Raw genomic sequence first — 57671 nt, forward strand, 5'->3', positions numbered from 1 at the left:
CTGGCACCCGACGGTCGTCCGGGGCGCCGCGGGGCTGCACTACGCGACGGCCGTGGAGCGGCTCCAGGTCGACGAGCTGCCCGCCGGGCCGCTCTACGCGCTCGACCCGGAGGGCAAGGACATCAGGTCCGTCACCCTGCCCGACGACGCGCTCCTCGCCTTCGGCTCGGAGCGCTCAGGGCTCTCCGCCGAACTGCGGGAGCGCGCCGACGAACTCATCGCCCTGCCGATGCGCCCCCAGGTGTCGAGCTACAACCTGGCGACCAGCGTGGGCATGACGCTCTTCCACTGGTCGACGAGCTCCGGCAGGCCCGCTCCCCTGTGACGGCCGCTTGGGAACCGCGCCTGGCGCGCGTGCTCACGCCTCCCGGCGCACCTCGACCACACGGAACCGGTTGGCGACGAACGCCCCGTCGCACAGCGCCGAGTTGGCCGCCGGGTTGCCGCCCGAACCGTGGAAGTCGGAGAAAGCGGCCGTCTGGTTCACGTACACCCCGCCCGTCAGGTTGAGCGACAGCTGCGCGCACTCCTCCAGGCAGACCTCCTCCACCAGGTGCTCGAACTCCCGCGACGTGGAGTACGCGCCGACCGTCATCGCGCCCTTGTCGCGCACCGTGCGGCGCAGCAACTCCACCGCGTCCGCGCCCGATTCGACGGCGACGGCGAAGGAGACCGGGCCGAAGCACTCGTCGAGGAAGACGGATTCGGCGTCCGGCTTGGTGCCGTCCAGCTTCACCATCAGCGGGCTGCGGACGACGGCGCCGGGGAACTCCGGGTTGCTGATCTCCCGGCTTTCCAGGGCGACTTCACCGTGTTCGGAAGCGGCCTCGAGGCGGGCCTTCACATCCGGGTTGACCAGGGAGCCGAGCAGGGCGTTCGCGCGGGCGTCGTCCCCGAGCAGGCCGTCGACCGCGCCCGCCAGGTCGGTGACCACCTCGTCGTACGACTTGGGGCCCTGGTCGGTGGTGATGCCGTCGCGGGGGATCAGGAGGTTCTGCGGGGTCGTGCACATCTGGCCGCTGTACAGGGACAGGGAGAACGCGAGGTTCGACAGCATGCCCTTGTAGTCGCCGGTGGACTCGATGACGACCGTGTTGACGCCGGCCTTCTCCGTGTACACCTGCGCCTGGCGGGCGTTGGTCTCCAGCCAGTCGCCGAAGGCCGTCGAGCCCGTGTAGTCGATGATGCGGACCTCGGGGCGCACCGCCAGGGTCTTGGCGAGGCCCTCGCCGGGCTGCTCGGCGGCCAGCGCCACCAGGTTCGGGTCGAAACCCGCCTCCGCGAGCACCTCGCGAGCGACCTGCACGGTGAGGGCGAGCGGCAGCACCGCGCGCGGGTGCGGCTTGACCAGGACCGGGTTTCCGGTGGCGAGGGAGGCGAACAGGCCCGGGTACCCGTTCCACGTCGGGAAGGTGTTGCAGCCCACCAGGAGGGCGATGCCGCGCGGGACGGGGGTGAACTGCTTGCGCAGGTTCAACGGGTCGCGCTTGCCCTGCGGCTTGCTCCAGTCCATGGCGTCCGGGGTGCGGGTCTGCTCCGCGTACGCGTACGCCACCGCCTCCAGGCCGCGGTCCTGGGCGTGCGGGCCGCCGGCCTGGAACGCCATCATGAAGGCCTGGCCGCTGGTGTGCATGACCGCGTGCGCGAACTCGTGCGTGCGGGCGCTGATGCGGGACAGGATCTCCAGGCACACCACCGCGCGGGTCTCCGCGCCCGCGTCCCGCCAGGCGGGCATCGCCGCGCGCATGGCCGGCAGCAGCACATCGGGGTCGGCGTGCGGATACTCCACGCCCAACTCGATCCCGTACGGGGAGACTTCGCCGCTCGCCCAGCCGTCCGTGCCCGGCTGGCCGAGGTCGAGGCGGGTGCCCCGGATCGCGTCGAAGGCCGCCTTGCCCGCGGCCGCGTCCAGCGATCCGTTCTCGCCGTAGGCCTTGGGGTGCTCGGGGTGGGGGGACCAGTACGCGCGCGTGCGGATGGTTTCCAGGGCCTGGTCGAGCGTGGGCCGGTGCTTCTCGATGAGCTGTTGCGCGGTTGCTGCGGCGGCCATGAGGGACAACTCCTCGTCGAGCTGGGCTGGAACAGGAGGACAGAGTTAGAGTAACCGAACGATCGGTCGGGACAAGAGGGGGCGGCCGGACCTGTGGACAACGCATGCGGGAGGATCGCGAGCATGACAGGACTCGACCGCACACGCCCGGTGGCAGTGGTGGGCACCGGCACCATGGGCCAGGGCATCGCCCAGGTCGCCCTGGTCGCCGGACACCCCGTGCTCCTCCATGACGCCGTGCCGGGGCGAGCCGAGCAGGCGGCCGCGACGATCGCCGCCCGGCTCGACCGGCTCGTCGAGAAGGGCAGGCTGTCCGCGGACGAGAGCCGCGCCGCACAGGACCGCCTGAAGCCGGCCGCCTCGCTCGCCGACCTCGCGGACTGCGGCCTGGTCGTCGAGGCGGTCCTTGAGCAACTCGACGTGAAACAGGCCCTGTTCCGCGAACTGGAAGCGGTCGTTCCCGCGGACTGCCTGCTCGCCACCAACACGTCCTCGCTGTCCGTCACCGCCATCGCGGGCGGCCTGGAGAGCCCCGGCCGGTTCGTCGGCCTGCACTTCTTCAACCCCGCACCGCTGCTCCCGCTCGTCGAGGTCGTCACCGGCTTCGCCACCGCGGAAACCGCCGCCACACGCGCGTACGACACGGTCAAGGCCTGGGGCAAGAGCCCCGTGCGCTGCGCGGACACCCCCGGATTCATCGTCAACCGCGTCGCCCGCCCCTTCTACGCGGAGGCGCTGCGCGCGTACGAGGAGCGGGTGGCCGACCCCGCCACGGTCGACGCAGTCCTGCGGGAGTGCGGCGGTTTCAAGATGGGCCCCTTCGAGCTGACCGACCTGATCGGCCAGGACGTCAACGAGGCCGTGACGCGCTCCGTGTGGGAGTCCTTCTTCCAGGACCCGAGGTTCACCCCCGCGCTGGCGCAGCGCCGCCTGGTCGAGTCCGGCCGCCTCGGCCGTAAGACCGGCCACGGCTGGTACGACTACGCCGAGGGCGCGGTCCGGCCGGAACCGGCACTCCAGGAGCGCGTTCCCGCCCCCGCGGAGGTGGTCGTGCACGGGCGCCTCGGGCCCGCCGAACCGCTCGTCGGCCTCATCGAGAAGGCCGGGGTCGTCGTGCGCAGAGAAGCCTCCGAGAGCCCGTTCATCGGGCTCCCCTGCGGGGCGCGCCTGTTCTCGGCGACCGAGGGCGTGATGGCGAGCAGCCACGGCGACGCGGTCCAGTTCGACCTCGCCCGGGACTACGCGGCCACCTCGCTCATAGCCGTCGCCCCCTCGCGGGCGGCCTCCGACGCGGCGCTGCGGGAGGCCGTCGGGCTCTTCCATGCCCTCGGCAAGCAGGTCGCCGTCGTCGCCGACGTGCCCGGCCTGATCGTGGCCCGTACGGTCGCGATGCTCTTCGACGTGGCGCTCGACGCCCTGGACCGGGGCGTGGCGGGCGCGGACGACATCGACACGGCCATGCGCCTCGGCGTCAACTACCCCGCAGGGCCCCTGGAATGGGGCGAGAGCGTCGGCCTGGAGCGGCTGTACGACCTGCTGAACCGCATGCACGACCAGCAGCCGACCGGCCGCTACGCACCCTCCCTGGGGCTGCGCCGGCGCGTCCACGCCCAGGAAGAGACGGTCCGCCCATGACCACCGCCAGACGTGACACGTACACGCCCGAGACGCTCCTCGCCGTCGCCGTACGGATCTTCAACGAGCGGGGGTACGACGGCACTTCCATGGAGCACCTCTCCAAGGCGGCCGGAATCTCCAAGTCCTCGATCTACCACCATGTGTCGGGCAAGGAGGAGTTGCTGCGCCGCGCGGTCAGCCGCGCCCTCGACGGCCTGTTCGCGATCCTCGACGAGGAGCACGCGCGCGTGGGGCGTGCCGTGGACCGCCTGGAGTACGTCACGCGCCGCATGGTCGGCGTGCTCACCGCGGAACTCCCGTACGTCACGCTGCTGTTGCGCGTGCGCGGGAACACCGAGACCGAGGAGTGGGCGCTCGAACGCCGCAGGGACTTCGACCACCAGGTCGCCGAGCTGTTCAAGGCGGCCGTCGCGGACGGTGATCTGCGCTCGGACGTCGAGGTCAGGCTGGCCACGCGGCTGCTCTTCGGCATGATCAACTCGATCGTCGAGTGGTACCGGCCGGGCGGCCGCGGCATGGACGACGAGCAGATCGCCGAGGCGGTCGTGCACTTGGCCTTCGCGGGGTTGCGTACGGAGGACTGAGGCCGGGGGCCCGGCCTGCGGCGCTTCGGGGGCTCCGCCCCAGCCCCCCCGCCCCCGCCGCTCAAGCGCCGCAGGGGCTGATGGTCAGCCCTCAGGATCCAGGTCCGTCTCCTCGAAGACGAGGAGCGTGCGGGTGCTCAGGACCTCCGGGATGGACTGCAGCCGCGTCAGGACGAGTTCGCGCAGGGTGCGGTTGTCCGGCGTGTGCACCAGGAGCAGTACGTCGAAGTCCCCGCTGACCAGCGCCATGTGGGCCGCGCCCGGCAGTTCCTTGAGCTGTTCGCGGACCGTGCGCCAGGAGTTCTGCACGATCTTCAGCGTGATGTACGCGGAGGCGCCCTGGCCGGCGCGCTCGTGATTGACGCGCGCCCCGAAACCGCGGATCACGCCGTCCTCGATCAGCCGGTTGATCCGGGCGTAGGCGTTGGCCCGCGATACGTGGACCTGCTCGGCCACGGAGCGTATCGAGGCGCGACCGTCCGTCTGCAGCATCCGCAGAATGTCCCGGTCGATGGCGTCCAGCGGGCGCGGCGGCGGAAGAGGCCCCGACTGGTCGCCGGAATCGTCGTCGGCCATTCGTTCAGGTGCCATGTCCCCCCGCCTCTCTACCATGGACGTACTGCGTCTATCCCAGGCTGTGGAGAACCGTTTGTCCACAGGCTGGAGGTGCCTGTAGCCAAAATGCGCCGACGACCGAACAATCGGTAGGTGAGGCGCAGCACACAGCCGCGTCTCTCCCGACATCTGCACGACCCCTGATGACCACCCCACATTCAGGACATTCGAGGAGGTGCACGCGGTGAAGAACCAGAGCCCGGTCATGGAGCAGCGGGGGTCCTACCGACCCAGCCCGCCGCCCGCCTGGACACCCCGTACGGACCCCGCCCCACTGCTGCCCGAGGCCAGGCCGTACCGCGTCCTCGGCACCGAGGCCGCGGCCAAGGCGGACCCGGCGCTGCTGCTGGAGCTGTACGAGCAGCTGGTGCGCGGCCGCAGATACAACGCGCAGGCGACGGCGCTCACCAAGCAGGGCCGGCTCGCGGTCTACCCGTCGAGCACCGGGCAGGAGGCCTGCGAGGTCGCCGCGGCGCTCGCCCTCGAAGAGCGCGACTGGCTCTTCCCCAGCTACCGCGACACGCTCGCCGCGGTGGCCCGCGGCCTCGACCCGGTGCAGGCCCTGACGCTGCTGCGCGGCGACTGGCACACGGGGTACGACCCGCATGAACACCGCGTCGCGCCCCTGAGCACCCCGCTCGCCACGCAGCTGCCGCACGCCGTGGGCCTCGCGCACGCCGCGCGCCTCAAGGGCGACGACGTGGTGGCGCTCGCCATGGTGGGCGACGGCGGCACCAGCGAGGGCGACTTCCACGAGGCGCTGAACTTCGCGGCGGTGTGGAAGGCGCCGGTCGTCTTCCTCGTGCAGAACAACGGCTTCGCGATCTCCGTGCCCCTCGCCAAGCAGACCGCGGCCCCGTCCCTGGCCCACAAGGCCGTCGGGTACGGAATGCCGGGCCGCCTGGTCGACGGGAACGACGCGGCGGCGGTCCACGAGGTCCTCGCCGAAGCCGTGCAACGCGCGCGTGCGGGCGGCGGTCCCACCCTGGTGGAGGCCGTGACGTACCGCATCGAGGCGCACACGAACGCCGACGACGCGACCCGCTACCGGGGGGACACGGAAGTGGAGGCCTGGCGGGCGCACGACCCGATCACGCTCCTGGAAGGGGAGTTGACCGATCGCGGCCTCCTCGACGACGCCCGCAGGCAGGGCGCGCGGGACGCCGCAGAGGCGCTCGCCGCGGACCTGCGCGAGCGGATGAACCAGGACCCGGTCCTGGACCCGATGGACCTGTTCACGCACGTGTACGCGGAGCAGACCACCCAACTGCGCGAGCAGGCCGAGCAGTTGCGCGCCGAGCTGGAAGCGGAGGCCGAGCGATGACCACCGTGGCGGACAAGCCGAGCACGACGGCGGTGAAACCCGCGTCCATGGCGCAGGCCCTGCAGCGCGCGCTGCGGGACTCGCTGGCCGCGGACCCGAGCGTGCACGTGATGGGTGAGGACGTCGGCACGCTCGGCGGCGTCTTCCGCATCACCGACGGCCTGGCCAAGGAGTTCGGCGAGGCCCGCTGCACGGACACCCCGCTCGCGGAGGCGGGCATTCTGGGCACGGCCGTCGGCATGGCGATGTACGGCCTGCGGCCGGTCGTGGAGATGCAGTTCGACGCGTTCGCGTACCCGGCGTTCGAGCAGCTCATCTCGCACGTGGCGCGGATGCGGAACCGCACGAAGGGCGCGATGCCGCTCCCGATCACCATCCGCGTGCCGTACGGCGGCGGCATCGGCGGCGTCGAGCACCACAGCGACTCCTCCGAGGCGTACTACATGGCGACGCCCGGCCTGCACGTCGTCACGCCGGCCACGGTCGCCGACGCGTACGGACTGCTGCGCGCCTCGATCGCGTCCGACGACCCGGTGGTGTTCCTGGAGCCGAAGCGGCTGTACTGGGCGAAGGATTCCTGGAACCCGGACGCTCCGGCGACCGTTGAACCGATAGGCCGGGCCGTGGTGCGGCGCACCGGCCGCAGCGCGACGCTCATCACGTACGGGCCCTCCGTGCCGGTCTGTCTGGAGGCCGCGGAGGCCGCGCGTGAGGAGGGATGGGAGCTCGAAGTCGTGGACCTGCGCTCACTGGTGCCCTTCGACGACGCGACGGTCTGCGACTCGGTGCGCAGGACCGGCCGCGCGGTCGTGGTGCACGAGTCGGGCGGGTTCGGCGGCCCGGGTTCGGAGATCGCCGCGCGGGTCACGGAGCGCTGCTTCCACCACCTGGAGGCGCCGGTGCTGAGGGTCGCGGGCTTCGACATCCCGTATCCGCCGCCGATGCTGGAGCGGCACCATCTGCCGGGCGTCGACAGGATCCTGGACGCGGTGGCGAGGCTGCAGTGGGAGGGGGACAGCTGATGGCGAAGGTCTTCGAGTTCGCTCTGCCCGACCTGGGCGAGGGGCTCACGGAAGCCGAGATCGTCCGCTGGATGGTGTCCGTCGGCGACGTGGTCGCGGTGGACCAGCCGGTGGTCGAGGTCGAGACGGCCAAGGCGATGGTCGAGGTGCCCTGTCCGTACGCGGGCGTGGTCACCGCCAGATTCGGCGAGGAGGGCTCGGAACTCCCCGTAGGGGCACCGCTGTTGACGGTCGCGGTCGGCGCGAGCCCGGAGGACGTCGCGAGAGACTCCGCGGGCGAGCGCGCGGCGCCGGGCGTGAACGGCACCGGCTCCGGCGGCAGTTCGTCCGGTCGTACGGAGAACGGCGCGAGCGCGAGCGGCGAGCGCGGTGGCGCGGCGGAGACGTCGGGCAACGTCCTGGTCGGGTACGGCACGGGCGCGGCCCCGGCCCGCCGGCGCCGGGTGCGGCCGCCGGGCGTGGGCGCCGCCGGGACGACGACCGGAAGCACCCGCGCCGCCGCATCGGCACCGCCCTCTGCCCCGGTCGCCCCTGCCTCGGCCCCAGCAGGTTCTGCCTCTGCCGCTCCCGCGCGGGACGCCGAAGGACCCGTCCCGGTGATCTCCCCGCTCGTACGGCGGCTGGCCAAGGAACACGGCCTGGATCTGCGGGAGTTGAAGGGCTCCGGGGCGGACGGGCTGATCCTGCGCGCGGACGTGGAGTACGCGGTGCGTGCCGCCGAGCGCGCGGCGGAGCAGGAGACCGCCCGCGAGGAGGCGTCGCGTACGGCCGCGGGGCAGACGCGTACGCCGCTGCGCGGGGTGCGCGGCGCGGTGGCGGACAAGCTGTCCCGCAGCCGCCGCGAGATCCCCGACGCGACCTGCTGGGTGGACGCCGACGCCACGGAGCTGATGAACGCCCGCAAGACGATGAACAGCAACGCGGCCGCCGGGGACAAGATCTCCGTGCTCGCCCTCCTGGCCCGCATCTGCACGGCGGCCCTGGCCCGCTACCCGGAGCTGAACGCGACGGTCGACACGGAGGCCCGCGAGATCGTCCGCCTGGACGCGGTGCACCTCGGCTTCGCCGCCCAGACGGAGCGAGGCCTGGTCGTACCGGTGGTGCGGGACGCGCACGCGCGGAGCGCGGAGTCGCTGAGCGCCGAGTCCGCCCGGCTCACCGAGGCGGCGCGGACCGGCACGCTCACCCCGGCCGAGCTGACCGGCGGCACGTTCACGCTGAACAACTACGGCGTGTTCGGCGTGGACGGCTCGACGCCGATCATCAACCACCCGGAAGCCGCGATGCTCGGCGTGGGCCGCATCGTGCCCAAACCCTGGGTGTATCAGGGCGAGTTGGCGATACGGCAGGTGGTCCAGCTCTCGCTCACCTTCGACCACCGTGTCTGCGACGGCGGCACGGCGGGCGGCTTCCTGCGGTACGTCGCCGACTGCGTCGAACAGCCGGCGCTGCTGCTGCGGACCCTGTGAGGCGATGACCCGGCGGTGACCTTGCGGTGACCGACGGGCGACGCGTGATGTGACACGTGCGGTAGGACGCGGTGTGACGGATGTCCCTCGGTGGACAGGTCGTTCACGGGGGTGGCATTGATCGCCGCTGCGGCCATACTCGGTGGATGACCTCGTATGACGCCGTCGTGCTCGCCGGCGGCGCCGCCAGGAGACTCGGCGGCGCCGACAAACCCGGGGTGCGCGTCGGCGGCCGCTCCCTCCTCGACCGTGTGCTCGCCGCCTGCGCCGACGCGGCCACGACCGTGGTCGTCGCCGAGCCAAGGCCCACCTCCCGCCCCGTTCTGTGGGCGCGTGAGGAGCCGCCCGGCGGCGGGCCGCTGGCCGCTCTCGCCGCCGGCCTGCGCCGGACCACGGCGGACACGGTGCTCGTCCTCTCCGCCGACCTGCCCTTCCTGGAGGAGCGGACCGTACGGCTGCTGCTCGACGCCTCGGCGGCGGGTGCGGCGGGTGCGGCGGGTGAAGTACGGGCGGACGGTGCGCTGTTGGTGGACGCGGGCGGTCGCGACCAGCCGCTGGTGGCGGCCTACCGGGCCGAGGCCCTGCGCCGTGGAGTGGAGCGTCTGACCGAGGAGCACGGCGGGCTCGGCGGGCTGCCGTTGCGACGGCTCACCGCGGGGCTCACCCTCGACCGGGTCACCGAACCCGGCGACTCCCGTGCCGCGTTCGACTGCGACACCTGGGAGGACATCGCCGAAGCCCGCGCACGCATCAGGGAGCATGAGCACGTGCTGGATGAATGGATCACCGCAGTCAAGGACGAGCTGGGCATCGACCTCGAGGTCGACACCGGCCTGCTGTTGGACCTCGCGCGCGACGCCGCCCACGGGGTCGCGCGGCCGGCGGCGCCGCTGACCACGTTCCTCGTGGGGTACGCGGCGGCGCGCGCCGAGGGCGGGCCGGAGGCCGTGGCCGAGGCGGCGCGCAAGGCCGCGGCTCTTGCCACGCGCTGGGCCGACGAGGACAAGCCCGACGACCTGCCGGCCGGCGGCACCGGCGCGAGCGCCGCACCGGACGCGGGATGACCGGGCCCCGGGACGCGAAGAGCGCCGACCGAGCCGATCAAGCCGACCGAGCTCAACGCGAGGAGCGAGCCGAGCCAGCCGAGCCAGCCGAGCCAGCCGAGCCAGCCGAGCGAGCCGAACGGGACCACGACCAGGACGTCGACGAGGCCCTGGCCCTGGTCCGGGACGCCGCAGCACCCCCCGCCGATCGCTCGGGCGGACAGCCGGGCGAACGGACCCGTGGCGCGCACCAACCCCACGAGCCCCACCACCACTCACACCAGCCGTCCCACTCCGCTCGCTCCCCTCACTCCTCTCGTGAACACCAACCGCGCCACTCCCACCATTCGCACCAAAGCACCCCCTGGCCCCAGGCCCGCGCCATCGCCGCTCGCGCCGCCGCGGCCGTCCGGACGCGGGCCGCGACCCCCGTCCCCCTCGACCGGACCCTGGGCCTGGTCCTCGCCGCGCCGCTCACCGCGCTGACCGACCTGCCGTCGTTCGACACGTCGGCGATGGACGGCTGGGCGGTCGCGGGACCGGGCCCCTGGAAGGTGCGCGACGGCGGGATGCTGGCCGGCCAGTCCGGCACGGACGCGCTGGCGGACGGCGAGGCGATGCCGGTCGCGACCGGTGCGCGCATCCCCCGCGAGGTCACGGCGGTCATCCGCACCGAGCACGGCCGTACTGACGGCAAGGGCCGGCTGCACGCCGAGCGTGAGGTGCTGCACGGTCAGGACATCCGGCCGCGCGCCCAGGAGTGCCGCAGCGGCGATCAACTCCTGCCCGCACAGATCCCGGTGACCCCGGCGGTGCTCGGCCTCGCCGCGGCCGCCGGGTACGACTCGCTGCTCGTCGTCCCCCGCCCGCGCGTCGAAGTCCTCGTCCTGGGCGACGAGTTGCTCACCGAAGGACTGCCGCGCGAGGGCCTGATCCGGGACGCGCTCGGCCCGATGCTGCCGTCCTGGCTACGGGCGCTGGGCGCCGAGGTCATCGCCGTACGCAGGCTCGGGGACGACGCGAAGAAGCTGCGCGCGGCGGTCGAGAGCTCACCGGCCGAGCTGGTCGTCACGACCGGAGGCACCGCGTCCGGCCCGGTCGACCATGTGCACCCCACGCTGCACGCCCTCGACGCGGAGCTGCTCGTGGACGGCGTCGAGGTGCGGCCGGGGCACCCGATGCTGCTCGCCCGGCTCGACGAGCGCCGCCACCTGGTGGGGCTGCCCGGCAATCCGCTCGCCGCGGTCTCGGGGCTGCTGACACTGGCCGAACCGGTGTTGCGTACGCTTTCCGGGCGGATCGCGCCAGTGCCGTATCTCGCCCCCACCAGGGACGAGATCCACGGGCACCCGCACGACACGCGGCTCGTGCCGGTGGCGTTGCGTGCGGAGCCGCAGCTGGTCGCCGTGCCGCTGCACTACAACGGCCCGGCCATGCTGCGCGGGATCGCCGCCTCCGACGGCCTCGCCGTGGTGCCGCCCGGTGGGGCGAAGCCCGGTCAGGAGCTGGAGATCCTCGACCTGCCGTGGACGCTGCCGTCCTCGCCGGGGGACCTCGGGGCAGGGGACGTCGCGACGAGCAACACACGTACGAGCACAGGCAATTCGAGTACAGGCAATAAGCGTGGCAAGGCAAGCGGCAAGGCAAGCGGCAGGACGAGTGGGACCGACGGGGATCGCGGGGACGGCGCGAGCAGCGCGGGAGGGTGTTTCACGTGAAACTGCCCGGCCATGACGCCATGGCCCGTCAGGCGGACGAACACCTGGTCTCCGCCGAGGTGAAGCTGCCTAAGCGGGAGGTCGAGCGCCCGCTCCGGCAGGTCGCCAGACGGCTCGCGATGGCGCTGGCCGTGCTGGTGTCGACGGCCTTCATCGTCTTCGCCGACAGTGAGGGCTACACCGACAACCACGACGACACGCTCACGCTGCTCGACTCGTTCTACTACGCCACCGTCACGCTCTCCACCACCGGTTACGGCGACATCGTCCCCGCCAGTGACAGCGCCCGGCTCACCAACATCTTCGTCATCACACCACTGCGCGTGCTGTTCCTGATCATCCTCGTCGGCACCACGCTCGAGGTCCTCACCGAGCGCACCCGTGAGGAATTCAGGCTGAACCGCTGGAGGTCCCAGTTGCGGGAACACACCGTCGTCGTCGGCTTCGGCACCAAGGGCCGCTCCGCGATCCAGACCCTCTGCGCGACGGGTCTGAAGAAGGAGCAGATCGTCGTCGTCGACCCCAGCGCCAAGGTGGTCCAGGCGGCCACGGCCGACGGGTTCGTGGGCGTCATCGGCGACGCCACGCGCAGCGACGTACTGCTGCGGGCCGAGGCGCAGAAGGCCCGGCAGGTCGTGATCGCCACCCAGCGCGACGACACCGCCGTCCTCGTCACCCTCACCGCACGCCAGCTCAACCGGGGCGCGAAGATCGTCGCGGCGGTACGCGAGGAGGAGAACGCCCCGCTGCTTCGCCAGTCCGGCGCGGACGCGGTGATCACCAGCGCCAGCGCCGCCGGACGCCTCCTCGGCCTGTCGGTGCTCAGCCCGAGCGCGGGCACGGTCATGGAGGACCTGATCCAGCAGGGCAGCGGCCTCGACCTGGTCGAACGGCCGGTGATAAAGGCCGAGGTGGGGCGCACACCGCGGGAGGTCGAGGAGCTCGTGGTCAGCGTCGTACGCGGACACCGCCTGCTCGGCTACGACGACCCGGCCATCGGCAAACTGCAGTTGACGGACCGTCTGATCACCATCGTCCGAGCCACCCCCGGCCCCACGGGCGTCCCGGACCTCCGCCCTCTGCCGGAGGACTGAGCCCAGCCCGGGTCTGAGCCGCCCCGTAAGCAGGTCCGAGCCGCGCCATAGGGAGAACCGCCCCGTAAGGAGAACTGCCCCCGTCGGCCCGCGGGAAAGACGGCGCCGGACGGCGAAAGCGGGTGTCTCCCCAGGGTTCGTGGGGACGAGTAGCCTCGCGGCCATGTATGCGATCACGATCCCCGAACCCGGCGGTCCCGAGGCGCTTGTCTGGGCCGAGGCCCCCGATCCCGTACCCGGCGAGGGCGAAGTTCTGGTCGAGGTGGCGGCCAGTGCCGTCAATCGCGCCGACCTGCTCCAGCGCCAGGGCTTCTACAACCCGCCGCCCGGCGCCTCCCCGTACCCCGGTCTGGAGTGCTCGGGCCGGGTCGCCGCGCTCGGGCCCGGCGTGAGTGGTTTCTCCGTCGGCGACGAGGTGTGCGCGCTGCTCGCGGGCGGCGGGTACGCGCAGAAAGTCGCCGTTCCCGCAGGGCAGTTGCTGCCCGTGCCGGAGGGCGTGGACCTGGTCACCGCGGCCGCGCTGCCCGAGGTGACGTGCACGGTCTGGTCGAACGTGTTCATGGTCGCCCACCTCCGCCCGGGTGAGACGCTCCTGGTGCACGGCGGGGCCAGCGGCATCGGCACGATGGCGATCCAGCTGGCGAAGGCCGTGGGCGCGCGGGTCGCGGTCACGGCCGGCGGCAAGGAAAAGCTGGAGCAGTGCGCGCGGCTCGGCGCGGACATCCTGATCGACTACCGCGAGCAGGACTTCGTCGAGGAGATCCGCGCGGCCACGGACGGCGCGGGCGCGGACGTGATCCTCGACATCATGGGCGCCAAGTACCTGGAGCGGAACGTCAAGGCGCTCGCCGTGAACGGCCGTCTCGCGATCATCGGCCTGCAGGGCGGGGTCAAGGGCGAGCTCAACCTCGGCGCGCTCCTCAGCAAGCGTGCGGCGATCACCGCGACCTCGCTGCGCGGCCGCCCGCTCGCCGAGAAGACGGCCATCGTCGCCGCCGTACGCGAGCACGTCTGGCCGCTGATCGCGGCGGGCCGCGTCGAGCCGGTCGTCGACCGCACCCTGCCGATGGCCGAGGCCCCGGCCGCGCACCGGGTCCTGGAGGAGAGCAGCCACGTGGGCAAGGTCCTGCTCACCACCTGAGCGGCCCGGCGCGACACGGTGGCCCTCCCCCAGTCCACACCGAGATGCCCGACCCGCCCCCGCGTGTGACGCTGGCGGCATCGACCCAGGCGACTCGGCACCGGGAGGGGGTCACCGACGTGACTCCACGGCTCCGCCCGCGGCACCCCGCCGTCCCGCCCCGCGCGGCGCTCTTCGCGGCACTCGTCACCGTGACAGTGGTCCTGTCCGTGGTGCTGTCCGTGTTACTGCTTCCGGCCGGTCCCGCGCAGGGGACCGCGACGGCCGCCGCCACCGGCATCCCGTACGCCGATACGCGGACGGAGTCCGGGCAGCCGAGCCCCGACCCCTCCCTGGCCGGAAGCCGCGCCGGCGAGGGGCGGCAGCGCCCCGGCCGTACGGACCCGATCCCGGACCCCGAGCCGCCACCCCGGCAGCACCGACAGCGCGACCGGAACCAGAACGCGCACCAGAACCAGAACGCGCACCAGAACCCGCACGCACACCAGAACCCGCACCAGAACCACCGGCGCGACCACCCGCAGCAGCGCCCCTCTCCGCAGCCGAACCCCAGCAGGGCCGCCCCCCGTACGCCCGCCCCCACCGCGGACGCGAGCCAAGGCACCAGAGACACCAGAGACACCGGGGACACCGGGGACACCGGGGACACCGGGGACACCGGGGACACCGGGGACACCGGGGGCGCCGCGCAGCAGCAGGCCGCCGACGGCCGGGGCGGGCCCATGCTGCGGGTGCTGCCGCTCGGGGCGGGCCTGGTCCTCATCGGCCTCGGCCTGGCCTTCATCGCCGTACGCATCAGACGGGCCTAGGAGGGACCACGCCCAGGAGAGACCACGTAGCCCAGACGAGACCACGTAGTGGAGCCGGGAAGGGTGGATCAGCTGCGCGGCGGGGCACCACCCTGTTGTGCAGGACGCATACGAGAGAATGGCCGCATGGAAATGCCGAGGAACGACAGGTCGCAGGAGAATCCGCAGGTCCTCGTCGTGGGTCAGGACGGAATGGCCCTCGGCGGCGGCGGTGGTGACGACGAGTCGCGTGAGCTTCCGGTGACGGACATGGTCGAGCAGCCGGCCAAGGTCATGCGCATCGGCAGCATGATCAAGCAACTTCTTGAAGAAGTGCGGGCGGCGCCTCTGGACGAGGCGAGCCGGGTGCGGCTCAAGGAGATCCACGCGAGCTCGGTGAAGGAGCTCGAGGACGGTCTCGCGCCCGAGCTGGTCGAGGAGTTGGAGCGGCTCTCGCTGCCGTTCACCGACGAGACGACGCCCAGTGACGCCGAACTGCGCATCGCTCAGGCCCAGTTGGTCGGCTGGCTGGAGGGGCTCTTCCACGGCATCCAGACCACCCTGTTCGCCCAGCAGATGGCGGCCCGCGCCCAGCTGGAGCAGATGCGCCGCGCGCTGCCGCCCGGCGCCGGCGGCCACGAGGACGACGACGAGCACCCGCACGCCGGCCGCTCCGGAGGCCCGTACCTCTAGGACAGCAAGAAGAGCAAGAGCAGTAAGAAGAGCAGCAACGACCAAGCCCGGCCCACCAGTTCGGTGAGCCGGGCTTCGTCATGCATGGACGAGGCCGCGCCGAGCAGCGGACTACTGCGGCGGGTTGCCGCTGGAGACCTCCAGCTGGATGGTCGGCGGGTTGTCCGGGTCGAAGTCCGTGTCCGCAGCCGGGTACTGCTTCATGACCGTGCCCTCGCCGTACGTGTTCTCGTCGACCGGCTCGATCTTGTACTTCCAGCCGCCCTGCTGGATGCACTCCTTGACCGAGTCGATGTTGCGGTACTCGAACTTCGGCAGGGTCTTCATGCTCGGGTCCGAGAAGCTCTCCCGGGGCTCCTTGCACTCGGAGACCTCGATGACCTTGGTCTTGTCCGGGCCCCTGTGGCCCTCGACCTCGGCCGTCTGCGACTCCTTGGTCTGCGGCTCCTCGTCGCCGCCGCCGTTCAGCGAGAGGGCGGTGATCAGACCGCCGATGGCGAGCACCGCCACCACGATCGCGCCGACGATCACCGGGGTGTTGCTCTTGCCGCCGCCCCCGTGGCCGCCGTGGCCCCCGGCCGTCGCCGGCTGCGGGCTCAGGTTGTACGGCGGCGGGGTGCCGGGCGCGCCCTGCTGCGGGGCGAAGTTGGCGGGCGCAGGGGTCTGGTACCCGCCCTGCTGCGGGTAGCCGTACCCGGGCGCCGGAGTCGGCGCGGGCGTCCCCGGACCGCCGGGGCCGGGCCCGTACGGATGCGGCTGGTACGGAGTCTGGACGCTGCCGGGGCCGGGCGCCGGGGTGCCCTGGTCGACCGGCGGGAACACCGAAGCGCCCACGCCCGCACCGCTGTTGGAGTGCGCACCCGGCACGATGCTCGGCGCGGCCCCGCCCTGCAGGGACTGCACGACCCGCAGGCACTCGTCGCGCATCGCGTCGGCCGTGGGGAAGCGTTCGTTGGGGTTCTTCTTCAGGGCGCGGGCGATGAGCGCGTCCACCGCGGGGGGCAGCGAACGGTTGACGGAGGACGCCGCGATCGGCTCCTCCTGGACGTGCGCATACGCTATGGCCAGGGGCGAGTCCGCCTCGAACGGCAGCCGTCCGGTGACCAGTTGGAACAGCATGATGCCGACCGAGTACAGGTCGGAGCGGGCGTCCACACCGCGGCCGAGGGCCTGCTCGGGCGAGAGGTACTGCGGGGTGCCGACGACCATGCCGGTCTGTGTCATCGACGTCACGCCGGACTGCATGGCGCGGGCGATGCCGAAGTCCATGACCTTGACGACGTTCCGCTTCGTCACCATGACGTTGCCGGGCTTGATGTCGCGGTGGACCAGGCCCATCTCGTGGCTGATCTCCAGGGCCGCGAGCACGTCCGCGGTGACCTTGAGGGCGCGGTCGGCGGGCATCGCGCCGAACTGCGCGATGTCGGCGTCGAGGACGGAGCCGAGGGGCTTGCCCTCGACGTACTCCATCACGATGTACGGCATCGTCGAGCCGTCGAGCTCGTCCTCGCCGGTGTCGAAGACCGAGACGATGTTGGTGTGGGTGAGCTTCGCCACCGACTGGGCCTCGCGGCGGAAGCGCTCGCGGAAGGACTGCTCACGGCCCAGCTCGGTGTGCAGGGTCTTGATGGCGACCTGGCGGTCGAGCACCGAGTCGTACGCCAGGTGGACCGAGGCCATGCCGCCCTCGCCGAGGAGGTCCCGCAGCTGGTACCGGCCGCCGGCCAGGGCACGCCCCGCGTACCTGCCGCCCCCCTGTGCGCCGTCCTGGCTCATGTTTCCGCGTCCCCCATCGGCGCCGTTTCACTGCGCTTGAAGCCTGAAGATCCCTGTTTTCCGGGCCAAGTCTGCCCGAGGCCACTGACACGTCAAGCCAGGTGCCCGTTCCGTGACCCTACGCGCAAGAACCGTCTCGCAAGCGTTACCGGCGGCGTCCACGAAGTGATATGGCTCCCGTCACGGTCCCGTCACACCTGGGGGCACAGACCACTCGATTTGCCCGAAACCCCGGGTAACAGGTTTGATGGCCGGTCCATCTCGAACCAGCCCGCCGCGCCGAGGCTGTAGCGTGGCCCGACGGAGGCCGTAAGAAGAGACACGACGCGAGCACTCGCCCATCAGTGGCGCATGCGGGCGGGTGATGTGTCGGGTTACGGACCAGACGCGACCAGTTACGACAGGAAACGACGGCGAGGACTGATGGACCAGCAGCGCGCTCAGGGCCCGTCCGACCCCGAGGCGACTGGCGGCGATATGTCAGATGCGCCTGAGTTTTGGGGTAATGGCGGGCTTGTCGGTGACGGACGATACCGGCTGACGCACAGACTCGGCCGCGGCGGCATGGCCGAGGTCTTCGCCGCCGAGGACGTACGCCTCGGGCGCACGGTCGCCGTGAAGCTGCTCCGCACCGACCTCGCGGAGGACCCGACCTCCAAGGCCCGCTTCACGCGCGAGGCCCAGTCGGTCGCAGGCCTCAACCACCACGCGGTGGTGGCGGTCTACGACTCCGGTGAGGACATCATCGGCGGCAACACCATCCCGTACATCGTGATGGAGCTCGTCGAGGGCCGGACCATCCGTGACCTGCTGCTCAACGCCGAGGCCCCGGGGCCCGAGCAGGCGCTGATCATCGTGTCCGGCGTCCTGGAGGCGCTCGCCTACTCGCACCAGCACGGCATCGTGCACCGCGACATCAAGCCCGCCAACGTGATCATCACCAACACCGGCGCGGTGAAGGTGATGGACTTCGGCATCGCCCGTGCGCTGCACGGCGCGTCCCAGCAGATGACGCAGACCGGCATGGTCATGGGCACCCCGCAGTACCTCTCGCCGGAGCAGGCCCTCGGCAAGGCCGTCGACACCCGCTCCGACCTGTACGCGACCGGCTGCATGCTGTACGAACTCCTCGCGCTGCGGCCCCCATTCACGGGTGAGACGCCGCTCTCGGTGGTCTACCAGCACGTCCAGGACATGCCGATCCCGCCGTCCGAGCTGTCCGACGGGGTGCCGCCGGAGCTGGACGGCCTGGTGATGCGCTCCCTCGCGAAGGACCCGGACGACCGGTTCCAGACCGCCGAGGAGATGCGCGGCCTCGTCCAGTACGGCCTGCAGATGCTGCAGGACCAGGGCGGCCACACCGGAACGTGGAGCACGGGCCCCGTCGCCATGCACGAGGGCGGCAGCACCCCGGCGATGGGCGTCACCGGCGCCTCGGCCCGCCAGCACCCCGGCGACAGCGGCACGACGGTGATGAAGCCGCCGATGGTCCGCCCGATCGGGGACGACGACGGCGGCTTCGACGGCGGCAACGGCAACGGCCGGGGCGGTCGGGGAGGCGGCGGCCGCGGCAAGATGTGGCTGTTCGCGGTGCTCGCGATCGTCGCGATCGCGGTGGGCGTCGCCGTGGCCCTGAACGCCACGGAGAGCGGCCAGAAGGACCCGGGCCCGGACAAGAACCCGAAGCCGACCCAGTCCCAGTCGAAGGAACCGACGAAGGAGCCGACGGAGGAGGAGACGACCGAGGAGGAGACGGAGCCCGGCGACACCGGCGGCAACCCGGACTACACCGACACTCCGACTCAGCCCTCGTTCACGCCGAGCCCGACGCAGAGCAGCGAGCAGCCGACCGAGGACCCGACGACGCAGGAGCCCACGGAGGAGCCGACGACGGAGGAGCCGACGACGGAAGAGCCGACGGAGGAGCCGACGGACGAGATCACGCTCGACCCGACCGAGCAAGCCGGCAACTGACCGTCCCGCACGGCCGACTGGCATACGACGAGGCCCGCTCACAGCACTTGTGAGCGGGCCTCGTCGTATGTGGAAGAGGAAATTCCCGTACCGAAAAGCGGGGCCTATTCGGAAGGCTTCTCGGTCAGCGCTTTTCCGCCTGCATACGGGCGACAAAGGCGGCGGCCTGCGAGCGGCGTTCCATGCCGAGCTTCGACAGCAGGCTGGAGACGTAGTTCTTGATGGTCTTCTCGGCCAGGTGAAGGCGTTCGCCGATGGCCCGGTTGGTGAGGCCCTCGCCGATCAGGTCCAGGATCTTGCGCTCCTGTTCCGTGAGGTTCGCGAGCCGGTCGTCGCCCTTGGGGTTGTTGCCGTCGCGCAGCCGCTCCAGGACCCGGGCCGTGGCCACCGGGTCGAGCAGGGACTTGCCGGCCGCCACGTCCCGTACGGCGGTGAGCAGCTCGTTGCCGCGGATCGCCTTCAGGACGTACCCCGACGCACCGGCCATGATCGCGTCGAAGAGCGCCTCGTCGTCCGCGAACGAGGTCAGCATCAGGCACTTGATGTCCTCGTTCTGGGAGCGGATCTCGCGGCAGACCTCCACGCCGCTGCCGTCCGGCAGGCGGACGTCGAGCACCGCGACGTCCGGGCGTGTGGCGGGAATCCGGACCAGGGCGTCGGCCGCGGTGCCGGCCTCGCCGACCACCTCGATATCGGCTTCCACGGACAACAGCTCATGGACTCCGCGACGGACGACTTCATGGTCGTCGAGCAGAAATACGCTGATTTTTCCTTCTTCGTGCACTCGGCCAGTGTCACACATCGACTCTTCCAATGCTCTGGGTGCGCGGGTTAACGTTCGCTTGCTCCGGCCGCTCCGCAAGGCGCTGACCAGTAGTTGTTCCCGCTTTCTCGGATTTACTTGGAAATCCAAGCAAAATCGCAGGTCAAGTGGGGTTTCGCAGATATGCGAGGCACTGGGTAACGTGCAATGTGCAGGGCTCTCGCCGGGGCACCTGTCACGCCTGTTCTCCCCGCAGTGCCCAAGGCGCACCCACCCCGTGCGCGGGCCGGGAGGAGAGGCGAGCCGCACTGGCTTACCCGGCGGATCCCGGTAAGCCGGACCGACGGAGGAGCACACGTGACCGTGGAGAGCACCGCCGCGCGCAAGCCCCGCAGCAGCAACAGCAGCAGTGGGGCGGGCACCAAGCGTGCAACCGCCAAAAAGGCGCCGGAGAAGAAGACCCCGGCGAAGAAGGCGGCAGCCAAGAGCGCAGCGGCCAAGAGCGCAGCGCGCGAAGCAGCACCGCACGACGCACCACAGCACGACCCCGAACTCGTCCAGCTGCTCACCCCCGAGGGCAAGCGCGTCGAGCACCCCGAGTTCGGCATCGACCTCACCCCGGACGAACTGCGCGGCCTCTACCGCGACATGGTCCTGACCCGCCGCTTCGACGCCGAGGCCACCTCCCTGCAGCGCCAGGGCGAGCTGGGCCTGTGGGCGTCGCTGCTCGGCCAGGAGGCCGCCCAGATCGGTTCCGGCCGGGCGCTGCGGGACGACGACTACGTCTTCCCGACCTACCGCGAGCACGGCGTCGCCTGGTGCCGCGGGGTCCCCCCGGAGAACCTGCTCGGTATGTTCCGCGGCGTCAACAACGGCGGCTGGGACCCGAACAGCAACAACTTCCACCTGTACACGATCGTCATCGGCTCGCAGACCCTGCACGCCACCGGCTACGCGATGGGCGTCGCCAAGGACGGCGCGGACTCGGCCGTGATCGCGTACTTCGGTGACGGGGCCAGCAGCCAGGGCGACGTCGCCGAGTCCTTCACGTTCTCCGCGGTCTACAACGCCCCGGTCGTGTTCTTCTGCCAGAACAACCAGTGGGCGATCTCCGAGCCCACCGAGAAGCAGACCCGCGTGCCGCTCTACCAGCGCGCCCGCGGCTACGGCTTCCCCGGCATCCGCGTCGACGGCAACGACGTCCTCGCCTGCCTGGCCGTGACCAAGTACGCCCTGGAGCGGGCCCGGAGCGGCGAAGGCCCCACGCTGGTCGAGGCGTTCACGTACCGCATGGGCGCGCACACCACCTCCGACGACCCGACCAAGTACCGCAGGGACGAGGAGCGGGAGGCCTGGGAGGCCAAGGACCCGATCCAGCGGCTGCGCACGTACCTGGAGTCCGAGAAGATCGCGGACGCCGACTTCTTCGCCGCGCTCGACGAGGAGCAGGAAGCGCTCGGCAAGCGGGTCCGCGAGGCGGTGCGCTCGATGCCCGACCCGGACCCGATGTCGATGTTCGAGAACGTCTACGCGGACGGCAGCGCGCTCGTCGACGAGGAGCGCGCGCAATTCGCCGCCTACCAGGCGTCGTTCGCTGACAGCCCGGTCGCCGGGGAGGGCAAGTAACCATGGCTGTACAGAAGTTGCCGATCGCCAAGGCGATCAACGAATCCCTGCGCAAGGCTCTTGAGACCGACCCCAAGGTCCTCGTCATGGGCGAGGACGTCGGCAAGCTCGGCGGCGTCTTCCGCGTCACCGACGGGCTGCAGAAGGACTTCGGCGAGGACCGGGTGATCGACACCCCGCTCGCCGAGTCCGGCATCGTCGGCACCGCCATCGGCCTGGCCCTGCGCGGCTACCGGCCGGTCGTGGAGATCCAGTTCGACGGATTCGTCTTCCCCGCGTACGACCAGATCGTCACGCAGCTCGCCAAGATGCACGCCCGCGCGCTCGGCAAGGTCAAGATGCCGGTCGTCATCCGCATTCCGTACGGCGGCGGGATCGGCGCGGTCGAGCACCACTCCGAGTCGCCCGAGGCGCTGTTCGCGCACGTCGCCGGCCTGAAGGTGGTCTCGCCCTCCTCGCCGTCCGACGCGTACTGGATGATGCAGCAGGCCATCCAGAGCGACGACCCGGTGATCTTCTTCGAGCCGAAGCGGCGGTACTGGGACAAGGGCGAGGTCGACACCGACGCCATCCCCGGACCGCTGCACGCCGCGCGCACCGTGCGCGAGGGCTCGGACCTGACGCTCGCCGCGTACGGGCCGATGGTGAAGGTCTGCCTGGAGGCCGCGGCGGCTGCGCAGGACGAGGGCAAGTCCCTGGAGGTCATCGACCTGCGCTCGATGTCGCCGATCGACTTCGACGCGGTGCAGGCCTCGGTGGAGCGCACCGGCCGGCTCGTCGTCGTGCACGAGGCCCCGGTGTTCTACGGCTCCGGCGCGGAGATCGCCGCGCGCATCACGGAGCGGTGCTTCTACCACCTCGAAGCGCCCGTGCTGCGGGTCGGCGGCTATCACGCGCCGTACCCGCCCGCGCGGGTCGAGGAGGAGTACCTGCCGGGCCTTGACCGGGTGCTCGACGCCGTCGACCGCTCGCTGGCGTACTGAGGGGACTGGACCGATGGTGTACGAGTTCAAGTTGCCCGACGTGGGCGAGGGTCTCACGGAGGCCGAGATTCTGAAGTGGTACGTCGCGCCCGGTGATGTCGTCTCCGACGGGCAGGTCGTGTGCGAGGTCGAGACGGCGAAGGCGGCTGTGGAGCTGCCGATCCCGTTCGACGGGGTCGTGCGGGAGCTGAGGTTCTCCGAAGGTACGACGGTCGATGTCGGGCAAGTGATCATTACCGTTGGTGGGGCTGGGGAGTCGGCGCCCGAGCCGGAAGCTCCCGTTGAGGCGGAGGAGCCCCAAGGTCGTCAGCCTGTGCTGGTCGGCTATGGCGTCGCCGAGAGCTCGACCAAGCGGAGGGCACGTAAAGGTGACCCGGCGACCGGGGTTGTGCCCACCCTCCCCCAAGCTCTCGACTCCGCTCGAGCAGGGGGGACCCCCATCGCCCCAGCGGAACAACTGCCCACAACAGCAGGGGCGAACGGGTTCGGTGGTACCAACGGCACCGCCATCCCCCGCCCCCTCGCCAAGCCGCCCGTGCGGAAGCTTGCGAAGGATCTCGGGGTGGATCTGGCGACCGTGACGCCCTCCGGGCCCGACGGGATCATTACGCGGGAGGACGTGCACGCTGCCGTCGCGCCCGCTCCTGCTGCCCCCGCGCCGGAAGCGGAGGTTCCCGTACAGGAGCCCGTGCCCGCGCCCGCACCCACCCCGGTGGTCGCCGACGCCCGTGAGACCCGGATTCCGGTCAAGGGCGTGCGGAAGGCGACCGCGCAGGCGATGGTCGGGTCGGCGTTCACCGCACCGCACGTCACGGAGTTCGTGACCGTCGACGTGACGCGGACGATGAAGCTCGTCGAGGAGCTGAAGCAGGACAAGGAGATGCAGGGGCTGCGGGTCAACCCGCTGCTGCTCGTCGCCAAGGCGCTGCTCGTCGCGATCAAGCGGAACCCGGACGTCAACGCCGCCTGGGACGAGGCCAACCAGGAGATCGTGCAGAAGCACTACGTGAACCTGGGCATCGCCGCCGCCACCCCGCGCGGTCTGATCGTGCCGAACATCAAGGACGCGCACGCCAAGACCCTGCCTCAACTGGCCGAGTCCCTCGGCGAGTTGGTGGCCACGGCCAGGGAGGGCAAGACCTCGCCGGCCGCGATGCAGGGCGGCACCGTGACCATCACGAACGTGGGGGTCTTCGGGGTCGACACCGGCACGCCGATCCTCAACCCCGGCGAGTCCGCGATCCTCGCGGTCGGCGCGATCAAGCTCCAGCCGTGGGTGCACAAGGGCAAGGTCAAGCCGCGGCAGGTCACCACCCTGGCGCTCTCCTTCGACCACCGGCTCGTCGACGGCGAGCTGGGCTCCAAGGTCCTCGCCGACGTCGCGGCGATCCTGGAGCAGCCCAAGCGCCTCATCACCTGGGCGTAGCCTCGTAGGACCGCGTACCCGCGTACGACCCCGAGCCCGGATGCGTTCGCCGCGCATCCGGGCTCAGCTCTGTCCCTGCCTAGCTCCCGTCCCGCCGCCCCGTCCCCGTCACGAAAGCCGCTTGCCGTGCACGTCGTCTGGTTGCTCCTCGCCGTCTTCTCCGGGGCGCTGATATCCCTGCAGGCCCGCATCAACGGCCAGCTCGCCGCCGAGCTCGGCGACGGCACCGCCGCCGCGGTCCTCTCCTTCGGCTCCGGGCTCCTCGTGCTCTCCGCCGGGCTCCTCGTGGTGCGGGTAGCCCGGCAGGGCCTGCGCCGGGTGCTGAAGGACGTACGGGAAGCGCGCCTGAAGTGGTGGCAGCTGCTGGGCGGCTGCGGCGGGGCGACATTCGTGCTTGCGCAGGGGCTGACCGTCGGGGCGCTCGGCGTCGCCCTGTTCACGGTGGCCGTGGTCGCCGGGCAGGTGGGCGGCGGGCTCCTGGTGGACGCGAAGGGGCTCGGTCCCGCGGGTCCGCAGCGGCCGACGGCGCGGCGGGCCGTGGGCGCGGGCCTCGTGCTCGTCGCGGTCGGCGTCTCGATGGCGGACCGGCTCGGCGCCGGGTTCCCGTACCTGCTGCTGGTCCTGCCCGTGATCGCCGGGGTGTGCGTGAGCTGGCAGCAGGCGGTGAACGGTCACGTACGGCTGTCGTCCGGGTCCGCGTACACCGGCACGTTCTTCAACTTCCTCACCGGTACGACCGTGTTGGGCCTGGTGTTCGCCGGGCACGCGGTCGCGGCCGGGGCGCCGGCGGGGCTGCCGGGCGATCCGTACCTCTACCTCGGCGGGATCGTCGGCATCGCGTTCATCTCGATCGCCGTGGCCACCGTGCAGAAGCTCGGCGTGCTGCTGCTCGGCCTGTGCACCATCACCGGGCAGCTGCTCGGCTCGCTCGCCCTCGACGTGTTCCTGCCGCACGGCGGTGCGCAGGTCAGCGCGTTCACGGTGGGCGGCGCGGTGCTCGCGCTCGCGGCCGTGGCCCTTGCGGCGGTCTCCGGCTCCTCCCGAGGCGGCAGGAGCCGGGTCACAGCCGCGGGCCGGGCCGTCAGTCCTGCTGCGCGCCGCTCGGCAGCGAACGCAGCCGCATCGTCTTCGCGGACTTCGACTTGAAGCCGTGGTCGAGCAGCTTCGCCGCGTCGGCGTAGCGGTTCGCGTCGTTCAGGATCGCGCCGACCAGGGTCTTGTCGCCGCGGGTCGCGGCGAACACGAGGCAGGAGCCCGCGGCGCTGCCGGTACCGGTCTTGACGCCGATGGCGCCGTCGTACGAGCCGAGCAGTTTGTTGGTGTTGTACCAGGTGTAGGTGCGGGTGCCGCCGCTGCCGGCGGGCGCCTTCTGCTGGGTCGACTTCGCCTTCACGACCGTACGGAAGGTGGGGTTCTCGACCGCGTGCGCGGCGAGTTTCCCGAGGTCCTTCGGCGTCGAGTAGTTCTTGCCGCCCTTCGAGATGCCGTCGAAGGAGTCGAACTTCGTGTTCTTCATGCCGAGTTCGGCGGCCTTCTTGTTCATCTTCGAGATGAAGGAGGCCGTACGCGCCTTGATGGTCGAGCCGCTGCCGAAGGCGTCGGCCAGCGCGTACGCCGCGTCGCAGCCGGAGGGCAGCAGCGTCGCGTAGAGCAGCTGGCGGACGGTGAGCTTGTCGCCGGTGCGCAGGTCGGCGGTGCTGGCGCCCTGCTCGGCGACGTAGTCGCGGTAGGTCTTCTTGACGGTGATCTTGCGGTCGAGGTTCAGTCCGGGGCTGTCGAGGACGACGGCCGCGGTCATGACCTTGGTGGTGGAGGCCATCTGCCGCTTGGTGTCGGCGGCCTTCCCGAAGAGCTGCTTCCCGCTCGTCGCGTCCGCGAGATAGGCGCCCTTGGCGCTGACGGACGGGGCGGACGGCTCGGCGGCGGCCTGTGCGGTCGTCGCGAGCGGGGAGACGACCAGGGCGGCGCCGGTCGTGAGGACGACGGCGGCAAGCCTGCGCGCGCGTCGGGTGGTACGGATCAAAGTCGGTGCTCCGAATTCGCGTAAGCGTCTGGGGACCGACACCCGAGAGGTGTCAGATCGGAAACCCAGAAAGGCAGTTCCGGATACAAGACGTACGGCCGATGTGAATGGATGCGTACTCGTCCGGGTGAATGCGGGAACGCGCGAGCGTGTCCTGTAGTCGACCGTCTGCGTCTGATATCCGGTGCCCGTTCCGCATCGCGGACGCGACTTTCTGATGTACACCTGTTGTATCTATGCTGTGCGCATGCCTGCCGCACCCTCTACCTCCGCCGCCCCCGCCACTCCCACCCCGCCCCCGGTCAAGCAGCCCCCGGCCGCGGAGCGCGTCTACCAGCACGTGAAGCAGGCCGTACTGGAGCGGCGGTACGAGGGCGGCACGCTCCTCACCGAGGGCGAGCTGGCCACCGACGTGGGCGTCTCCCGTACGCCGGTGCGCGAGGCGCTGCTCAAGCTGGAGGTCGAGGGGCTCCTGAAGCTGTACCCGAAGAAGGGCGCCCTGGTCCTGCCGGTCTCCGCGCAGGAGATCGCGGACGTGGTCGAGACCCGGCTGCTCGTCGAGGAGCACGCGGCGCGCAAGGCGGTGCCCGCGCCCGCGGGCCTGATCGCGCGCCTGGAGGAGCTCCTCGCCCAGCAGCGCGAGCAGGCCGCGGCCGGCGACCTGGCGGCCGCCGCCGTCAGCGACCGCTGCTTCCACGCGGAGATCGTCCGCAGCGGCGGCAACGAGATCCTCTCCCGCCTCTACGACCAGCTCCGCGACCGCCAGCTGCGGATGGGCGTCGCCGTGATGAAGTCGCACCCCGACCGCATCGCCAAGACCCTCGGTGAGCACGCCGAGATCCTCGAAGCGCTGCGCGCGGGCGACGCGGACGCGGCCGTCGCCGTCGTCCACCGCCACGTCGGCTGGGTCTCCAACCTGGCGCGGGGGGACGTGCGATGAGCCCCTCGCCGAGCAGGCTGCCGGGCGATCCACCGGGCGGCCGGAGGGCCGTCGCGGTCTGGTCGATCGGCGTCGCCGTCTACTTCGTCGCCGTCATCTTCCGCACCTCGCTGGGCGTCGCGGGCCTGGACGCCGCCGACCGCTTCCACGTCAGCGCCTCCGCCCTGTCGACGTTCTCGATCCTCCAGCTCCTCGTCTACGCGGGCATGCAGATACCCGTCGGCCTGATGGTCGACCGGCTCGGCACGAAGAAGGTCCTCACCCTCGGCGTCGTCCTCTTCACCGCGGGCCAGCTCTCCTTCGCCCTCGCGCCCTCGTACGGCATGGCGCTCGCCGCGCGTGCGCTGCTCGGCTGCGGGGACGCGATGACGTTCATCAGCGTGCTGCGCCTCGGCACCCGCTGGTTCCCGGCCCGGCGCGGCCCGCTCATCGCGCAGCTCGCCGGGCTCATCGGGATGGGCGGCAACCTGGTCTCCACCCTGGTGCTGTCCCGGATGCTGCACGGGCTCGGCTGGACCGCCGCGTTCGTCGGCAGCTCCCTCGCCGGCGTCGTCGTCCTCGTCCTGCTGCTGCTCTTCCTCCGCGACCACCCGGAAGGCCACGAGCCGCCACCGGTCAAGCAGGCCCAGGGCCCCGCGTTCGTACGCCGTCAGATCGCGGAGGCCTGGCGGGAGCCCGGCACCCGGCTCGGCCTGTGGGTGCACTTCACCACGCAGTTCCCGATGATGGTCTTCACGCTGCTGTGGGGGCTGCCGTTCCTGGTCGAGGCGCAGGGCCTGTCCCGCGCCGCCGCGGGCGAACTCCTCACCCTGACCGTCCTGTCGAGCATGACCATCGGCCTCGTCTACGGCCAGGTCGTCGCCCGCCACCACCGCGCCCGCACCCCGCTGGTCCTCGGCACGGTCGGCGCGACGGCTCTGGTCTGGGCGCTCACGCTCGGCTGGGGCTCTGCGGCGCCGGCGGCGCTGCTCGTCGTCCTCTGCGTGGTGCTCGGCACCTGCGGACCGGCCTCGATGATCGGCTTCGACTTCGCCCGCCCGGCTAACCCGCCGGAGCGCCAGGGCACCGCCTCCGGCATCGTCAACATGGGCGGCTTCGTCGCCTCCATGACGACGCTGCTCGCGGTCGGCGTGCTGCTCGACGCGACCGGCCAGAACTACCGGATCGCGTTCTGCTCGATCTTCGTCCTGGAGGCCCTGGGCATCACCCAGATCCTGCGGCTGCGCAGGCGCGCGGTCCGCTTGGAGAGCGAGCGGCTGGTGGCCAGCAGGGTCGAGGCGGTGCACGTACCGGCGTAGCCGGTTCAGCCCGAGCTACGGCGTCATCGGCAGGTTCTGCAGGATCGCCTCGGCCAGGTCCTGGTCGCCGTCGACCTTGAGCCGGTCCCGTACCGCGCCCGGACGCACACGGCCGCAGCACAGCCGGTAGAACGTCTCCCAGTCGCAGGCGAGCGTGACCGCAGGGCCGAGCGACGGGGCGTTGTCGACGGTGCCCTTGCCCTCGGCGTCGATACGGACCGTACGCAGGAAGTCGACCGGGCCGTCCACGTCGAAGACGACCGCCGAGTTCGCCGGCGCGCCGGCGCCCTTGGCGATCGACTTGGGGAGCCCGGAGATCAGCAGGTCCCGCGCCACGTACGCCCCGGGGGAGTCCAGGTTCGCGGGGGCGTCGAGGGCCGTGCGCAGGTCCTGCTCGTGCACCCACACGTCGAACGCCCGCTTGCGGAGCGCCTCTTCGAGCGGCTCCTGGTTGCCGAGCGGTCCGCGCACCTGGGTCTGCGGGTCACGCGTCTCGTTCCGCAGCTGCCGCGAGCGGCGGATGATCGTGTACTCCAGCTCGGCCGTCATCTCCGGCGAGGTGTGGTGCCGCCGCACATCGACCTGCACCTCCATGTACCGCTGCAGCTCCGTCTGTACGTGGTACAGGTCGCGGGGCAGCGAGTGGATCGGCCGGGGGTCGCCGAGCATCTCGCACTCGAGCCCGATGACATGGGAGACGATGTCCCGTACCGACCAGCCGTAGCAGGGCGTCGCCAGGTTCCAGGAGCCCTCCGCGAGCGGTGTCACCAGCTCGGATATGGCCTCCACGGAGTGGGTCCAGGCGTCGGCGTAGGTCTGGATGCTGGGATGGACGGTCACGTGACCCCTCGGGCGGTTCGTCTGTGCGTACGGGCATGGCAGGACTGCGGAGAAGGCTCGGACCCTTAAGTTACGCTGCCGCACGGGCCGCTTGCAGTGCTTTCGTGTGACGATCGTAGGCGGTGATGGGTACTCGAATGCCAGGACGGTGGTAGTGTGCGCGCCTCGCTGATCCAGATCGATGTAGACCCCGACGAATCGGTCAATTCCCGCCGCTCCAGGGTGGCTTCACTGGTACGCGATCAGGCCGGGTCCGACCTGGTGGTGCTGCCGGAGCTGTGGCCGGTTGGCGCGTTCGCCTACGAGTCCTTCGGCCGGGAGGCCGAGGCGCTGCGCGGGCCCACGCACGACGCGATGGCCGCCGCCGCGCACGACGCGGGCGTCTGGCTGCACGCCGGCTCGATCGTGGAGCGCGAGGACAGCGGCACGCTCTACAACACGACGCTGTTCTTCAACCCCGACGGCGCGCTCACCCGCACGTACCGCAAGATCCACCGCTTCGGCTTCGACAAGGGCGAGGCGGCGATGATGGGCGCGGGCTCCGAGCTCGTGACGGTGCCCCACCCGTCGACCGTGCTGGGCTTCGCCACCTGCTACGACCTGCGCTTCCCCGAGCTGTTCCGGGGCCTGGTCGACGCGGGCGCCGAGACCCTCGTCGTCTCCGCGGGCTGGCCGGAGCGGCGCCGCGCCCACTGGACGCTGCTCGCGCAGGCCCGCGCGGTGGAGAACCAGGCGTACGTCCTGGCGTGCTGCTCCGCCGGTTCGCACGCGGGGGTGCCGCAGGCGGGCCACAGCATCGTGGTCGACCCGTGGGGGGAGGTCCTTGCGGAGGCGGGGCCGGGGGAGGAGGTCCTCACGGTGGAGTTCGACCCGAGCACCGTCGCGACGACCCGAGACCGCTTCCCGGCCCTCAAGGACCGCGTCCTTCGCTGACCACCCCGGGGCTCCGCCCCGGACCCCGGCTGTCTTTCGGCTCCCCCGCCGTCGTGGCCGCTCGCGCAGTTCCCCGCGCCCCTGTCGGGGCACGTCCCCCCCCGCTGTGGGTGGGTGGGGGCGACGGCGGCCTCCCCACCCCACCTCGCTGTGGGCAGGCGTTCCGCAGGGCGGAACGGGTGGGCACAGCGCCACGACGGCGGGGAAGCCGACGACGGGCCGGGGAGCCTCTCCGGTGATTGAGGAGCGGGGGCGCCGGGGGCGGAGCCCCCTGGGGGTCAGTCGTGGCGGTCCCGCTCCGCGAGGCGGATCACGCAGACCGTGATGGCGATCAGAAGCGCCGGGTCGGCGTCCTCACGGACCACGTTCACGCCGTACGTGTCCCGCAGGGTCAACCAGCGCCGCGAGACCTCCGCGAGCAACTCCCCCTCGTACTCGACCGCGAACTCGCGATCCAGGATCTTGCCGCTGACGTCCAGCTCCGTGCCCTCGACCAGCGTCACGCGGTAGTGGTTGCGCAGCAGTGAGAGGCGTTTGCGGCGCACCGTGGCCAGCGGTTCCTCGCCGCGCTCGATGGTCATCGTGTCCCGCAGCGCGAACAGCTTCTTGCGGATGTCGATCAGCACCTCGCCCTGCGGATCCTTCAGCTCGAACGTCTCCCGCAGCCGCATCGCCTTCCCGTCCACGAGGAACGCCTTGCGGCCTTGCTCGTCCTCGATCCAGTAGTCGTCCCCGATGCCGAAGACCCGGTCGCGCACCACGTATCTCATGGCGGGAATGCGTACCCGCCCGCATGAGGTTGGATGGGGACATGGCTACACGTGCACGCGTTCGGGCCCCCGAGCTGATCGGCAAGGGCGGCTGGCTGAACACAGGAGAGCAGCAGTACACCCTCGCCGACCTGCGGGGACGCATCGTCGTCCTGGATTTCTGGACCTTCTGCTGCATCAACTGTCTGCACGTCCTGGACGAGCTCCGCGAGCTGGAGCAGAAGCACGCCGACACCGTCGTGATCATCGGCGTGCACTCCCCGAAGTTCGTGCACGAGGCCGAGCACCAGGCCGTCGTCGACGCCGTCGAGCGGTACGAGGTGCACCACCCGGTCCTCGACGACCCGGAGCTCGCCACCTGGAAGCAGTACGCGGTCCGCGCCTGGCCCACCCTCGTCGTCATCGACCCCGAGGGGTACGTGGTCGCGCAGCACGCCGGCGAGGGGCATGCGCACGCCATCGAGAAGCTCGTCGAGGAGCTGGAGGCCGAGCACGAGGCGAAGGGCACGCTGCGCCGCGGCGACGGCCCGTACGTCCCGCCGAAGCCCGTCGCCACCGACCTCCGCTTCCCCGGCAAGGCCCTCCTGCTGCCCACCGGGAACTTCCTTGTCTCCGACTCGACCCGGCACCAGCTGGTCGAGCTGGAGGCGGACGGCGAGACCGTCGTACGCCGCATCGGCAGCGGCGAGCGCGGCTTCACCCCGGACGCGTTCAGCGAACCGCAGGGCCTCGCGCTGCTTCCTGACGGCCAGGTGATCGTCGCGGACACGGTCAACCACGCGCTGCGCACGTACGACCCTCAGAGCGGGGCCGTCGAGACGGTCGCGGGCACCGGGCGGCAGTGGATGCAGGGCGAGCCCACCAGCGGCGCCGCCCGCGAGGTGAACCTCTCCTCCCCCTGGGACGTGGCGTACTTCGACGGCCTCGTCTGGATCGCCATGGCCGGCGTGCACCAGCTGTGGACGTACGACCCGGAGGCGGGCACCGTGCAGGTCGCCGCCGGCACCACCAACGAGGGCCTGGTCGACGGCCCGGCCGCCGGGGCCTGGTTCGCGCAGCCGTCCGGGCTCGCCGCGACCGAGGACCGGCTGTGGATCGCCGACTCGGAGACGAGTGCGCTCCGCTGGATCGACACGGACCGGGCCGTCCACACCGCCGTCGGCACCGGCCTCTTCGACTTCGGTCACCGCGACGGCGCGGCCGAACAGGCCCTGCTCCAGCACCCGTTGGGCGTCACGGCCCTGCCGGACGGCTCGGTCGCGATCAGCGACACGTACAACCACGCGCTGCGCCGCTTCGACCCGGCGAGCGGTGAAGTGACCACCCTGGCAACGGACTTGCGGGAGCCGAGCGACGCGGTCGTGGTCGGCGAGGACGTCGTGGTCGTCGAGTCCGCGCGGCACCGCCTCACCCGCCTGCGGCTGCCCGAGGAGGCCGTGCGCGTCGAGTCCGTCGCCCACCGCACCCAGCGCGCCGCGACCGAAGTCGCCCCGGGCGCCCTGCAGTTGGACGTGGTCTTCCAGGCGCCGACGGGCCAGAAGCTCGACACCCGCTACGGCCCTTCGACCCGCCTCCTGGTCTCCTCCACCCCGCCGGAGCTGCTCCTCGACGGCGAGGGCGCGGGCACCGACCTGGCCCGCGGCCTGGCCCTCAACCCCGAGGTCGCGGAGGGCGTCCTGCACGTCTCCGCGATGGCCGCGAGCTGCGACGACGACCCGGAGAACGAGTACCCGGCCTGCCACGTCCACCAGCAGGACTGGGGCGTCCCGGTCCGCATCGCCGAGGGCGGCGCGGAGCGGCTGCCGCTGGTGCTCGCGGGGATGGACCAGTAGCCGTACGCCTCTAGCCGCTAGTCGTTCACCCGGTCCTGCTCCTCCGCCGCGTCCTCACTGTCCTGCTCGTCCCTGGCCTGGTTGTCCCTGATCCGCCTGCGCAGGTTCTCCACGTCGGTCTGGATGCCGATGAGCAGTTCGTGCAGCTCGTCCAGCGTGTCCATCGGGACGATGGGGGTGTGGCTGCCGACTTCCGGCTCCAGCGTGTGCAGTTGGTCGAGGGCATCGCGCGCGGACTGGACGTTGAGGCGGAGGGTCTTACGGTGCTCGACGGCACGCTGACTGGGCGGAAGCGTGCGGCTCGCGGGCCTGGGGGTGGGGACAGGGGCGGGGTGGTCCGGCAAGCTGTGGAGGCCGGACTGTACCGCTCCGTTGGGCTCAGCACCCTCCCCGTCCAGCTTGTCGCCCGCCTGCTCCCCTCCCGCCGGTCCGGTCTGGGGCAGTGGCCCGGTGCCGTACGAGGCGGACGGTGCGCTGTCGGGCTTCGCCAGCTCGTCCGCAAGCTTGCGCGCACGGTCCGGGTCGGAGGCGGTGACGACATCCCACTCGTACAGCATCTCCGGGACCCCGTTGGCGTCCCGTGCGATCTTGTCCGGGGCGTCGAGGTCGACCTTGAAGTGGATGTAGGGCGGCCGGGCGGACGACTCAGCGGGACCCTTGCCGGTGAGGCTCTGCTTGACCGCAGCGTTCTGAGGCAGGTCGTCGCTGCGGAACGTGTTGGCGGCCCGTGCGAGAGTCCAGAGGCCGAGTTCGTTCTCCGGTGCCGAGAGGCCCTCGACGATCAGATGCGCGTCCGCGCGGAACGGCACACGGCCCTTGTCCATCGGTGCGGTCAGGGATGAGCCGACATTCCGTGTCAGCAGCTTGTCGGAGATCAACGCCACCCCGCCGGCCACCGCCAGCGTGCAGCGGGCGTTCATATCACCGGCCATCGCAGGCTCGATCAGTGTGGTGAAGTCATCCGTCGGAACAGGCTGCCAGCCCTTCGTGACGTCGCCCGAGAGCACACCACCGTTCTTCCACGCATTGCGCGCCTGCTTGGTGACCAGCTTCTTGTGGGAGCGCCAAGGCAGGTCAATGATCGGCCCGAGGAGATCCCCGAAGCCCTTCATGCTCATGCGCTGACCGCCCTTGATGGCCTTGGCCTGGTCCTTGAGAAGCTCAAGGAGGTCGGGCTGTGTCAGGGCGCTCACCAAATACACGGCACGCCAGAGCGCGGTACCCGGGGGTGCCGTCTCGCCCCCGAACACCTCGGGCAGCTTGCTGACGGGGAGCCGGCCCACGGCCAGCCCGTACACGGCGTTCAGTTCCTCGGTGTCCCAGCGCGGATCGCCGAGCTGGATCACCCGCTTGAGTGCCCGGGTGATGACTTCCAGATTCTGGGCGGCGTCGTCCCACGGTTTGAACTCGACGTGCACGGCGGCCAGTACGGACCGGATCGCGTCATCGAAGAGGTCCTCGGGATCCAGCACGCGGCTCGCATGCCCGGCGACGCCGACAGCGATCTGCGCGGGCACGACATACGACTGCGCGATCTGAGCGGCGCGCGGCCCCGGGGCTTCGCCCTGCATCTCCTCGTCGAAATCGGCCCGCGTCTCCGTGCGCCACTGGGCCCGGCGCTCGGCGATCTGCTGCCCGACCTTCTGGGCGTCCGGCCCTCCGAGGAACTCCCCGAGAAGTACCTTCTGGGCGAGGGCTGCCGCGCCGTCAATGCCTTCATCGGGCCCGGCGAGCACGGCCCAGGCGCTGGCGAGCCGGGTGATGCCGTCCCGTACGGCAAGGACGTGCAGCGACTCCGTACCGTCCTCGAAGGTGATCTCCACAGGGTGAACGATCAGATTCCGCGTGACCGACCGGGTCAGGATGGACACCGCGTAATCATTGATCGAGAGCGTGCCGTGGATCGTCTGCCAGACGTGGTTCCGCAGGTGCTCGAGGTCCTGGTAGTGGTAGCGGAGCGCAGCGCTCGGCTGGCCGTCGTGCGTGACACCGTGCACCTGCGGGTCGGCGACCTCCATGACCTCCATGCCGGTACGCGGCTGGGGACCGGGGAAGAGCTCGGTCATCAGCACACGCGTGACGACCGAGCTCAGCCGTGCCCCCTCGACGTGCTCGGTCATCAGCAGCCCGGCGGACCCGTCAGTGGGCTTGCTGAGCTGAAGAGCCAGTGCTTCAGGTTGAGTTGAGGCGCGGGCGATGGCCTCCCAGGAACCATCCGGAAGCTGAACTTCCGGATTCTTGCTGCCCGCAGCGTGTACAGCGGCGATGTGTCCGTCCGTCGCTTCCGCAGGCAACTCGGTGGGGAAGTCGGTTACTTGAACGGTTTCCGAGCCCCAGTGGACGTCTATGGGGTGGGCAGGGAGCTGGCCAGCGGGCATGCGATGAGCCTCCAAACGGCTGGACCCCGGCTGGCAGGCCGGGGCAGGAGTGGGATGGGGCGGCGAGCCCGGCAGTCGCCGGTGAACTCGCCGCCCACGGCGTGGTGAGGGGATCAGAGGGTGTCAGGGACAGTGGCCTCGGGCGGCAGCGGAGGCGGCCAATTCGGCTGCTGACCGGCCTCGTGCGCGTAGTTCCGGTGCAGGTGGAGGGCGCGAGCCAGGATCCGAGCGGGCTCCAGCAGGGCACGGACGTCCTTCTCCTCCATGCCCAGCAATTCCTTCAGCAGCGCCGAGCCCGAGGGCAGCCGCTCCGGGGCACTGCCCGGCGCCAGTAGGTACCAGCTGGGCCCTCCTGCCCAGGGGACCAATGCCAATCCGGAGAGCGAGGCCTCAATATGACGTTGCGTCAGGTAATGCAGCAGGTCGTTGACGGCCTCCTGGGTGTGCTTCCGCTTACGCATGAAGACGGCGCCAGGGGTCATGGGCAGGTCGGCCAGAAGGGCAGCATCGCGCGTAAAATTCAACCGCGCAATTGAGTACGCGTGGTGAATTCCCTTCCATGGAGGTCCTGAGGCCCTGCGGCTCGCTGCAGGCGGGTCGGCGGCGGCCCGCCAGCCGTCGATGGCCGTGGGTATCTCCCGGTTCAGCAGGGACATGGTGCCGCAAGTGAGGCCGCTGCGCGGGCTGTTGGAGAGACCCGCGATGGTCAAGCGGATGCCACGGGGGCCTTCTGCAGCACTGCCCGCAGCTATCGCCGTACGCCCCACTGCCGTGACGCCCGTGGTGGGCAGGTTCCGGTGCGGGCTACGCGGGGTGAGGCTGGCGCTGCTGTTCATCGACGACTCCTCGCAGGGCTCCGTGACCGCTGTGTCACGTGTTTCGTATGACAGTAGCGATTGCAGGAGAGTTGTGGAGCCGCTTTTAAGTGAACCAGCAGAAGATGGCTGGTTCTTGACGTTTAGTTACCTCTGCAGCGCAGGCGGTTGCTAGATCAGCCCCTTCTTCGCCCTGGGATTGTTCTCAAACAGCTGCGACACCGGACTCATACCGAATTTGTCCAGATTTGCGACAGCCGCGGCGACGTCGGCCACCTCGCCGAGCAAACTGTCCTGCTGGATGACCCAGACGAACTCGTTCTCCGATACCGGCAACGTCCGCGGCAGTGTGGTGAGCCCGAGGCGTTCGAACTCCTGGCTGATCGTGGCGCACAACTCTACGCTGAGCCGGGCACGTTGCGGGTTGGCCAGCTCCTTGATGAAGCGCATCGATATGCGCTTCACGCCGTGGTCGACCTCAACAGCGTGCTTGATAATAGTGAAGTCCATAACTCAGTAATGTACTGAGTTATGGACTCACTCTGCAAGGGTGGAAACCCCAACTCCGGTAGTGAAACTAGGAGTTCACCCCTCCAGGAACGCCCCGAGCGCGTTCGCGAGCAGATACGGGTCGGCCGTGCCGCACAGTTCGCGGGCGCTGTGCATCGACAGGATCGCGACGCCGATGTCGACCGTCTTGATGCCGTGCCGGGCCGCGGTGATCGGGCCGATGGTCGTGCCGCACGGCATCGAGTTGTTGGACACGAACGACTGGAACGGGACGCCCGCCCGCTCGCAGGCCGCGGCGAACACCGCACGCCCCGAACCGTCCGTGGCGTACCGGTTGTTGACGTTGACCTTGAGGATCGGGCCGCCCCCGGCGCGCGGCAGGTGCGTCGGGTCGTGCCGCTCCGCGTAGTTGGGGTGGACGGCGTGGCCGGTGTCGGAGGAGAGGCAGACGGTGCCGGCGAAGGCGCGGGCCTTGTCCTCGAGGGTGCCGCCGCGCGCGAAGACGGAACGTTCGAGCACGGAGCCGAGCAGCGGGCCGTCGGCGCCGGTGTCGGACTGCGAGCCGTTCTCCTCGTGGTCGAAGGCGGCCAGGACCGGGATGTACGGCAGGTCGTCCCCGGCGACGGCCGTGAGCGCCGCCGTACCGGCGTGCACCGAGAGCAGGTTGTCCATCCGCGGCCCGGCCAGCAGCTCCTTGTCGCGGCCGAGGTAGGCGGGCGGCTCGACGGAGTGCGTCATCAGGTCCCAGCCGGTGACCTCGCCCGCCGGGAGCGACAGCTCCTCCTCAAGGAAGCGGATCAGGTCGCCCTCGCGCGCGTCGCCGAGGCCCCAGATGGGCTGCATGTGCTTCTGCTTGTCGAGCTGCAGCCCCTTCTCGTAGATGGACCGGTCCATGTGGATGGCGAGTTGGGGTACGCGGAGCAGCGGCCGGTCGACGTTCACCAGGCGGGTCGTGCCGTCGCGCAGCGAGAGCCGGCCGGCGAGGCCGAGGTCCCGGTCGAGCCAGGAGTTGAGCAGCGGCCCGCCGTAGATCTCCACGGCCACCTGCCGCCAGCCGTGCGCGCCGCTGTCGGGCAGCGGCTTGACCCGCAGGTTCGGGGAGTCGGTGTGCGCGCCCACGATTCGGAACGGGGTGTGCGCGGCGGCGCCCTCCGGCACGTACCAGGCGACGACGGCGCCGCCGCGCAGCACGTACTTGCCGCCGCTCTTCCCGTCCCAGGCGTCGGTCTCCTCGACCTGCCGGAACCCGGCCTTCTCCAGGCGCTCCGCGACGCTCGCCACCGCGTGGTACGGCGAGGGGCTCGCGCTGAGGAAGGACATCAGGTCGTCGGTGTGTCCCCGGTCGAACCGGGAGGGCGATGAGCTCATGGTGTTCACCTTAACGACGTACGCGGGCCCCCTCCCGGAGATGGGAAGAGGGCCCGCGCAGTGGGGGTGGGAAGGGTGCCGAGGGGCGCCGAGGGGTGCTTAGAAAGCGGCCTCGTCCAGCTCCATCAGGTCCAGGCCCGACTCGCTGGTGGACTGCGCGAGCTTGCGAGCGCCCGTGACGCCGGGCAGGACGTTGGCGGCGAAGAACTTCGCGGCCGCGATCTTGCCGGTGTAGAACGCCTTGTCCTTGGAGGAGGCGGTCTCCAGCTTCTCGGCGGCCACGGCGGCGCCGCGCAGCAGCAGGTAGCCGACGACCACGTCACCGGAGGCCATGAGCAGGCGGGTGCTGTTGAGGCCGACCTTGTAGATGTTCTTGACGTCCTGCTCGGTCGCGGCGAGGTCGGTGAGCATCAGGCCGACGATGGCCTCCAGCTCGACGGCGGCCTTGGCGAGCTGCTCGCGGGCGGCGGCCAGCTCCTCGCCGCCGGTGGAGACGGCCAGGAACTTCTTGATCTCCTCGGCCAGGCCGTTCAGGGCGGCGCCCTGGTTGCGGACGATCTTCCGGAAGAAGAAGTCCTGGCCCTGGATGGCCGTGGTGCCCTCGTAGAGGGTGTCGATCTTGGCGTCCCGGATGTACTGCTCGATCGGGTACTCCTGCAGGAAGCCAGAGCCGCCGAAGGTCTGCAGCGACTGGGCGAGCTGCTCGTAGCCCTTCTCGGAGCCGTAGCCCTTCACGATCGGCAGGAGCAGGTCGTTGAGGGCTTCGAGGGCCTTGGTGTCCTCGCCCGCGGCTTCCTTCAGGGCGATCTCGTCCTGGACGGAGGCGGTGTGCAGGACCAGGGCGCGCATGCCCTCCGCGTACGCCTTCTGCGTCATCAGGGAGCGGCGCACGTCGGGGTGGTGCGTGATGGTGACCTTGGGCGCGGTCTTGTCCATGAACTGCGACAGGTCGGTGCCCTGCACGCGCTCCTTGGCGTACTCAAGAGCGTTCAGGTAGCCCGTCGAGAGCGTGGAGATCGCCTTCGTGCCGACCATCATGCGGGCGAACTCGATGATGCGGAACATCTGGCGGATGCCGTCGTGCTTGTCGCCGATCAGCCAGCCCTTGGCGGGGTGCTGGTCGCCGAAGGTCATCTCGCAGGTGTTGGAGGCCTTGAGGCCCATCTTGTGCTCGACGTTGGTGGCGTAGGCGCCGTTGCGCTCGCCCAGCTCGCCGGTCTCGAAGTCGAAGAGGTACTTCGGTACAAGGAAGAGGGACAGGCCCTTGGTGCCCGGACCGGCGCCTTCCGGCCGCGCGAGCACGTAGTGAAGGATGTTCTCCTCCATGTCGTGCTCACCGGACGTGATGAAGCGCTTCACGCCCTCGATGTGCCAGGAGCCGTCCTCCTGCTGCACGGCCTTGGTGCGGCCGGCGCCGACGTCCGAACCGGCGTCCGGCTCGGTGAGGACCATGGTGGAGCCCCAGGTCTTCTCGACCGCGATCTGGGCCCACTTCTTCTGCTCCTCGGTGCCCTCCTCGAAGAGGATGCGGGCGAACGCCGGGCCGGAGGAGTACATCCAGATCGCCGGGTTGGCGCCGAGGATCAGCTCCGCGTACGCCCAGATCAGGGACGGCGGGGCGGTGGTGCCGCCGATCTCCTCGGGCAGGCCGAGACGCCAGTACTCGGAGTCCATGAAGGCCTTGTAGCTCTTCTTGAAGGACGCCGGGACGGGCGCGGTGTTGGTCTCCGGGTCGAAGACCGGCGGGTTGCGGTCGGCGTCCGCGAAGGACTCGGCCAGGTCGTTCTCGGCGAGGCGGGTGAGCTCCGACAGGACGCTCTTGGCGGTCTCGGTGTCCATCTCCGCGAACGGGCCGCTGCCGTACAGCTTGTCGCGACCGAGCACCTCGAAGAGGTTGAACTCGATGTCCCGGAGGTTCGACTTGTAGTGCCCCATGGCGACGGCTCCGTAAGGGTTCGGGAGGCGGATTCTCATATACGTACCAGCAAGTAGCTACGATGATGCTACCCGTCGGTAATAAGGCGCAACCCCTGAACGCGGAACTGTGACGAGGCTCTAATCGGCGGACTTGTCCGGCGCGTTCGCTTGCGGCGGCTCGGACGCGTAGTGGGTGCGCAGCTCGGAGAAGATCCCGAAGGCGGCGGCGGTCAGCGGCACCGCGAGCAGCATGCCGAGGATCCCGGCCACCGAGGCGCCCGCGGTGATCGCCAGCATCACGACCGCCGGGTGCATCTGCACGGTCCGGCTCTGGATCACCGGCTGCAGCACGTGCCCTTCCAGCACCTGCACCGCGAGCACCACGCCGAGCGCCCAGAGCGCGATGGCGAATCCCCGGTCGGCGAGCGCCACGAGGATCGCCACGGCCCCGGAGATGAACGCCCCGAGATACGGGATGTACGCGCCGACGAAGACGAGCGCCCCGAGCCCCACCGCGCCGGGCACTTTCAGGATCAGCAGGCCGACGGTGATGAAGAGGGCGTCGATCAGCGCGATCAGGGTCGTCCCGCGCATGAAGCCCTCGATCGCCCCGAAGGCCTTGCGCCCCATCTGCTCCAGGGCGTCGCCGCGGCGCGGGACGAGCGAGTGCAGGGCGGCGACGGCGCGGTCGGAGTCGCGCAGGAAGAAGAAGACGAGCAGCAGCGCGAGGACGGCCATGGCGATGACCTCGCCGACGACGCTGACGCCGCTGATCACCCCGGAGGCCGCGGTGCCGCCGAACTTGGAGAGCAGTTCCTTGGAGTTCTTCGCGAGGTCGTCGAGCGAGGTGCCGGCCGCGCCGAGGTGCTCGGCGAGCGACTTCGCGGCCTCGCGCAGCGAGGAGACGATCTGGTCCCCGGTGTCGATCAGCGCGCTCACCACGATGTACGTGGCGCCGCCCGCGACGACGAGCACGGCGAGGCAGGTCAGCCCGGCGGCAAGGGACTTGTTCACGTGCATCGCGAGCAGCCGCCGGTAGAGGGGGCCGAGGAGCGCGGTGCCGAGGAGGGCGAGCAGGACGGGGGTGACGGCGGTCTTGAAGGTGATGCAGAGCCAGACGCCCAGGCCGGCGAGGGTGGCGAGCAGCAGGGCCACGACGCACCAGGCCGCCAGGCGCCGGACGGGGGTCGGTAACAGGGTCTGCACCCTGCCACCCGATCACGGGCGGGGGGTTGCGGCACGTCGTCGGCTGCCGCCCGTGTGATCCCGCCCCGTCGGCTGCCGCCCGTGTGGTCTCTCCCCGCCCCGCCCCTTCCCGAACTGGGGCTCCGCCCCAGACCCCGCTCCTCAAACGCCGGAGGGGCTGGATTTCCAGCCCCTTCAGGGGCGCGGGGAACTGCGCGATTGGCCACGACGGTGCGGCAGCCGAAGAACAGCCGGGGCGGGGGGTCCGGGGGCGGAGCCCCCGGGGGTCACATTCCGTGGACTGCCGGGATCGTGCCCAGACGGCCCCGCTGGAAGTCCTCGAAGGCCTGCTGCAGCTCCGCCTGGGTGTTCATCACGAACGGCCCGTAGTGCGCCATCGGCTCCCGGATCGGCCGGCCGCCGAGGATGACGATCTCCAGGTCCGGCGTGTGCCCGTCCTGCTTCTCGTCCGCGCGGACGGTGAGCGAGGAGCCCGCGCCGTAGACCGCCGTCTGACCCATCTGGATCGGGCGGCGCTCCTCGCCGACGGTGCCGCGGCCGGCCAGGACGTACGCCAGGCCGTTGAAGTCCGAGCGCCAGGGCAGGGTGACGGAGGCGCCGGGGCGGACCGTCGCGTGGATCATCGTGATCGGGGTGTGCGTGATGCCGGGGCCCTCGTGGCCGTCGAGCTCGCCGGCGATGACGCGGAGCAGCGCGCCGCCGTCCGGGGAGGTGAGCAGCTGGACCTGGCCGCCGCGGATGTCCTGGTAGCGCGGGTCCATCATCTTGTCGCTCGCGGGCAGGTTGACCCACAGCTGGAGACCGTGGAACAGGCCGCCGGACGTGACGAGTTGCTCCGGCGGGGCCTCGATGTGGAGCAGGCCGGAGCCCGCCGTCATCCACTGGGTGTCGCCGTTCTGGATGGTGCCGCCGCCGTTGGAGTCCTGGTGGACGAAGGTGCCGTCGATCAGGTACGTCACGGTCTCGAAGCCGCGGTGCGGGTGCCAGGGGGTGCCCTTGGGTTAGACCAGATGGGGGATCAAACGCGTTAGAGTCCCCGCTATGAGCAGACCAGGGGTGGTGACCGGCATGGACGTTCACGCCGGAGTTTACGGACGGCAGTCCGTGGGGCGGGCGAACAAGTCCGAGGTCAGCACGGTCACGCAGAGGGTGGCTGGTGTGGCGGAGGCCGAGAGGCGCGGCGCCGTGAGCGTCACCACGTACGAAGACCTCGGCATCTCGGCGTTCACGGGCGACGGCCGCCCGGACTTCGACCGGCTGATCAAGGACTGCCACGACGGCCGCATCAACCTGATCGTCGTCTACTACATAAGCCGCCTCTCGCGGATGGACCCGCTCGACGCCATCCCCATCGTCACGGACCTGCTCAACCTCGGCGTGACGATCGTCAGCCTCACCGAGGGCGAGTTCCGCAAGGGCAACCTGATGGACCTGATCCATCTGATCCTGCGGCTCGACGCGGCCCATAGCGAGAGCAAGAACAAGAGCGACGCCGTGCGGGGCGCGAAGAAGACGGCTGCGGCGCTGGGTGGCTACCTCGGCGGCAAGCCGCCCTACGGCTTCCGCATGGTGCCCGCCACCCGAACCACCCCTGAGGGCAAGCCCATCGTGATCCAGCTCCTGGAGCACGAGCCCGACGAGGTCGCCGTGATCCAGAACGTCTGCAGGGCGATCAAAGAGCACAAGGACATGCCGTACGAGCCGGGCGGCGGCCGCAGGCACCCCGGCTCCCTGACGGGTATCTGCGCGCAGTTGACGTCGGACGGGGTGCCCACGAAGGGGCAGACTGTCGGCAAGGAGACCAAGGACAGCGTCTGGGATCCGAAGACCCTCATGCGCATTCTCCGCGACCCGCGCATCGCCGGATACGCGGCGACGCCGACCTACCGCAGACGCGAGGACGGCAAGCTGACCAGCAAGGTCGAGAGCTACCGCATCCAACGGGACCCGGAAACGATGCAGCCGGTCGTGGCCTACCCGCCGATCATCCCGCCCGACGAATGGCACGAGCTGCAGAAGTGGCTCGACGGGCGGGGGCAGGGCAAGGGGCTGTCGCGCGGGCATGCCGTGCTGTCCGCGATGGACCTGCTGTTCTGCGACTGCGGTGCGGTCATGACGTCGCACCGCGCAACCGTCCCCAACCGGGGCGCGTACCGGTGCAGGCGGCGGAAGGCGCTGCCGGGTCAGCACGAGGGCGAGTGCACGATCAGCATGCAGGCACTGGACACCCACGTGGCCCGGCGAATCTTCGCCCTCGTCCAGACCGCCGAGGACGACCCCGAGACGGCGGTCGTCCTGGCCGAGGCCGCACGCCGCTACGCGGCACAGACCGAGCAGCCCGAGATCGCGGGCGAACGGCGCAGTCTCGTCGCCGAACGCGCCGACGCCAAGCAGGCGTTGGAGGAGCTGTACGACCGCGAGGAGGCCGGCGACTACGACGACCCGGTGGGTCGGCGCCGGTTCCGGGAACGCCGGGAGCGGCTGCTCGGCCGGATGGAACGGGCCGAGACCCGCCTCGCGGAGGTCGAGGAGGCGGCGACGCCGACCCTGCCGATCCACCTGTGGCTGCCGGTGGGCGCGGGAGACGTCGACCCGGTGGGGGAGGGCTCGTGGTGGGAGGCCGCGACGACCCAGGAGCGACGGGATTTCGTGAAGCTGTTCGTCCGGCGGATCACGGTCACGAAGGCGGCGGGCGCGGGGAAGTCGACGCCGGTCGAGCGGCGGACGCGGATCGAGTTCGTGAGCGCTGCGGGGGATGCGGTCGAGGCGGAGGAACTGGGCGACGAGGCCGCTGCTGCGTGATGCCGGTCACGGGAGCGCGGTGAAGTCACGACCCGAGATCGGGAAAAGCGCTGCGAATAAGGGCAAAAGGCCGAGGGAGGCTACACCCGAATCGCCGGTTACCCAAACCGGCGATTCTCCGGACCCTGGCTATTCCAAAGCGGCGATGTCCGTCGCGCTGTGAGTAGCCGGGAGCCCTCTTTTGTCTGCATCAGAAACCCACGCCAGGAGTTCGGCCCGCGCCGACCGAATCGCCCTCATGCCGGCGACGGAACCTGTCCGTTTCCGTATGCCACCCACGTCGACTGTTGATATCGCGGGAGACGTTGAGTTCGGCCGCGTCGTGGGCAACAAGCTGTTGTCCGAGCCGGTGTGGCGCCTGATCTCCGATTCGCCGTCAGTGGCCGAGGAATTCGGACGTTCGACCCTGTCCATCGTCATCGCCGGGCCGGAAGCCATCGGCATGGAGATGAAGTTGTGGGATTCCCGTGGTCTCGCCCACCACTGTGACGGCCGGGTGTTCCTGTCGCCCTCGGGCAGGGCCGGATCGCGGTGTGGCTGCCCACCGCTCATGGCTGAACGCAAGGAGCGGGCCAGGTTTGGCCAGGGGCCGCAGCCCGTCACGACTGTTCTGTTCCGGCTGGTCGGCGAGGCTGCTCAGGATGCGGCCATGCTCCGCTTCCGATCGTCTTCGTGGCGATTCGCTGAGACGGTCGAAGCTCTCCGTGCGGACCTCGCGAGGGTTCACGGTCCCGCCCTCTGCGAACTCACCGTGGAATCCATCGAGTTCACCACAAGGAACGGTCGGCGGGTCGCGTACTACAAGCCAGCGGTCAAGGTGCGCGGGCCGTGGTCGCTTGACCTCGCGGCGTAGGACGGAATACGCCAACTCCCTTTAGTGGGTGGGGTTTCTGCCGTCAGAGATCTGGCCAATTGAAGCTGGACTTGTGCCCGCTGGGTGTGGCTGTGTGTGGTGCCCGCCGGTACGCGGGGCCGAAATTCGGTCCGATCCGCGACGAGGTCAAGCCTCCGCCCCTTTCCCTTCCCGCCCTTGAACGACGGTGAGCTACCGGCCCCAAAGCCTCCGCCCACCGAGTAAGGACGCGCCCCATGGCACGGATACGCACCATCAAGCCCGAAGCCTTCATCTCCGAATCGTTGGCTGCAGTAAGCGTGCTCGCCGAGCGGACCTTCGTCGGCCTGCTCACCCAGGCCGACGATCACGGCCGCTTCCGGGACCAGGCCGCCGTCATCGCAGGGGCCCTGTGGTCGCTGCGCCCCGAGCACGGTCCGCTGGAGGTCGAGGACGACCTGACCCAGCTCGAAGCGGCGGGGCTGATCTGCCGGTACGGGGGCGAGGACGGGAAGCGATATCTGCACATCGTCACGTGGTCCAAGCACCAGAAGATCAACCGACCCAGCGGCAGTCGCCACCCGGCCTGCCCGCACCACCAGGGCCGTCGACCCACTGGGCCCTCCGCGCCTGTTCGCGGAGGAGTGCGTGAGGGCTCCGGCGGACGACGTGAGTCGTCCGTGAGTCACGACTTCGCAGGTCAGGGCGGATTCCGTGAGCCTTCACCACAAGCGCCGGAGGATGTCGTGAAGCCTCATGGTCCGGATCTAGGACCTAGGACCATGGATCTTGGATCTACCCCTTCGGGGGGCGCCAGCGCGCCCGCGCCCGACACAACCTCGGCTCAGCATCTGATCGCCGAATACGTGACCGCATGTCCTCACCGGCCGCCGAACGACTTCCTCGGCCACCTCGGACGGGAGGTGAACAAGCTGGTCGGCGAGGGCATCGACGTAGACCACCTGCGTGCCGGGCTCGCCCTGCACCGGGCCAAGGGCGCGCACCCCAGCGTGCTGCCGAGCATGGTGCACGAGGCAATGAACGCCACGAGCACGCCCCACCGTGAGCCGAGGGGGACTGCACCCACCTTGGCCCGCCACACCGCGTGGACCAACCCGACCGACCCCGCCGCCTACGCCGAGGAGCTCTGAACATGGCCGAACCTCAGCTCCTCGCCGAGCGGATGTCCCGCATCCTCACCGGTCGCGGTCTCCCCGCCGACGCCGCCGACCTCGCCCCCACCGATACCGAGGCAGACCCGTACGGCGCCACCGCCCTGGAACTGGCCGCCGCCCGCATCCCGGCTCGCTTCCGGCACGCGTACGCCGAACACCCGGACATCAGCGCGTGGGTGGGCGAGATCGCTCGCGTCGGACGTCCGGGTCCTGGCGGCGCGCCGGGCATCGCAGAGGGCCCCTCGCTGCTGATCGCCGGACCGACCGGCACCGGCAAGACGTACCAGGCGTACGGGGCCGTGCGCGCCTTGCTAGCTGCCGGGGTCCGGCTGCGGTGGCAGGCAGTCACGGCCGCCGACCTGTACGCGAACCTCCGCCCCCGCTCCGGCCACGACCCCGAGCGCGAGCTGTACACGCTGATGCGCTGCCCGCTGCTGCTGCTAGACGACCTCGGCGCGGCGAAGGCCAGCGAGTGGACCGAGGAGCTCACCTACCGGCTGATCAATCACCGGTACGAGCACCTGCGCCCCACGCTCATCACCACCAACCTGCCTATCCGAGACCTGCGTTCGAAGCTCGGCGACCGCGTCGCTTCGCGCCTCGCGGAGATGACCGACCGCGTCACGCTGACCGGTGACGACAGACGGCGGAGCGCTGTCCGCGCCGTCGAGTGACCCGGTTGCGCTCCCGCGTGCCGCGAGCTGTGCCCTGACCGTCCGCGCGCTTTCCGCCGCCATCTGCGGCGGCGACGAAGCCGACCGCTCCGAGGTCGAGAAGGCCAGGCGTGAGCTGGACCGCCTCGTCAGGGCTGGGATCGCCAACCAGTACACCGGCGCCGCAGGCGGCAGCGGAGGCGAACAGCAGGCCCGCTACCGCACCTCTCCGTAAACGCTTCCCCGTCCCATCTCACAGTCCCACCTCTCCACCCTGGACCTTCACTTTGAACTCCCTTGCCTCGATCACCCCGGCAGCCGTACCCGCCAGCCGCACCCGCCGCGCCGGCATCACCCTGCTCCCGCGCGTCCTCGGCCGCCTAGGACGCGGCTCTCGGCAACGCTCCGATGCCCGACCGGCGCACACACGTGCTGAGGGCCGTCGCGTGTCCCGCAGCGAACGCATCATCCTCGTCATCGGACTGGCGGCTGTCGTCCTTATGGCCTTCCGCGTCTCGTGGAACGCGCTGTCCGACGTGGCCCGCGCCATCGGAGCCGACGCCACGGCCGCCCTGCTCTACCCGATCGTGGTCGATGGGCTGATGGCCCTCGCGCTCGTTGCCACGCTCGTACTGACTGGTGCTGACCGGAAGTTCGCGCTGCGGGTCCTGGCGGCCTACACGATCGCCAGCCTCCTCCTGAACTACGTGCACGGCCTCGTCCCCGCGCTGCACACCACGTCGATCCGGTGGGGCCGACTGACCGACTGGGACCCCGCCAACTGGGCCCTGGTGCTCCTGGCGACCTCGCTCCCGGTCGGGTCGATCTACTTCGGGTCGGACCTCGTGGCGAAGGTGCTGCATCACGAGCCCGAGCCGGCCCCCGAGCTCCTGACCGAGTCGGCTCCGGTGGAAGTCGCCGGGGTTCCCGCGACAGCGCCGACCGAGGCTGACGAGTCCGCCGCTGACCGACCGGCCCGGTCGACCGCCCTGGCGGAGTCGCCCGGAGTCAGCCCGCGTCGGGCGACCGGTCGGGTCCCCTCTACCGCGAAGCCGACCGCCGACCGACCCCGCACCGACGCCGAAGTCCTCGACGAGGCCCGTCGCCTGACCGCCGACTGGAACGGCGCCCAGCTGACCGCCGAGCGCCTGCGCAGCGCGCTACGAGTCGGACAGCGCCGAGCCCGCGCCCTACGCGACCAACTCCAGGCCGAGCGGATCGGCAAGGCCGAGTCCGCCGAGTACGACGGCTCCGAGGTCGAGCCTCAGGACGGCCCTGACGAAGACGCACCGCAGCAGCGAGAACCCGGCGCAGCCCTCGCCAACTCCGCCTGACCCCCCGAAAGCACGCCGGCCTCCCTGCGAAGCAACCGGCACCAGCACTCCACGGAGAACCGATCCATGCGCGACCCTCAGGGCGAACTCCCCACAGACCAGCCGGGGATGACCACCGGCCTCAACAGCCGAGCAAGTTGGAGGTTCGGACACTCCCCCGTTGGGGGTGCGTCCGAACCCTGCCCCGCCCCAGGGGTGGCGGAGCCCGTCCGGCGCCAGGGGGCACCGGACGGAGACGCTGCGACCGAGGGCGGATCGCAGCTCAGCACGGCCGGTCGCAAGCACCGGGCGAGGGGCAAGGCGCGTGCGCGCGACAAGCAGCAGCGCCCCGCCGTCAGCGTGCGCCTGAACGACCACGAGCGTGACCTGATCCAGGCCGGCGCCGACGAGGTCGGAATGAGCCTGGCGGGGTTCCTCGCCCACTCCGCGCTCGGCGCCGCCCGCGACCGCTCCCGTACCGCGGTCGTCATAGCCAGCGAACGCGACGTGCTCACCGAGCTGTTCGGTGCGCGACGGCAGCTCGGCTGGGCGGGCAGCAACCTCAACCAAGCCGCCAAGGCCCTGAACTCCGGAGGCGACGTGCCTCATCTCCAGGAGGTGTTCGCGGACGTCCAGCGCACCGCCATCGCGGTGCAGAAGGCCGCCGACCGAGTCGCCAACCCGGACGAAGGACGGTCCAGTTGATTCCCCGCATCCACAAGCAGGGCAGCAAGACCCTGGGGCTGGTCCGCTACCTCTACGGCAAGGGCACCCACGAGGAGCACGTCGACCCGCACCTCGTCGCCTCGTTCGACGGCATGGCCCCTGACCCCGGCCGCGATCCGTCGGCGACGAAGGAAGAGCTCCAGCAGCTCCTCGAACAGCCGCTCGCGCTGCTCAGCGCCGACCGGCGTCCGGAGAAGCACGTATGGCACTGCTCCGTGCGCGCCGCCCCGGACGACCCGGTGCTCAGCGACGAGCAGTGGGGCGACATCGCTCGCCGCATGGTCGCGGCCACGGGCATCGACCCCGGCGACGGCGCCGGCTGCCGCTGGGCGGCCGTCCGGCACGCCGACGACCACATCCACATCATCGCCACCCTCGTCCGCGAGGACGGCCGCCGCCCGAACCACCACCGCTCCGGCCAACGCGCCCAGGCCGAGGCCCGCCTCATCGAAGCCGATTACGGCCTTCACCGCGTCGCCCCCGGTGACGGCACCGCCGCCAAGCGCACGACCAGCGCCGAACGCCACAAAGCCGAGCGCCAGGGCCGCGACCGCGCCGCCCGCGAGGAACTGCGCGAGAGCGTCCGCCGCGCGGTAGCCGGTACCGCCTCCACGGACGAGTTCCTCGACCGGCTCCGGGACGCGGGCCTCCTCGTACGTACCAAGGTGCTGCCCTCCGGCGACCTGAAGGGCTACACGGTCGCCCTGCCCGGCGACCGCAACAAGAACAAGGAACCCGTCTTCTACGCGGGCTCAACCCTCGCGCCCGACCTGTCCCTGCCCCGGATCCAGGAGCGCTTCGCTCTCGACGCAGACCCGCTGAGGGCCAACGCCACTTCAGGGTCTCCGACTTCAGCTCCTGCCACCGCCCGGCGCTCCACGTCCCACGCCGCCTGGCAGACCCTGCTCGCCCTCGACCACAGCACCGACGACGGGGCCGCAGCCGCGCAGATCGCCGCCACCGGAGAAGTGCTCGATGCGCTCGCCAAGACGTCCGCGCTCAACACCCGCCAAGAACTGCGGCAGGCAGCCGGGGAGTTCGAGCGTGCCTCCCGCTCCCACACCCGAGCCGAATTCCACCACGCCCAGGGATTGCGCCGGGCTGCCCGCGACCTGGTCCGCAGCGGGCCCGCGCTCGGCCGGGGGGAGGACGGAGCCGGTACGGCGATGGTGCTGGACATGCTGGTCTTCCTCACCATGGCCGCCGCGCACTGGCACGCACAACGCCACCACGCCCAGCAGGCCGAAGCCGCGCACCGAGCCGCCGAACACCTACGCGCCGCCTACCAGCAGGCGGCCGGTGAACCCTTCACCGTCCTGCGCGAACGCGGTCGCCGCATGGCTCCATCCCTGTACCGCCACTACGCACGCACCTTGCACGCCGCCCTGCCCGAGCTCGCCGACAGGATCGTTACCGAGCGGGGCTGGGACGCCTTGGCCATCACCATCGCCGACGCCGAACGCGCCGGCCACAACCCCCGCACTCTGCTCACCGAGGCGGCTACCCGCCGTGAACTCGACACCGCCGACTCCATCAGCGATGTCCTCGTCTGGCGCCTGCGCCGCAGCGCGGGCCTGCCCGCCTATGCACCGGCCTCCACTGCCCCAAGGATCAACCGAGCCAACGAACAGTCCGCAGAGGTACGGCGGATGCCCACCCCACCATCAACGAATCGCGCCATCCGCCGCTGACAGCGCACCCGGCTCGGAGACTTCAACTCCCGTTGTCAGTGCCTGATGTCAGGCTGGTCGCCACAGCCCGACCGGACCCGGAGGACAGAGAGCATGACTGCACCCGACCTCGGCCCACTGGACATCACCCGCCGCAGCGCCGGTGAGTCGATACGCGCAAACGGCGAAACCGTAGGAACGCTGGGCGAGTTCTGGAGGTGGTCCTGCTCCGACCTGGCCAACAACACCATGCGCGGAATCCTGGCCGAGTACTTCGTGGCGACGGCCCTGGGCGCGGAGACCGGCACCCGTACAGAATGGGACACCGTCGACATCCGTACGCCTGAGGGATGGCGCGTCGAGGTGAAGTCGGCCGCGTACCTGCAGTCATGGGGGCAGGAGCGGCTCTCGGAGATCTCGTTCTCCATCGCGCCGGCCTCCGGCTGGGACAACCAGACCGGCAAGTCCTCGGCCGAAGTGCTCCGGCGCTCCGACGTGTACGTGTTCTGCCTGCTGCACCACCAGCGCAAGCAGACCCTCGACCCCCTGGACCTCGACCAGTGGACCTTCTACGTCCTGCCCACCCGCGTCCTCGACGAGCAGCGCCCGAGCCAGAAGACCATCAGGCTGTCCAGCCTCAAGCGCTTCGACCCGGCGGAGACCGACTTCACCGGCCTTCAGAAAACGATCGCCGCGTGTGTCGAAGGCACCCCGTAGCCTTGCCGAGGCTCTGGGCATCACCACCGTGCTCGCGACCAGCGAAGCGGCCACGGTCGCTGAGCTGGAGGGGCTCCTCGGCGCGACGTCAGTCCAGTCCGCCGGTCTCCTCGATGTGCGCGACAAACAGCGAGACCAACTGTTCCTGCGTCGCATCAGGAACAAGCGCGTCAGGGAGGTCCTCTTCCAGCCCCCACTCCGTGTTGAACGTCAGCACCGCGCCGTCCGGGATGATGTTCTCGCGCAGCCAGAGGGCGAATTCGGCGGCGAGCGGGGCAGTGCAATCCGTGAGGGCAACGCCTTCCGAATCCAGCTTCGCCATCCCTTCCAGGTCTTCGTCGTCCAGGGTGATGCCGAAGTGCATGGTCGCGCCGCCATCCAGCGGGCCGTCGCCGGACTCCTCGACGCGGATGAACTCGTCGGGATCGCGCTCGCGGAGCTTCCGCTCCAGGACGTCGAAGAACAGCCCCCACGTCTCGCCCTCGGCAGGCCCAAAGACGTACATGGTGCGGAGCTCGGCGATCTGGTCAGCCTCCATGGTTCCTCCCTCGGAATGCCCTGGTCAGGGCACGTAGCGTGCGTAGCCCTTGACACCGTAGGCGGCCATCATGATGCGCCAGTAGGCGACCGAGTCCTGGTTGTTGGTGACGGTCTCCACGCCGCGCATTTCGGTGTTCCTGGGGTCGTTGAGGGCAGCGGCGTACTTGGCCAGCTCCTTGCGGTCCTTGTCGTACAGGAAGTCCTTCTTGCCGGACTGGTGGTTCGCGCGGAGTTCGTCCAGTGACCGGTAGCACTTCTTCTGCGGGTTGTTGACGTACTTCGCCTCGATGGCCATGCCGTCGCGGTTACGGAAGCCGTCCACCATCAAAGTGCTGTTCTTGCTGATGCCTGGCGGGATGGGTACCTCGTACTCCGGGTATCCAGCCACACGTTTCTGATACGCGATCTCTGCGGGCTTGCCGCCCGAAACGTCCCCGGCGCGTAGCGAGTTGAGCCACATCCCGAAGTTCTGCTGCTGCGGACTGGTGAGCGTCGGGAAGCGTGGGTCCTGCGGCGTGGGTGGAGGGATGGGCTGAACACGAGGACCTACCGGTGGGCGATATGCCGCCGGGATCATGACGGGCACGCGGACGAGCGGTGCGAGGAAGCCCGGCAGGTTCGGGAAGAGCCCGCCTCCGTCCGGCTGGGGCATCTTCACTCGCGACTGTGCTGTGTCCAACGCGGGTGGGATGTGACCGAGACGGTTGATGCGCGTGTCGCTCGCGAGGAGCTCGTGCAGGCCGCCGTCGGGGCCGTCTCCGCCGAACATGGGGCGTTCCCAGATCGGTTGGATCTCCCCTGTGATCGGGTTCGATTCTTCGGGGAGTCGCTGGAGTGCCGTCTCGATGTGGTCCGCGTACGCCTCGCACGCGTTGGCCAGCATCTTGCAGGCGGTGGGCAGGTTGGCCATGAGGGTCTCGTCCTCGCTGACCTGGGTGGGAGGCGGATTCTTTCCGACGAACTTCCGGAAGAAGTTCTCGGCCGCGTCCGCGGTCTCTCCGGCTTGGTCGAGGGTGGCCTTGGTCCAGGCGGCTTCTGAGTCCCAGTAGGCGTCGTTGAGGATGATGGACGCCGCTCGCCAGCTTCCTGCCACGTCCCGGAGCTTGTCGCGTTGGCCGTGGAAGCGACTGTTGAGCAGGTGCTGATCGGTCCAGCTGGTCTCGCCGACGACCTCGGGGAGGTCTTCCGCCTGATGGCTTGAGCGCGGCGAGCAGTCATGGCGCGGCTGGTAGCCGATGTCGGGTTCAGCCGCGTTCGCTTCCAGGAGCTCTTTCGCGATCTTGCTCTCGGTCTTCAGGAAGTTCTCGGCGGACGTCAGGAGCGCACCGGCGCCGTTGGCCATGACCTGATGGGCATGCCCAGCGCCGTCGAAGACAGCCTTGACCGCAGGCTTGTACACAGCGGCAAACGCGCGTCCTGCTTCATCGTCGCCCGCCATGCCGCCCTTGCCGTGGAGCTCATCGAACAGCAGGCTCAGCATGTTGAAGACCAAGTCCCGCAGATCCACCATGGTCTGCGAGGCATTGACGAACCTTTCGGCCTGGTGCCGGATGTTCACCGTTCCCCCTACACGTGCCGGTCAAGCAGCCGAAACACCCTACGCGTTTGCGGAATCGAAGGAAGAGCCGTGCTCGTGGGCTGGCCGAAACCAGCCCACGAGTTCCGCCTACAGATCCAGGTCGAGGCCCTGGCGTCGGCGGCTATCGCTGACTAGGCGACGGCGCCGTGTGGGAGGGCGTAGGGCGGTCGTGAGACGGCGCAGCAGTGCTGTCGTGGTCGGTGACCAGCCATCCGCCGACCACCAGGCCGAGTATGAGCATGACCACGTGGCGGTTCTTCTTCCACCACGTCGGTGGGGCCGGCTTGGCTATGACCTACTCCACGGGTGGAGGCTTGGGCACGACAGATCTCCCTCCTGATCCCTGGTCCAGGATCGGCAATCGGCATGGTGGTGGCACGGTCCGGGAACGAGCAGAGACGCGGGGGTACAGGGTGTGGTGCACAGGCGGGCGGCTTCACATCTGGCCGGAGCCGCGACAGCGCAGCACGAAGGTCAGGTGGGCGACCGGCATCGGCGCGGTCCTTAACGGCGATCCGTCCTGATCTCCAGGTTTCAGTGTGGAACGGGTGGCCTATCAGAGCCACGGAATTACCGTCGGGCCTGGCCTGAATCAGGCGCTACCGCTACTGCGATGCCGCGATGCCGGTCAGCCAGACCGGCCCTCTCACGTCGGTCCGTCAGGCGAAGAGCAAGGTGGGCTCGGCGAGGATGTCCCTGTTCTTCTCGCTCTTGTAGATCAGGTCGATGCTGCCGAATCGGGCCTCGGTGTAGTCGAGGCCGAGTTCTGCCACGGCCTTGCGGACGGCTTCCTCGGAGCCCGCCTCGATCTCCAGGAAGGTGGGGAGGTCGGGCCAGGTGTCGAAGTCGTACGTGACGCCCCCGAGTTGCCACTCCTCGCGGTAGTTCTGCTGGTACCGCACCTGGCGCAGGCCGAGGGCCCCAAGGAGTTCCGCGGTGCGTACGAGGTCGCTGACCTCGATCTCGATTTCAGTGGTGCCGTTGATGTGTGTGGCGTCGCTCACCTGCTTGAGGGTCAGTGTCGTCTTGCCACCCTCGTCTCGAAGGCGGAGCCACTGCTCGCCCTGGACGGCATCGTTCTCGAAGATGAGACGGGTGAACATGGTCTTGTCGAAGGCCCGCTGCGCTCCGGCTGCCCGCAGCTGCTCGCGGTCGGCGTCGACGTCGATCGCCAGGAACTTCGCTTCGTATTCGTGCTGAGCCAACGCTCTCTCGCTCTCGGTGAGTTGTCGGTCAAGGTCAAGGTCAAGGTCAAGCGGTCAAGTCGTGCAGGTCCTGCTCACGCATCTTGCGGATTTCGGCGCACATTTCGCTGGCCACGAACTCTTCCACGGGCAGGCAGAGGTCCATGCGCTGTATGCAGACACCAACGTGGAACGTGCCGTGCGGGTCGCGGTACAACCGGACTCCGTAGTAGCCCTCTTGGCAGTCGGTGCTGTTGTTGAAGCGGCAGCCCGTGCAGGTCTCGGGTAACCGCAAGGGACGTATGTGCTTGACGAGTAAGGGCCGGCCGTTGGGAAGCCGGTAGGCGATACGGAATCCAGAGGTGCCCGCGATCAGCCGTATCGCTTCCGGTTGGGCGTCGAGCTCCTTCAGGAGCTGGTCGACCGCGTCCAGGGAGGCGTCTCCGTCAGCCAGCGAGGTCAGGACTCTTACGGACAGCCGCGGGGAGTACTTCTCAAGGAGTCGGTGGACCCGGCGGACGTGGGTGTGGTCGGGGATGACGATGTTCGCTCGTGCTCCGGTGCCGAGGGCCAGAGCCAGGCGGATCGACTCGTCCAGGGCTGTGATCTTTCGCGCGGCGCGCTGCCGGGAGCGGTAGGGAGTGCCCTGGACCTGAGCGAGTTCCTCGGTCGTCGTGCCGAAGATCGAGAAGTTGATGTGGTCGAGGCCGCCCCGTACGCACTCCGGCAGGGCTCGCGCTCCGTTCTCGCCGTTCGAGGTGATGCTGGCTTTGTAACCAGCGTCCTTCGCCAGCGAGATGATCTGCGGCAGCCGAGGGTGCAGCGTCGGCTCCCCGCCGGTGAGGTGCACCTCGTCGAAGCCCAGGGCGTCGCGGAGCTGCGCGAGGGCCGCCCGGAACGCCTCGTCGGGCATGACGGGCGCACTGACGAACCGGGCCCCGTTCGTGCCGAGGTAGATGGAGACACGCCCCGAGCGACCGGCGGATGAGAAGGGGGCGGACCGGCGGCCGTGGTTGTCCGCACTCACCGGAGTGCCCTCGTTGTGGCAGAAGGTGCAGGTCATGCTGCAGGAATCGATGACCTTCACGCGTAGGGTCCGGTCCATCGAGACGCGTACGGGGACATCACTGTCGATCTGTTGCAGGGCGCGGTGCTGGAACATGAGCCGCTACTCCTTCAAGACGGGAGTGGTTCATGGCACGGAGATGGGAGGAGGCCGTCGGTCCGGACGGCCGACTCGTCAGGAAACGGGAGGGGGCACGTCCGGCGTGGTGGCCACAGACCGCGCGTCGGCGACGCGTCCGACGTCGTCCTGGACCAGGTAGCCGAGACCGCCCACGGCGATCAGTGATCCGAGAGCCCAGATGGTGCTGAGCACCGTTCCGAGCACATCTCGCTCAGGGCTTGGGGCGGGGGCCAAGGCCCCTAAGCTCTGTCGGCCTCGGCGGGCGTACAGATGAAGGGTCATGGCGTACCCGCGATCTCTGTTCCGAGCGGGACCATGGCGTATTGCACAGCGACACGGAGGGCGTCGACCTCGGTGAGCAGCTCACCGTCCTCCGGCGGGATGCGCCAGTGCGGTCCCGGGCCTTGAACGCGGTGCGTGGGCGGAACGACGAGGTAGTGGGTCAGACCGAGCGACCGCGTGCCGGGGACATCCCACGAGGCTGCGCTGCCGGTCGACACGAACCAGTACAGCGCAGGCTCGTCCTGGACGACGGCGCCGCTGGATGAACCGAGCAGCGTCAGTACCCGCTGGCCGGCGCTGTGCGGGACGCGCACCGCGTCCCAGGTAACGCCGACAGCTTGGATCTTGTGGCCGCAGACGGTGTCCGTCGAGAGCGTCTGCGGGTTCTCGCGTGATCGCGACATGACGTACGGGCTCCTAGCCGGTCAGAGGGCTGGAATGAGGAGCTGTCATCGTCGCGACCACGAAGGTCCCCTTCGAGGGCTTACAGAGGCCACCCAAAGGACCTCAACAGGACTTCTACATAAGCCTCTTGGTGATTCCTGGGCTCAACTGGGACCTTGCATGGGACCCTCAAGCCAGAGCCCGTTTGCTTCACGGAGGTCCGCCCATGCCCCGGCCCATAGGCAACACCCGCCTCAAAGCTGCTCGCGTAGCGGCGGGGTACAACTCGCAACAGGCCCTGGCCGACGCCATCACCGCGACAGCACCCCAACTGGGTGTGCGTGGACTGGCAGTTGGTGTACGTCAGGTACGCCGCTGGGAGTCCGCCAACCCTCCGTGGCCCCAACCCGACGTCCGCCGGGTTCTCACCCACCTGTTGGGCCAGGACGCCGAAGAGCTCGGCTTCACGGCCCCTTGGTCCACAGGTCAGGCTCCCAACGAGCCCGGCCGGTCGGGCTCACTCAGCGCGCCGGTGCCCCGCGCTCACCGCACGACAGTCCCCGCCCAAACCGTGGCGATCACTCAACCGGCAACGGTAAGCGCCGATTTCGAGGCGGTGACCCGGTCGCACCGGCATCTGTACTGGTCTGTCGCCCCGGCCACGCTCCACCCCGCCGTCCTCGAACACTCCCGGCTGGGCTGTGCCCTCCTCCCCGAGCTGGCCCCGGCAGTACGACCGCGTCTCGCAGCAGCCCTCGCCGAGACCTACCTACTGGCCGGACGTATCGAGTTCTTCGACCTGCGCGATCCCGACCAGGCAGGCGACACCCTGCTCCGCGCACTACAGGCAGCAGGAGAGGCGGACGATCCCCTCATGGGTGCCGCCGTGCTCGCCCATACCGCGTTCATTCCCGGCTGGTCCGGAGATCGAGAGGCGGCGGTGGAGCGCATGGTCGCAGCCCGCACCTACGCCCGACGAGGCCCTGCATCCGGAGAATTCTGGGCGTGGCTCGACGCCGTCGAAGCCGAATGCGAGACCCGCTGCGGCAACACCCGCATCGCCCTGCACCTCATCGGCCACGCCGAAGACGTCCTCGCAGCCGACTCCGAATACAGCAACCCGGCATGGATGGACTGGTTCAGCCCGATCCGCTTGGCTGCCTTCAAAGGCAACACGCAACTGGAGGCCGGCCACTTCCCCCAGGCCCGGGAAACCCTCCAGCAAGTCCTCGAAGACCTGCCCCCCGAGTCCGACAAGCAACGCACCGTTGTCCTCGGCGACCTCGCCGCCGTCGAAGTTGCCGACGGCAACCCGCAACAGGCATGCGCCTATGCCGAACAAGCCCTCAACCAGCTCGCCATCACCTGGTACGCGACCGGAATGGATCGTGTACGCGCGGTCCGGCGCACGCTCGCCCCGTGGCAGAACGAGCAGTGCGTACGGGACCTCGACGACCGGCTCTACGACTGGGGCACCACGGTCAGCGCTCTCCAGCGTTGAACTTCGCGACGCGCTCCGGGAGTTCGGACAACGAGTCGATCCGCATCGTCGTGATCGCGTCCGCATCCGGGTCGTGCTGCTGGATGGTTCCCCAGGGGCCGCGCCGGATCAGCGCCGTGAGGAGACCGGCCTGCACGGCCGGGCGGATGTCGTTGTCGAGCCGGTCGCCCACGTACAGGATCTCGCCCGGCTCGGCCGGCGTCGCCTCGATGACCTTCTCGAAGAACGTCACGTCCGGCTTCGACGCACCCCAGTCGTCGCTGGTCGCGATCAGGTCGGAAGGCAGATCGAGGCCGCGGAGGAGGCCACCGGCGCGGACAGTCTGATTCCCCGCGATCCCCACCCAGAGCCCGGCCTCCCGCAACGCCGTCAGCGCCGGGCGCACGTCCGCGTACAGGTCGTCCTCGCCGAACCACTCGGGCTTTCCGGCCTCGGCCCGCTTCTCCCGCTCCTCGGTCAGGTCGAATCCCGGCCGGAACTCCTGGAACGTCTCGCGGTAGTCCCGCCCCTGCGCGATGACCGCCCCGAACATGGCCGCGAAGGTGTGCCGCGGCACCCCCAGCCAGTCCG

Annotated in this window: 51 protein-coding genes and 1 pseudogene (2 of these 52 cut by a window edge); 31 read left to right on the top strand and 21 right to left on the bottom strand. The window is 70.1% G+C overall.

Annotation, left to right across the window (positions count from 1 at the left end; genetic code table 11):
• On the top strand, positions 1-325 hold the 3' portion of the coding sequence (locus tag QIS96_RS03110; protein WP_282540748.1) for a TrmH family RNA methyltransferase. 449 nt of this gene lie to the left of the window's left edge; the window shows 325 of its 774 coding nt (coding positions 450-774); its start codon lies off the left edge, out of view; it ends in the stop codon at positions 323-325.
• Positions 326-358: 33 nt separating this feature from the next.
• Here QIS96_RS03110 and paaN read toward each other — a convergent pair whose 3' ends face one another.
• Positions 359-2050, bottom strand: coding sequence for a phenylacetic acid degradation protein PaaN (gene paaN / locus QIS96_RS03115; protein WP_282540749.1), 1692 nt, complete (start codon positions 2048-2050; stop codon positions 359-361).
• 123 nt (positions 2051-2173) lie between these two features.
• Here paaN and QIS96_RS03120 point away from each other — a divergent pair, with 123 nt between their 5' ends.
• Together QIS96_RS03120 and QIS96_RS03125 are read left to right on the top strand one after the other, a co-directional pair.
• Entirely contained in the window at positions 2174-3685 is a 1512-nt protein-coding gene (locus tag QIS96_RS03120) for a 3-hydroxyacyl-CoA dehydrogenase (protein WP_282540750.1), read from the top strand.
• Entirely contained in the window at positions 3682-4272 is a 591-nt protein-coding gene (locus QIS96_RS03125; RefSeq protein WP_282540751.1) for a TetR/AcrR family transcriptional regulator, read from the top strand. Before QIS96_RS03120 ends, QIS96_RS03125 begins: the two co-directional genes overlap by 4 nt.
• An 84-nt stretch (positions 4273-4356) precedes the next feature.
• Here QIS96_RS03125 and QIS96_RS03130 read toward each other — a convergent pair whose 3' ends face one another.
• Positions 4357-4863 carry an Lrp/AsnC family transcriptional regulator gene (locus QIS96_RS03130; RefSeq protein ID WP_408907110.1) on the bottom strand — a complete coding sequence of 169 codons (507 nt, stop codon included), beginning with the start codon at positions 4861-4863 and terminating at the stop codon, positions 4357-4359.
• Between the two features lie 229 nt (positions 4864-5092).
• Between QIS96_RS03130 and pdhA (QIS96_RS03135) the strand changes: the two genes are divergently transcribed.
• The 9 genes from pdhA (QIS96_RS03135) (at position 5093) to QIS96_RS03175 (ending at position 15179) form a co-directional block, all read left to right on the top strand.
• Entirely contained in the window at positions 5093-6211 is a 1119-nt protein-coding gene (pdhA, locus tag QIS96_RS03135; protein WP_282540859.1) for a pyruvate dehydrogenase (acetyl-transferring) E1 component subunit alpha, read from the top strand.
• Entirely contained in the window at positions 6208-7233 is a 1026-nt protein-coding gene (locus QIS96_RS03140) for an alpha-ketoacid dehydrogenase subunit beta (protein WP_282540752.1), read from the top strand. Before pdhA (QIS96_RS03135) ends, QIS96_RS03140 begins: the two co-directional genes overlap by 4 nt.
• The gene (locus QIS96_RS03145; protein WP_282540753.1) at positions 7233-8702 is read left to right on the top strand and encodes a dihydrolipoamide acetyltransferase family protein; all 1470 of its coding nucleotides are present in this window, start codon (positions 7233-7235) and stop codon (positions 8700-8702) included. Before QIS96_RS03140 ends, QIS96_RS03145 begins: the two co-directional genes overlap by 1 nt.
• A 146-nt stretch (positions 8703-8848) precedes the next feature.
• The gene (locus QIS96_RS03150; RefSeq protein ID WP_282540754.1) at positions 8849-9766 is read left to right on the top strand and encodes an NTP transferase domain-containing protein; all 918 of its coding nucleotides are present in this window, start codon (positions 8849-8851) and stop codon (positions 9764-9766) included.
• Complete coding sequence (locus QIS96_RS03155) at positions 9763-11463, top strand: molybdopterin molybdotransferase MoeA (protein ID WP_282540755.1); 1701 nt, start codon at positions 9763-9765, stop codon at positions 11461-11463. The genes QIS96_RS03150 and QIS96_RS03155 overlap by 4 nt, the downstream gene beginning before the upstream one ends.
• Positions 11451-12557 (top strand): potassium channel family protein, encoded by a 1107-nt coding sequence (locus QIS96_RS03160; RefSeq protein WP_282540756.1) that lies wholly within the window; start codon positions 11451-11453, stop codon positions 12555-12557. The genes QIS96_RS03155 and QIS96_RS03160 overlap by 13 nt, the downstream gene beginning before the upstream one ends.
• 163 nt (positions 12558-12720) lie before the next feature.
• Complete coding sequence (locus QIS96_RS03165) at positions 12721-13698, top strand: NAD(P)H-quinone oxidoreductase (protein ID WP_282540757.1); 978 nt, start codon at positions 12721-12723, stop codon at positions 13696-13698.
• Positions 13699-13817: 119 nt separating this feature from the next.
• Entirely contained in the window at positions 13818-14507 is a 690-nt protein-coding gene (locus QIS96_RS03170) for a hypothetical protein (protein WP_282540758.1), read from the top strand.
• 126 nt (positions 14508-14633) lie between these two features.
• On the top strand, positions 14634-15179 hold the full coding sequence (locus tag QIS96_RS03175; protein WP_282540759.1) for a bacterial proteasome activator family protein: 546 nt from the start codon (positions 14634-14636) through the stop codon (positions 15177-15179).
• Positions 15180-15290: 111 nt separating this feature from the next.
• Here QIS96_RS03175 and QIS96_RS03180 read toward each other — a convergent pair whose 3' ends face one another.
• Positions 15291-16955, bottom strand: coding sequence for a Stk1 family PASTA domain-containing Ser/Thr kinase (locus QIS96_RS03180; RefSeq protein ID WP_282540760.1), 1665 nt, complete (start codon positions 16953-16955; stop codon positions 15291-15293).
• A gap of 420 nt (positions 16956-17375) precedes the next feature.
• Between QIS96_RS03180 and QIS96_RS03185 the strand changes: the two genes are divergently transcribed.
• Positions 17376-18929 (top strand): protein kinase domain-containing protein, encoded by a 1554-nt coding sequence (locus QIS96_RS03185; RefSeq protein ID WP_282540860.1) that lies wholly within the window; start codon positions 17376-17378, stop codon positions 18927-18929.
• A 124-nt stretch (positions 18930-19053) separates the two neighbouring features.
• On the opposite strand, the gene QIS96_RS03190 is transcribed toward QIS96_RS03185, so the two are convergent.
• Positions 19054-19713, bottom strand: a complete 660-nt coding sequence (locus QIS96_RS03190) for a response regulator (protein WP_282540761.1) — start codon at positions 19711-19713, stop codon at positions 19054-19056.
• A 336-nt stretch (positions 19714-20049) separates the two neighbouring features.
• Between QIS96_RS03190 and pdhA (QIS96_RS03195) the strand changes: the two genes are divergently transcribed.
• The 4 genes from pdhA (QIS96_RS03195) (at position 20050) to QIS96_RS03210 (ending at position 24873) form a co-directional block, all read left to right on the top strand.
• The gene (gene pdhA, locus QIS96_RS03195) at positions 20050-21318 is read left to right on the top strand and encodes a pyruvate dehydrogenase (acetyl-transferring) E1 component subunit alpha (RefSeq protein ID WP_282540762.1); all 1269 of its coding nucleotides are present in this window, start codon (positions 20050-20052) and stop codon (positions 21316-21318) included.
• A 2-nt stretch (positions 21319-21320) separates the two neighbouring features.
• Positions 21321-22301 (top strand): alpha-ketoacid dehydrogenase subunit beta, encoded by a 981-nt coding sequence (locus tag QIS96_RS03200; protein WP_282540763.1) that lies wholly within the window; start codon positions 21321-21323, stop codon positions 22299-22301.
• 13 nt (positions 22302-22314) lie between these two features.
• Complete coding sequence (locus QIS96_RS03205) at positions 22315-23727, top strand: dihydrolipoamide acetyltransferase family protein (protein ID WP_282540764.1); 1413 nt, start codon at positions 22315-22317, stop codon at positions 23725-23727.
• Between the two features lie 126 nt (positions 23728-23853).
• Entirely contained in the window at positions 23854-24873 is a 1020-nt protein-coding gene (locus QIS96_RS03210) for a DMT family transporter (protein ID WP_282540765.1), read from the top strand.
• Here the strand turns inward: QIS96_RS03210 and QIS96_RS03215 are convergent.
• Positions 24809-25747: a D-alanyl-D-alanine carboxypeptidase family protein gene (locus QIS96_RS03215; protein WP_282540861.1), complete on the bottom strand. Its 939-nt coding sequence runs from the start codon at positions 25745-25747 to the stop codon at positions 24809-24811. The genes QIS96_RS03210 and QIS96_RS03215 overlap by 65 nt on opposite strands.
• Before the next feature lie 250 nt (positions 25748-25997).
• Here QIS96_RS03215 and QIS96_RS03220 point away from each other — a divergent pair, with 250 nt between their 5' ends.
• A complete protein-coding gene (locus QIS96_RS03220) occupies positions 25998-26690 on the top strand; it encodes a GntR family transcriptional regulator (protein ID WP_282540766.1) in 693 nt (230 codons plus the stop codon).
• Positions 26687-27988, top strand: a complete 1302-nt coding sequence (locus QIS96_RS03225) for an MFS transporter (RefSeq protein ID WP_282540767.1) — start codon at positions 26687-26689, stop codon at positions 27986-27988. The genes QIS96_RS03220 and QIS96_RS03225 overlap by 4 nt, the downstream gene beginning before the upstream one ends.
• Positions 27989-28003: 15 nt before the next feature.
• On the opposite strand, the gene QIS96_RS03230 is transcribed toward QIS96_RS03225, so the two are convergent.
• Positions 28004-28828, bottom strand: a complete 825-nt coding sequence (locus tag QIS96_RS03230) for a maleylpyruvate isomerase family mycothiol-dependent enzyme (protein WP_282540768.1) — start codon at positions 28826-28828, stop codon at positions 28004-28006.
• A 156-nt stretch (positions 28829-28984) separates the two neighbouring features.
• Here QIS96_RS03230 and QIS96_RS03235 point away from each other — a divergent pair, with 156 nt between their 5' ends.
• Positions 28985-29761 (top strand): carbon-nitrogen family hydrolase, encoded by a 777-nt coding sequence (locus QIS96_RS03235; protein ID WP_282540769.1) that lies wholly within the window; start codon positions 28985-28987, stop codon positions 29759-29761.
• Positions 29762-30039: 278 nt separating this feature from the next.
• On the opposite strand, the gene QIS96_RS03240 is transcribed toward QIS96_RS03235, so the two are convergent.
• Positions 30040-30531 carry an LURP-one-related/scramblase family protein gene (locus tag QIS96_RS03240; protein ID WP_282540770.1) on the bottom strand — a complete coding sequence of 164 codons (492 nt, stop codon included), beginning with the start codon at positions 30529-30531 and terminating at the stop codon, positions 30040-30042.
• Between the two features lie 41 nt (positions 30532-30572).
• On the opposite strand from QIS96_RS03240, the gene QIS96_RS03245 reads away from it, so the two are divergent.
• On the top strand, positions 30573-32363 hold the full coding sequence (locus tag QIS96_RS03245) for an NHL domain-containing thioredoxin family protein (RefSeq protein WP_282540771.1): 1791 nt from the start codon (positions 30573-30575) through the stop codon (positions 32361-32363).
• Positions 32364-32380: 17 nt separating this feature from the next.
• On the opposite strand, the gene QIS96_RS03250 is transcribed toward QIS96_RS03245, so the two are convergent.
• From QIS96_RS03250 to QIS96_RS03280, 7 genes and pseudogenes are all read right to left on the bottom strand, one after another.
• Complete coding sequence (locus QIS96_RS03250) at positions 32381-34483, bottom strand: hypothetical protein (RefSeq protein ID WP_282540772.1); 2103 nt, start codon at positions 34481-34483, stop codon at positions 32381-32383.
• A gap of 371 nt (positions 34484-34854) precedes the next feature.
• Positions 34855-35577, bottom strand: coding sequence for a hypothetical protein (locus QIS96_RS03255; protein ID WP_282540773.1), 723 nt, complete (start codon positions 35575-35577; stop codon positions 34855-34857).
• A gap of 150 nt (positions 35578-35727) precedes the next feature.
• Positions 35728-36066, bottom strand: coding sequence for a hypothetical protein (locus QIS96_RS03260; RefSeq protein WP_282540774.1), 339 nt, complete (start codon positions 36064-36066; stop codon positions 35728-35730).
• Between the two features lie 75 nt (positions 36067-36141).
• The gene (locus QIS96_RS03265; protein WP_282540775.1) at positions 36142-37434 is read right to left on the bottom strand and encodes a M18 family aminopeptidase; all 1293 of its coding nucleotides are present in this window, start codon (positions 37432-37434) and stop codon (positions 36142-36144) included.
• Positions 37435-37533: 99 nt separating this feature from the next.
• On the bottom strand, positions 37534-39369 hold the full coding sequence (locus QIS96_RS03270) for an acyl-CoA dehydrogenase (RefSeq protein WP_282540776.1): 1836 nt from the start codon (positions 39367-39369) through the stop codon (positions 37534-37536).
• Between the two features lie 120 nt (positions 39370-39489).
• Entirely contained in the window at positions 39490-40557 is a 1068-nt protein-coding gene (locus QIS96_RS03275) for an AI-2E family transporter (protein WP_282540777.1), read from the bottom strand.
• A gap of 266 nt (positions 40558-40823) precedes the next feature.
• A pseudogene (locus tag QIS96_RS03280) lies at positions 40824-41558 on the bottom strand (pirin family protein); the annotation flags it as partial.
• A gap of 40 nt (positions 41559-41598) precedes the next feature.
• Between QIS96_RS03280 and QIS96_RS03285 the strand changes: the two are divergent.
• The 9 genes from QIS96_RS03285 to QIS96_RS03325 all read left to right on the top strand — a co-directional run bounded on the left by QIS96_RS03285 (position 41599) and on the right by QIS96_RS03325 (position 50445).
• The gene (locus QIS96_RS03285; RefSeq protein WP_282540778.1) at positions 41599-43359 is read left to right on the top strand and encodes a recombinase family protein; all 1761 of its coding nucleotides are present in this window, start codon (positions 41599-41601) and stop codon (positions 43357-43359) included.
• Positions 43360-43681: 322 nt separating this feature from the next.
• On the top strand, positions 43682-44212 hold the full coding sequence (locus QIS96_RS03290; protein ID WP_282540779.1) for a hypothetical protein: 531 nt from the start codon (positions 43682-43684) through the stop codon (positions 44210-44212).
• A 236-nt stretch (positions 44213-44448) separates the two neighbouring features.
• Complete coding sequence (locus tag QIS96_RS03295; protein ID WP_282540780.1) at positions 44449-45342, top strand: hypothetical protein; 894 nt, start codon at positions 44449-44451, stop codon at positions 45340-45342.
• A gap of 2 nt (positions 45343-45344) precedes the next feature.
• Positions 45345-46040: an ATP-binding protein gene (locus QIS96_RS03300; protein WP_282540781.1), complete on the top strand. Its 696-nt coding sequence runs from the start codon at positions 45345-45347 to the stop codon at positions 46038-46040.
• Complete coding sequence (locus QIS96_RS03305; protein ID WP_282540782.1) at positions 46000-46254, top strand: hypothetical protein; 255 nt, start codon at positions 46000-46002, stop codon at positions 46252-46254. The genes QIS96_RS03300 and QIS96_RS03305 overlap by 41 nt, the downstream gene beginning before the upstream one ends.
• A 211-nt stretch (positions 46255-46465) precedes the next feature.
• Positions 46466-47353: a DUF2637 domain-containing protein gene (locus QIS96_RS03310; protein WP_282540783.1), complete on the top strand. Its 888-nt coding sequence runs from the start codon at positions 46466-46468 to the stop codon at positions 47351-47353.
• A 195-nt stretch (positions 47354-47548) separates the two neighbouring features.
• Entirely contained in the window at positions 47549-48037 is a 489-nt protein-coding gene (locus tag QIS96_RS03315; RefSeq protein ID WP_282540784.1) for a plasmid mobilization protein, read from the top strand.
• Positions 48034-49749, top strand: coding sequence for a relaxase/mobilization nuclease domain-containing protein (locus QIS96_RS03320; RefSeq protein ID WP_282540785.1), 1716 nt, complete (start codon positions 48034-48036; stop codon positions 49747-49749). Before QIS96_RS03315 ends, QIS96_RS03320 begins: the two co-directional genes overlap by 4 nt.
• A gap of 93 nt (positions 49750-49842) precedes the next feature.
• A complete protein-coding gene (locus QIS96_RS03325) occupies positions 49843-50445 on the top strand; it encodes a hypothetical protein (RefSeq protein ID WP_282540786.1) in 603 nt (200 codons plus the stop codon).
• 88 nt (positions 50446-50533) lie between these two features.
• Here QIS96_RS03325 and QIS96_RS03330 read toward each other — a convergent pair whose 3' ends face one another.
• The 6 genes from QIS96_RS03330 to QIS96_RS03355 form a co-directional block, all read right to left on the bottom strand.
• The gene (locus QIS96_RS03330) at positions 50534-50983 is read right to left on the bottom strand and encodes a hypothetical protein (protein WP_282540787.1); all 450 of its coding nucleotides are present in this window, start codon (positions 50981-50983) and stop codon (positions 50534-50536) included.
• Positions 50984-51007: 24 nt separating this feature from the next.
• Entirely contained in the window at positions 51008-52543 is a 1536-nt protein-coding gene (locus tag QIS96_RS03335; protein ID WP_282540788.1) for a restriction endonuclease fold toxin-2 domain-containing protein, read from the bottom strand.
• A 680-nt stretch (positions 52544-53223) separates the two neighbouring features.
• Positions 53224-53769 (bottom strand): class IV adenylate cyclase, encoded by a 546-nt coding sequence (locus tag QIS96_RS03340; RefSeq protein WP_282540789.1) that lies wholly within the window; start codon positions 53767-53769, stop codon positions 53224-53226.
• A gap of 46 nt (positions 53770-53815) precedes the next feature.
• Positions 53816-54910, bottom strand: a complete 1095-nt coding sequence (locus tag QIS96_RS03345; RefSeq protein ID WP_282540790.1) for a radical SAM protein — start codon at positions 54908-54910, stop codon at positions 53816-53818.
• A gap of 78 nt (positions 54911-54988) precedes the next feature.
• Complete coding sequence (locus QIS96_RS03350) at positions 54989-55126, bottom strand: hypothetical protein (RefSeq protein WP_282540791.1); 138 nt, start codon at positions 55124-55126, stop codon at positions 54989-54991.
• An 86-nt stretch (positions 55127-55212) separates the two neighbouring features.
• Positions 55213-55620, bottom strand: coding sequence for a hypothetical protein (locus QIS96_RS03355; RefSeq protein ID WP_282540792.1), 408 nt, complete (start codon positions 55618-55620; stop codon positions 55213-55215).
• A 206-nt stretch (positions 55621-55826) separates the two neighbouring features.
• On the opposite strand from QIS96_RS03355, the gene QIS96_RS03360 reads away from it, so the two are divergent.
• Positions 55827-57101: a transcriptional regulator gene (locus tag QIS96_RS03360; protein WP_282540793.1), complete on the top strand. Its 1275-nt coding sequence runs from the start codon at positions 55827-55829 to the stop codon at positions 57099-57101.
• Here the strand turns inward: QIS96_RS03360 and QIS96_RS03365 are convergent.
• Positions 57082-57671, bottom strand: partial view of an HAD family hydrolase gene (locus QIS96_RS03365; RefSeq protein WP_282540794.1) — the 3' portion only. It continues 70 nt past the right edge of the window; 590 of the gene's 660 nt are visible here — the last part of the coding sequence; its start codon lies beyond the right edge, outside the window — the gene reads right to left on this strand; its stop codon occupies positions 57082-57084. The genes QIS96_RS03360 and QIS96_RS03365 overlap by 20 nt on opposite strands.

This window comes from Streptomyces cavernicola (genome assembly GCF_029968035.1).
GTDB lineage: Bacteria > Actinomycetota > Actinomycetes > Streptomycetales > Streptomycetaceae > Streptomyces > Streptomyces cavernicola.

Coding starts and splice junctions, on each gene's coding strand:
- QIS96_RS03260 (WP_282540774.1), bottom strand. CDS start 36,066: ATGGACTTCACTATTATCAAGCACGCTGTTGAGGTCGACCACGGCGTG.
- QIS96_RS03255 (WP_282540773.1), bottom strand. CDS start 35,577: ATGAACAGCAGCGCCAGCCTCACCCCGCGTAGCCCGCACCGGAACCTG.
- QIS96_RS03165 (WP_282540757.1), top strand. CDS start 12,721: ATGTATGCGATCACGATCCCCGAACCCGGCGGTCCCGAGGCGCTTGTC.
- QIS96_RS03225 (WP_282540767.1), top strand. CDS start 26,687: ATGAGCCCCTCGCCGAGCAGGCTGCCGGGCGATCCACCGGGCGGCCGG.
- QIS96_RS03220 (WP_282540766.1), top strand. CDS start 25,998: ATGCCTGCCGCACCCTCTACCTCCGCCGCCCCCGCCACTCCCACCCCG.
- QIS96_RS03330 (WP_282540787.1), bottom strand. CDS start 50,983: ATGGAGGCTGACCAGATCGCCGAGCTCCGCACCATGTACGTCTTTGGG.
- QIS96_RS03240 (WP_282540770.1), bottom strand. CDS start 30,531: ATGAGATACGTGGTGCGCGACCGGGTCTTCGGCATCGGGGACGACTAC.
- QIS96_RS03265 (WP_282540775.1), bottom strand. CDS start 37,434: ATGAGCTCATCGCCCTCCCGGTTCGACCGGGGACACACCGACGACCTG.
- QIS96_RS03285 (WP_282540778.1), top strand. CDS start 41,599: ATGAGCAGACCAGGGGTGGTGACCGGCATGGACGTTCACGCCGGAGTT.
- QIS96_RS03245 (WP_282540771.1), top strand. CDS start 30,573: ATGGCTACACGTGCACGCGTTCGGGCCCCCGAGCTGATCGGCAAGGGC.
- QIS96_RS03270 (WP_282540776.1), bottom strand. CDS start 39,369: ATGGGGCACTACAAGTCGAACCTCCGGGACATCGAGTTCAACCTCTTC.
- QIS96_RS03250 (WP_282540772.1), bottom strand. CDS start 34,483: ATGACCGAGCACGTCGAGGGGGCACGGCTGAGCTCGGTCGTCACGCGT.
- pdhA (WP_282540859.1), top strand. CDS start 5,093: ATGGAGCAGCGGGGGTCCTACCGACCCAGCCCGCCGCCCGCCTGGACA.
- QIS96_RS03175 (WP_282540759.1), top strand. CDS start 14,634: ATGGAAATGCCGAGGAACGACAGGTCGCAGGAGAATCCGCAGGTCCTC.
- QIS96_RS03145 (WP_282540753.1), top strand. CDS start 7,233: ATGGCGAAGGTCTTCGAGTTCGCTCTGCCCGACCTGGGCGAGGGGCTC.
- QIS96_RS03200 (WP_282540763.1), top strand. CDS start 21,321: ATGGCTGTACAGAAGTTGCCGATCGCCAAGGCGATCAACGAATCCCTG.
- QIS96_RS03125 (WP_282540751.1), top strand. CDS start 3,682: ATGACCACCGCCAGACGTGACACGTACACGCCCGAGACGCTCCTCGCC.
- QIS96_RS03150 (WP_282540754.1), top strand. CDS start 8,849: ATGACCTCGTATGACGCCGTCGTGCTCGCCGGCGGCGCCGCCAGGAGA.
- QIS96_RS03205 (WP_282540764.1), top strand. CDS start 22,315: ATGGTGTACGAGTTCAAGTTGCCCGACGTGGGCGAGGGTCTCACGGAG.
- QIS96_RS03300 (WP_282540781.1), top strand. CDS start 45,345: ATGGCCGAACCTCAGCTCCTCGCCGAGCGGATGTCCCGCATCCTCACC.
- paaN (WP_282540749.1), bottom strand. CDS start 2,050: ATGGCCGCCGCAGCAACCGCGCAACAGCTCATCGAGAAGCACCGGCCC.
- QIS96_RS03325 (WP_282540786.1), top strand. CDS start 49,843: ATGACTGCACCCGACCTCGGCCCACTGGACATCACCCGCCGCAGCGCC.
- QIS96_RS03155 (WP_282540755.1), top strand. CDS start 9,763: ATGACCGGGCCCCGGGACGCGAAGAGCGCCGACCGAGCCGATCAAGCC.
- QIS96_RS03345 (WP_282540790.1), bottom strand. CDS start 54,910: ATGTTCCAGCACCGCGCCCTGCAACAGATCGACAGTGATGTCCCCGTA.
- QIS96_RS03180 (WP_282540760.1), bottom strand. CDS start 16,955: ATGAGCCAGGACGGCGCACAGGGGGGCGGCAGGTACGCGGGGCGTGCC.
- QIS96_RS03120 (WP_282540750.1), top strand. CDS start 2,174: ATGACAGGACTCGACCGCACACGCCCGGTGGCAGTGGTGGGCACCGGC.
- QIS96_RS03140 (WP_282540752.1), top strand. CDS start 6,208: ATGACCACCGTGGCGGACAAGCCGAGCACGACGGCGGTGAAACCCGCG.
- QIS96_RS03360 (WP_282540793.1), top strand. CDS start 55,827: ATGCCCCGGCCCATAGGCAACACCCGCCTCAAAGCTGCTCGCGTAGCG.
- QIS96_RS03355 (WP_282540792.1), bottom strand. CDS start 55,620: ATGTCGCGATCACGCGAGAACCCGCAGACGCTCTCGACGGACACCGTC.
- QIS96_RS03130 (WP_408907110.1), bottom strand. CDS start 4,863: ATGGCACCTGAACGAATGGCCGACGACGATTCCGGCGACCAGTCGGGG.
- QIS96_RS03295 (WP_282540780.1), top strand. CDS start 44,449: ATGGCACGGATACGCACCATCAAGCCCGAAGCCTTCATCTCCGAATCG.